Here is a 57054-nt window from a genome sequence, read left to right as displayed (position 1 = left end):
CCGCGATCGACCTTGCTGCTGAGGATGATTGAAGTAGTGGTCTTCTCCACCCCCTCGACACTGCCAATCTGATCCAGCAATTGGTCCAGTTGTTCTGGCGAATCGCTGCGCAGCCAGGCTACATAGTCGAACTCGCCACTCACTGCACACAACTGTTGCACCTGCCCCATGGCACTGAGGCGCCTTACCACCTCCTTGCCGGAGCGGGGCTGCACCTTGATCCCGACATAAGCCTGCAGCCCACCGCCGATCAGGCGCTGGCCCAGGCGCACACCGTAGCCGGTGATGACCTTGTTCTTTTCCAGCCGCTCCAGTCGCGAGTTGACCGTGGTGCGGGCGATGCCCAGCTGGCGGGCGAGGGTGGCGACGCTTTCGCGGGCGTTGATCTGCAGCAGGGCGATCAGCTGGCGGTCGATTTCGTCGAGGGTGATGGGGCGGGAGTCCGACATGGTGAGTCTCTACGGAGGGTCCGCTAGCCTAGCCAGCCGCAGGTGAGCAGGGCAAGCCCCTGAATGGTCACCAATCGGGCACAAAAAAGCCGCGCATCAGCGCGGCTTTCGTTGTATCTGGTGGGCCCACACGGACTCGAACCGTGGACCAAAGGATTATGAGTCCTCTGCTCTAACCAACTGAGCTATAGGCCCTCAGTAAGTGCCCGGATTATAACGAGGGTTTTGAAAGCGTGCCATCCGAAAGATCAGACAGTGCTATACGAAGAAACGTCGCTGCGAACTCATCGGGTGGCAGGGGCAAGCTGACGATGTAGCCCTGGATCTGCTCGCAGCCCTCGGCGGCGAGGAAGCGTTGCTGCGCCTGGTTCTCCACACCTTCGGCAATGATCGTCAACTGCATGCTGCGCCCCAGCGCGATGATGGCGCGGGCGATGGCGGCGTCGTGAGGATCATCCGGCAAGCCACGGATGAATGACTTGTCGATCTTGAGGATATCCAGCGGCAGGCGCTTGAGGTAGCTCAGTGATGAGTATCCGGTGCCGAAATCGTCGATCGCCAGCTGCACGCCCAGTTGCTTGAGCTGGTGCAACACGGCCAGGGCTTCTTCGGCCTGGCTCATGATGAAGTTCTCGGTGATTTCCAGCTGCAGGTCGCCCGCTTTCAGCTGGTAGACCTTCAACAGGTGCTCGATGCGCTTGGCGAGGTTGGGGTGGCGCAGCTGTGCGCCAGCCAGGTTGATCGACAGCGGTCCAAAGGGCTCGAAATCCTTTTTCCAACGGTGCATCTGCTGGCAGGCCTGCTCCAGCACCCAATCGCCGAGCTGGAGAATGCTGCCGTTCTCTTCGGCCAGGTGAATGAAATGCTCGGGCGGTACTTCGCCGAACGTCGGGTGACTCCAGCGAATCAGCGCTTCGGCCCCGATCAGGGTCTGGGTCTTGATGCTCAGCTTCGGCTGGAAGCTCAGGCTCATCTCGTTGCGCTCGATCGCGCGGCGCAGTTCGTGCTCCATGGCGATGCGTTCGCTGGCCTGCACGGTCAGGTCTCGGGTGTAGGCTTCGACGCGGTTGCGGCCTTTGGCCTTGGAGCGGTACATGGCAGCGTCGGCGTTGCGGATCAGCGTGGCAACGTCGGTGCCATCCTGCGGGTAGAGGCTGATGCCGATGCTGGCGCTGGTGAAGAACTCGTGCTCGCCGGCCTGAAACGGGGCGACAAAGCAGGCCAGCAATTTGTTGGCGATGGCATGGGCATCGCTGGGCTTGTGCAGGCCGGGCAGCAGGATGATGAATTCGTCGCCACCCAGGCGGGCCACGGTATCGACGTCGCGCACCTGCTCCTTGAGGCGCTGGGCGATGCCTTTGAGCAACAGGTCGCCGACCGGGTGGCCGAGGCTGTCGTTGATGTGTTTGAAGCGGTCCAGGTCGAGGAACAGCACGGCGCCTTGGCGGTTGGACACCTGCGCACTGGTCAGCACAGCCTGCAGCCGGTTTTCGAAAAGGGCGCGGTTGGGCAAGCCGGTCAGCGGGTCGTGGTGGGCCTGGTAGTCGAGTTTGGCCTGTGCATGCTTGAGGCTGGAAATGTCGGCGAACACGGCGACGAAGTGGGTGATGTTGCGTTCGTTGTTGCGTACGGCGCTGATGGTCAGCCAACCGGGGTACAGTTCGCCATTCTTGCGCTTGTTGTAGATCTCTCCCTGCCAGTGCCCTTCAGCAGTGAGCTGGTGCCACATGGCGGCGTAGAAGGCGCTGTCATGCTGACCGGAGGCAAGCAGGCGCGGAGTCTGGCCGAGTGCTTCGATCTCGCTGTAGCCGGTAATCTCGCTGAAGGCACGGTTGACTGCACTGATGCGCTGGTCGGTGTCGGTGATCAGTACGCCTTCAGCGGTATTTTCGAACACGGTGGCAGCCAGTTGCAGTTTTTCCTGCATCAGGTGGCGTTCGGTGATGTCGCGGGCGATGGTCAGCATGCAGTCGACACCACCGATCGGCAGTGGCCGAGCCGCCAGCTCGCAGAGGCGAATCTGCCCGTCGCTGCGGCGCAGGTGGCAGCTGAAGTCCCGCACGAAGCCATCGCGGCCAAGCTGGTCGATCAGGCGCTTGCGTTCGTTCAGGTCGACCCAGATCCCCAGGTCGAACGAGGTCTGATCGATAGGCTGGTTGAATTCGTAACCGGTCAGGCGGCAGAAGCCCTCGTTGACCTCCAATAGCAGGCCATCGCTCTGGCGTGACAGCAACAGGCCGTCAGGTGAGGCGTGGAAGGCCTTGGCGAACTTTTCCTCGGAGGTCTGCAGCTGTTGCTGGGTTTCCTTGAGCTGGCTGATGTCGCGAACAGCCACGACCAGCGCCAGGGTACCGTCGAGTTCGAAAGTTTCGGCCGAGGTCAGGCCGGTGAACAACTGGCCGTTGCTGCGGCGGAAGGTCATTTCGAGGTTGCGCAGGCCGCCTTGCTGCAGGCGTTCGAGAAGCCTGGGGCCCATGCCTTCGACGCCCCACAGATTGAGCTCGGTGGCGGTGCGGCCGATGACTTCGCCCGGTGTCAGGCCAATCTGTTCTTCGAAGGCGTCATTGACCTCGAGCAGCACGCCATCGCTGTGCCGTGCGATCAGCAGAATGTCCGGGCACTGCTCGAACACCGAGGCGAACTTCTGCTCCGACAGCCGCAGGGCGTCTTCGGTGCGCTTGGTCTCGCTGATGTCGATCATCAGGCCGCGCATTACCGGCCGGTGGCCGTGTTCGATCATGCTGACGATATTGCGTATCCAAAGCGGCTGGCCGTCGGCACGCACCAGGCGGTAATCGAGGCTGTGATCACGACCTGCGGCGGTTTCACTTTCGCAGAAGGCCTGGGCCCAGAGCGCATCGTCGGGGTGCAGGATGCTGCGCCAGAAACCAGGTTTGAGCCAGTCGTGCAGGGGGTAGCCCAGCAGGTCTTCGGCATGCGGCGAGACATAGCTATAGGTGAAGTCGTTGGCGTCGGCCTCCCAGGCGATTGCCGAGAGGCTCTCGATCAGGCCGCGGTAATGGTATTCGCTGCTACGCAGTTCCTGCTCCAGGGCGATGCGTCGGGAGATTTCCGAACTGAGCCGGCGATTGATGCGGATGACCACGGCGAGAATGGCGATCAGCAGCAGGACGGCAGGCAGGCCATAGAACAGCGTGTCACGCCAGAAGCTACGCTGGTCGACCACGTTGCCGACCCAGCGCTGCTGGATATGGCTGAGCTCATCGCTGGACATGTCGGCCATCACCTTGTCGAGGATGCCGACCAGTACCTGCTGGTCACGGGGCGCGGCCATTGCCAACTGATAGCGATAGGGCGTTTCGCCGCTCACATACAGCCCTTCGAGCTTGAGCTGGCGCAGGCTCCAGATGCTCGAGGCGAGGTCGCCGACCACGGCGTCCACCGCGTCGGTGGCGAGTGCCTGCAGGGTCGAGCTGACATTCGGCATCGCCACCAGGTTGAGGTCCGGGTGGTGGGTGCGCAGCAGTTCATGGGGCGCGTAGTTTTCCACTACGGCGATCTTCAGCCCGTACAAGTCTTTGAGCGTACGCGGTTGTGGGCCGCCTTCATGGGCCAGGATGACGATAGGGAAATCGAGATAGGGGCGGGTGAACGCCAGGTAGCCCTGGCGTTCCGGCGTTGACATGATGCCAGGCAGCAGGTCGATACGGCCTTCGCGCGCCTGCTGCAACACTTCGGTCCAGCTGCTGGGCTCGACCGGTTTCAGGGTTACTCCCAGGCGATCCTGGAGTAAGGCGATGTAATCGGCGGCCAATCCCTGGTACCGGCCCTCCTGGTCACGAAACTCGAACGGTGGCCAGGAAGCGTCGACGCCCAGTCTCAACTGCGGATGGGCAGCGAGCCAGGTTTTTTCCTCGTCTGTCAGGGTCAGGGCGCCGGCCGTTGTGTTCCACAGCATCAGGAGCAGCAACAGAATGGCCGGCATCGGCGGCATAGCAGCCTCGCATTCAGTTGGTCTGAAGTCGAGTGTAGACTGGCATTGAGCCAGCCGAGTAGCCGATCACAACTATTTGTCGGATAAGAAAAACCCCGGCCTGGGCCGGGGTTTGTCATCACTCGTCGAGGAAGGAGCGCAGATGCTCGCTGCGAGTCGGGTGGCGCAATTTGCGCAACGCCTTGGCTTCGATCTGACGGATCCGCTCACGGGTCACGTCGAACTGCTTGCCCACCTCTTCGAGGGTGTGGTCGGTGTTCATGTCGATACCGAAGCGCATGCGCAGCACCTTGGCTTCGCGTGCGGTCAGGCCCGAGAGCACGTCACGGGTCGCTTCCTTGAGGCTTTCGACCGTGGCCACGTCGATCGGGGACTGCATGGTCGAGTCCTCGATGAAGTCGCCCAGGTGCGAATCTTCGTCGTCACCGATCGGGGTTTCCATGGAGATCGGTTCTTTGGCGATCTTCAATACCTTGCGGATCTTGTCCTCTGGCATTTCCATGCGCTCACCGAGCTCTTCCGGGGTCGGTTCACGGCCCATTTCCTGCAGCATCTGGCGGGAAATACGGTTGAGCTTGTTGATCGTCTCGATCATGTGCACCGGAATACGGATGGTGCGCGCCTGGTCGGCGATCGAGCGGGTGATCGCCTGGCGAATCCACCAGGTGGCGTAGGTCGAGAACTTGTAGCCGCGACGGTATTCGAACTTGTCCACCGCCTTCATCAGGCCGATGTTGCCTTCCTGGATCAGGTCGAGGAACTGCAGGCCACGGTTGGTGTACTTTTTGGCGATGGAGATCACCAGACGCAGGTTCGCCTCGACCATTTCTTTCTTGGCGCGGCGGGCTTTCGCCTCACCGATGGACATGCGACGGTTGATTTCCTTGATCTCGGCGACGGTCAGGCCAGTCTCGTTCTCAAGGTCGATCAGCTTCTGCTGGCAGGCGACGATGGCGGCGTCCTTTTCACCCAGGGCGGCTGCCCACTTGGTGTTGCGCTTGGCCAGGTCACCGGACCAGGTCTGGTCGGTTTCGTTGCTCGGGAACAGGCGCAGGAAGTCGGCACGCGGCATGCGGGCGTCACGCACACACAGCTGCATGATCGCACGCTCTTGCTGACGCAGGCGGTTCAAGGCATCGCGCACGCGCTCGACGAGCACGTCGAACTGCTTTGGCACCAGCTTGATCGGCATGAACAGGTCAGCCAGGGCCTGCAGGGCCTCGATGCTTTCCTTGACGTCACGGCCGTGCTTCTTCAGGACCTTGGCGGTGACCTGAAGCTGATCGGCAACGGCGCCGAAGCGCTGGGCTGCAACGACCGGATCAGGACCGCTTTCGGTCTCTTCCTCGTCGTCACCGCTTTCACTTTCTTCGTCTTCGTCTTCCGACTCTTCCTTGGCCGCAGGTGCCTTGGCACCAGGTACTGGTACTTCTTCGGTCGGTGCGGCGATGTTGTCGTCAGGGTCGATGTAACCGCTGAGGACGTCGGACAGGCGGCCGCCTTCGGCGGTGACGCGGTCGTATTCGCCGAGAATGTAGTCGACGGTGCCCGGGAAGTGAGCGATGGCGCCCATGACTTCACGGATGCCTTCCTCGATCCGCTTGGCGATTTCGATCTCGCCTTCACGGGTCAGCAGCTCGACGGTACCCATTTCGCGCATATACATGCGCACCGGGTCGGTCGTGCGGCCGATATCGGTTTCAACTGCCGCCAACGCAGCAGCGGCTTCTTCGGCCGCGGCTTCGTCGGTGTCGGCTTCCGCCAACAGAAGGGCATCCGCATCCGGAGCACTCTCGAATACGTTGATCCCCATGTCGTTGATCATGCGGATGATGTCTTCCACCTGTTCCGGATCTGAAATATCCTCAGGCAGGTGGTCGTTGACCTCCGCGTAAGTCAGGTAGCCCTGCTCACGACCGCGGGTGATCAACTCTTTGATACGAGACTGCTGTTGCGCTTTTCCGGACATAACACCCTATCCACTGAAGGTCTTGGCGGGCAAAAAACAAGCCGAGGATTATACCCGAGCATGGGCCTCACGCGCCAGATGAGGTCGGCGTTTGTGCGGGAACATTCCGGCTCAGCAGGGCGAGGAGCTGTGATTTTTCCTCGCTGGTCAATTCGCTTTGACGTGATTTCCTGAGCAGTTGTTCCAGACTGCGCTCGCGTTGGCGGGCGGACAAGCTAGTTATAGTGTCGAAAAACTGTTGTTCAAGGTTGTCGGCAACGATCAACCATTCCTTTTCGGCCAAGGCCCGCAGCAGGCGGCCTTGTTCCGTGCCGTGCCAACGTGCGATCAACTGCATTGAGCTTAGCCCAGGATTCTTCTGCGCAGCTTCGATCAGGGCCACCAGCAGCTGGCTATACAGGTGCTCTTCGTCGGCGAAGTGGCTGGCATCCTCGACCTTGCCGGCCAGCAGCGGGTGGTGCAGCAAGGTGCGCAGGGCAGCCAGGGTCGGTGGTTCGACCGGTGCCGGCACCCGCGGCGGTGCTTCGTCGCGCTGCTGCCATGGCTTGCCGCCCTTGCGGTTCTTGTCCCAGGGCTTGTCACTCCACTGCTTTTTGCCCCCGCCTTTGTTCGGCTTCCACTCCTGCTCCTGATGAGTGGGAGCGTAGTCGTGCTGTGGCATATCGCCGTAGTCGGGGGTGTAGCTGGCCATGGCATCGTAGTCATAGCCAGGGTCGTAGTCTGGCACGCTGCTGGTCGCCGGGGCCTGTTGTGCCAGTTGCTCGACCTGCTGTGGGTCCAGGCCGGTGATTTCCTTCAGGCGGTTGCGCATCAGCTGACGCAGGTTGGCGCCGGGGATCTTTTCGATCAACGGTGCAGCCAGGGTGGCCATGTGTGCCTTGCCTTCCAGCGAGCGCGGGTCGGCCTCGTTGCTCAGTTGCTCGAAGAAATAGTCGGCCAGTGGCTGTGCGTGCTGGTTGATCCGGGCCATGAAGGCATCGGTGCCTTCGGCGCGTACCAGGCTGTCCGGGTCTTCGCCTTCGGGCAGGAACAGAAAGCGCGCACGGCGGCCGTCCTGCAGTGCCGAGAGGGTCGACTCCAGTGCGCGCCAGGCGGCCTTGCGCCCGGCCTGGTCGCCGTCGAAGCAGAACAGCACGCTGGGCACCACGCGGAACAGGCGCTTGAGGTGCTCTTCGCTGGTCGCGGTGCCGAGGGTGGCCACGGCATTGCGCAGGCCCTGCTGGGCCAAGGCAATCACGTCCATGTAGCCCTCGACGACGATGATCTCGTCGAGGTTGCGGTTGTGCTTGCGTGCCTCGTACAGCCCGTAGAGTTCCTGGCCCTTGTGGAACACCGGGGTTTCCGGGGAGTTGAGGTACTTGGGCTTGTCGTCGCCCAGTACCCGGCCGCCAAAGGCGATGATGCGCCCGCGGCTGTCGCGGATCGGGAACATCACCCGGTCGCGGAAGCGGTCATAGCGCTTGCCACTTTCGGCGTTCTCGATCAGCAGGCCAGCGTCGATCATCACCTTCTGCTGCAGGGTGTCGGCGCCAAGGTGCTTGAGCAGGTTGTCCCAGCCCGGCGGCGCGAAGCCCAGGCCGAAGTCGCGGGCGATTTCGCCCGACAAACCGCGGCCCTTGAGGTAGTCAACCGCCGCCCTGCGGGTCGGATGGCTGCGCAGGGCCTGGCGGTAGAACTCCGAGGCGGCATCCAGCAATGGGTACAGCGGTGAGTCGGTCGGCTGGCGCGGCTTGTTGTCGCGCCGGCCTTGTTCCCTGGGTACTTCCATGCCGGCCGCGCGGGCCAACTCCTCGACAGCCTGCGGGAAGTCCAGATTGTCGTGGTCCATGACGAAGCCAAGGGCGTTGCCGCCGGCGCCGCAGCCGAAGCAGTAGTAGAACTGCTTGTCGGGGCTGACCGTGAAGGAAGGGGTCTTTTCCTTGTGGAACGGGCAGCAGGCGGAGTAGTTCTTGCCGGTTTTTTTCAGCTGAACGCGCGAACTCACCACATCGACAATGTCGAGGCGGTTGATCAGGTCGTCGATGAAGCTTTGGGGAATCAGCCCGGCCATGGCAGTCTCGTCATCTGGCAACTGGCAAGTCTAAACGCTAACGGGGCGAGTGATGCTAGGGGAAGTGCGAGAGGGTGTGTGCTCGTCGCCAGCCTCCAGCTTCGCCGGGGGCTCGTCAGTCAGGACGTGCACGACTGGCCGAAACCAGATCTGACGCTTTGAAACCATTTGCCCGCTGCAAGTTGCGACAGGCACCTTGGGCTAGCTGCTCAAGGTCAAGCAAACCGCTGCCATCGGCCCGGCGGTGAGCCGGGCAGGGCAGAAGCTCTAGCGTAGAACGTCTGTATTAGTACAGACGAACGGCGCGGCGCTGTTCGCGCTGAACTTTCTTGGCGTGACGCTTAACAGCAGCAGCTGCTTTGCGCTTGCGCTCGGCGGTCGGCTTCTCGTAAAACTCGCGGCTACGAACTTCAGCCAGTACACCGGCTTTTTCGCAGGAGCGCTTGAAACGACGCAGAGCTACGTCGAAGGGTTCGTTCTCTTTAACTTTGACGGCTGGCATCCAGGGCTACCTTAATTCATTACCGGGGTAGACGTGCTCCTGGCAAAACAAAGGTGTGCTGGAGAACGTCGGTTTTCAAGGGTTGCGGATGTTAACCCTTAGTACGCCGGAATGCAAAGCCTCTGATCGAAAACCGCTGGTCGGCACCCGGCACGGGGACTATCATGCGCGGCTTCGAATTCAGCCCCCACAAGGGACGAGCCCATGCTAGTACTGGGATTGGAAACATCCTGCGACGAAACCGGCGTCGCATTATACGACAGTGAGCGCGGTTTGTTAGCCGACGCGCTGTTCAGTCAGATCGACCTGCACCGCGTGTTCGGTGGTGTGGTGCCCGAGCTTGCCTCGCGTGACCACGTCAAGCGCATGCTGCCACTGATCCGCCAGGTGCTGGAGGAGGCCGGGTGCGTCGCCACCGAGATCGACGCCATCGCCTACACCGCGGGTCCTGGCCTGGTTGGTGCGCTGCTGGTTGGCGCCTCGTGTGCCCAGGCCCTGGCCTTCGCCTGGGATATCCCGGCGATCGGCGTGCACCATATGGAAGGCCACCTGCTGGCGCCGATGCTGGAGGAAAACCCGCCCGAGTTTCCGTTCGTCGCTTTGTTGGTTTCCGGCGGCCATACCCAGTTGGTGCGGGTGGATGGCATCGGCCGATACGAACTGCTTGGCGAGAGCCTCGACGATGCTGCAGGCGAAGCGTTCGACAAGACCGCCAAGCTGATCGGCCTCAACTACCCAGGCGGCCCGGAAATCGCGCGCCTGGCCGAACAGGGTGTGCCTGGGCGCTTCGTGTTCCCGCGGCCGATGACCGATCGGCCGGGCCTCGAGTTCAGCTTCAGCGGCCTCAAGACCTTCGCCCTGAACACCTGGCAGCAATGCAAGCATGCTGGCGACGACAACCAGCAAACCCGTTGCGACGTGTCCCTGGCATTCCAGCAGGCGGTGGTGGAGACTCTGACCATCAAGTGCAAGCGCGCCCTCAAGCAGACTGGCCTCAAGCGCCTGGTCATCGCCGGTGGCGTGAGCGCCAACAAGGCATTGCGCGCCTCGCTGGAAGACATGCTGGCTGGTCTGAAGGGCAACGTGTACTACGCGCGTCCGCAGTTCTGCACCGACAACGGCGCGATGATCGCCTATGCAGGTTGTCAGCGCCTGTTGGCCGGGCAGCAGCAGGACCTGGCGATCAGCGTGCAGGCACGCTGGCCGATGGAGCAGCTGCCGCCCGTGTGAAGGCTTGCGGGTGCGTCAGAAATGCCTTTCGCGCCCGGCAAACAAATCGCGCAGATTGTTGCGGTGGCGCCAGACGATCATCACCGTCAGCACAGCGATCGGCAGCAGCGCCTCCGGCTCGCGCCAGGCCAGCAATGGCAAGGTCAGTGGGGTCGCGACAAGCGCCGCCAGCGAGCTGGTGCGGGTGAGGTAGAAGGTCAGCAGCCAGGCGCCGATGGCCAGCAGTGCGGCCGGGAAATACAGGCCCATGAGCATGCCGGCGGCGGTGGCGACACCTTTGCCGCCGCGAAAGCGGAAGTACAGCGGGAACAGGTGGCCGAGCACGGCGCACACGCCGACCCAGGCCTGCTCTTGCAGGCCAAGGCCGGCAGCGCGGGCGAGCAAAACTGGCAACAGGCCCTTGCACAGGTCGCCGAGCAGGGTCAGGATCGCCAGTTTACGGCCCGCCAGGCGTAGCATGTTGGTGGCGCCGGCATTGCCCGAACCGCTGGAACGCGGGTCCGGGCTGCCCGTAAGGCGGCTGAGGACGATGGCGAAGGACAGCGAGCCGAGCAGGTAGGCGAGCAGCGCCAATAACCAAAACATGCTAACTATTCCGGGCGAGGACGCCCTGATTCTAACGGCGCCAGTCGCCCTTGTCGTGCTGTGGAGAGAAGTGCTTGGACAGAGTGTTCATCGAAGGCCTGGAAGTCGATACCGTCATTGGTGCCTATGACTGGGAACGGGATATTCGCCAGTGCCTGCGCCTGGACCTGAGTTTTGCCTGGGACAACCGCCCGGCAGCGGCGGGTGATGACCTGAGCCTGGCGCTCGACTACGCCAGTGTTTCGGCACGGGTCCAGGCATTTGCCGAGCAAGCGCGCTTCGAACTGGTGGAAACCTTCGCCGAGCGCCTGGTGGCGACGCTGATGGAAGAATTCCACATTCCATGGGTGCGGCTGAAGCTGACCAAGCCCGGCGCCGTTCCCGCGGCCCGTGGCGGTGTTGGCGTGGAGATCGAGCGCGGATGTCTCTAAGCACGGTTTACCTGGGCCTTGGCAGCAATATCGACCGCCACCAGCACTTGTGTGCGGGGCTTGACGCGTTGGCGGCGATCCTCAGCGACATGCAATGCTCCCCGGCGTTCGAGAGCCAGGCGGTGGGGATCAAGAGCGGGCCGTTCATCAACTTCGTGGTCACCGGCAAGACTGATCTGCCGCTGATGGAACTGGATCGCCGGCTCAAGTTCATCGAGGCAGACAATGGTCGCTATGCGCCGGACCGCAAGGGTTTGCCGCTGGATATCGATGTGCTGATGTACAACGATTTGCACGGCACCTTCGATGGGTTGGTACTGCCCAGGGCAGAGATCCTGAAGAATGCCTTCGTACTGTGGCCGTTGTCGCTACTGGCGCCGGAGCTTGTGCATCCCGGGGCAGGGAAGAGCATGGCGCAGTTGTGGCAGGAGGCGCGGATCGACCAGGTGTTGGCGCCGGTTGCTTTCGAGGGGGGGGTTTTGCCGGTGACTCTGGCGTGCGCCTGTCCCGGCCCTTTCGCGGCTTCCGCCGCTAAAGGGCCGGTAGGCTCAGCCCAGCGTGTAAGCCTCGAGCGCTTTGAGCCGCTCACCTTTGAGGGCCTCGCCCAGGCCTTGCCCGGTCAACCCGGCTTCCACCAGCGGTCTCACATCCACCGCCCGGGCTGCGGCGGCGGCTCCACGCAGATAATCGCCCTGTGGATAACCTTCACAGGTGGCCATTTCACACGCGGCAATGAAGTCCTCGAAACGCTGCGGGCGCCGATAAACGTCGAACTTCTGCAGCAGCTCCAGCAAGTTTGCAGGCGTTAGCTGTAAAGCGTCGTCGGCTTGCCCGGCAAACTCACCCACCAGCACGGCCAGTTCCTGGCATTCACGTGGCGCCTTGAAACGCTGATTTAGCGCCTTGATCGCCGCTGGCTCCAGCCCGCGCAGCAAGCACGCCCAGCGCACAACCAGCGGCTGTTGATGCTCTGCCGCCCGGCGTAGTGCTGGCAGCGTATCAGCACTGTGTTCCAGTTCAGGCATCAATTCTTTCAAAGCACCACATGCGCGCAGTACCTGAATGAACACGTGCGGCTGGCTTTCCAGCAGCGCCCGCTCGATCTCCTTCCAGCTACGTTCGGCTGTCAGTGCCTGCAACTCGCCCGATTGGGCGATCTGGCGCATCAATGCCAGGGTTTCCTCGGCGACCTGAAAGCCCAAGGGGGCGTAGCGCGCGGCAAAGCGGGCAACGCGCAGTACACGCAAGGGATCTTCGGCAAACGCGGGGGAAACATGGCGCAGGATGCGTTGTTCAAGGTCTGCCTGGCCGTGGTAGGGGTCGTAGACCACACCCTGTTCATCCTCGGCCATCGCATTGATGGTCAGGTCACGGCGGATCAGGTCTTCTTCCAGCGTAACATCCGGGCTGGCGTGAAAAGTGAACCCGCCATAACCGCGTCCGCTCTTGCGCTCGGTGCGTGCGAGGGCATATTCCTCGCCGGTCTTCGGATGCAGGAAAACCGGGAAATCGGCGCCGACCGGGCGATAGCCCTTGGCGTGCATTTCCTCGACCGTGGCGCCAACCACCAGCCAGTCGATATCGCTGATCGGGCGCCCGAGCAGGCGGTCGCGTACTGCGCCGCCGACTTTGTAGATGTGCATGTGCAGCCTCCATTACTGCCCACAGGATACCCTGTCGGCGGTAATGGCGGTGCATCAGAGGTGGTGGATGACGGCGAGGTCCATGCGCCCGTAGTCGCCGCTCTCGGCATGCTCGCCACGCGGTGGCATGTGATGGGTCTTGACCACCTGATCGCCTTGTACGGTCTCCAGGTGGATATCGAAACCCCACAGGCGGTGCAGATGCTTGAGCACTTCCTCGGTCGAGTCGCCCAGCGGTTTGCGGTTGTGCTGCTGGTGGCGCAAGGTCAGCGAGCGATCGCCACGGCGGTCGATGCTCCAGATTTGCACGTTGGGCTCGCGGTTACCGAGGTTGTACTGGGCGGCCAGTTGTTCGCGAATGATCCGGTAGCCAGCCTCGTCATGGATGGCCGGGACCAGCAGGTCGTCGCGTTGGTCGTCATCGAGGATGCTGAACAGCTTCAGGTCACGCATCACCTTGGGTGACAGGTACTGCAGGATGAAGCTCTCGTCCTTGAAACTGCTCATGGCGAACTTGATGGTAGAAAGCCAGTCGCTGCCGGCAATGTCGGGGAACCAGTGGCGATCCTCCTCGGTAGGGTTTTCGCACATGCGGCGGATGTCGGTGTACATGGCAAAGCCCAGTGCATACGGGTTGATGCCGCTGTAATACGGGCTGTCGAAGCCGGGCTGGAACACCACGCTGGTATGCGACTGCAGGAACTCCATCATGAAGCCTTCGGTGATCAGGCCTTCGTCGTACAGGTCGTTCATCAGGGTGTAGTGCCAGAAGGTGGCCCAACCTTCGTTCATCACCTGGGTCTGGCGCTGCGGGTAGAAGTACTGGGCGATCTTGCGCACGATACGCACCACTTCACGCTGCCAAGGCTCCAGCAGCGGGGCGTTCTTCTCGATGAAGTAGAGGATGTTCTCCTGTGGTTCGGAGGGGAAGCGCGCATCGTCACGCTCACCGCCTTTTTCGGCATTCTTTGGAATCGTGCGCCACAGGTCGTTGATCTGCCGCTGCAGGTGCTCTTCACGGTCTTTCTGGCGCCGGCGTTCTTCTTCGGCAGAGATCGGATAAGGGCGCTTGTAGCGATCTACGCCATAGTTCATCAGTGCGTGGCAGGAGTCGATGAGGTCTTCCACGGCATCGATGCCGTGGCGTTCCTCGCACTGGGCGATGTACTGCTTGGCGAACACCAGGTAGTCGATGATCGACGTGGCGTCGGTCCAGGTGCGGAACAGGTAGTTGCCCTTGAAGAAACTGTTGTGGCCATAGCAGGCGTGGGCGATCACCAGTGCCTGCATGCACATGGTGTTTTCTTCCATCAGGTAGGCGATGCACGGATCGGAGTTGATCACGATCTCGTAGGCCAGGCCCATCTGGCCGCGGCTGTAGGACTTCTCGGTACTGAGGAACTGCTTGCCGTAGGACCAATGGTGATAACCCAGCGGCATGCCGACGGAAGCGTAGGCATCCATCATCTGCTCGGCGGTGATCACCTCGATCTGGTTGGGGTAGGTGTCCAGGGCGTAACGCTCGGCCAGTCGGCTGATTTCCCGATCGTAGGTCTGGATCAGCTCGAACGTCCACTCGGACCCGGTGGAAATGGGTTGGCGTCTCTGTGCTCTGGCGGTCATGTGGCTAACCTGCGCTGGAAGAGTTCACGGAAGACCGGGTAGATATCGCCGGCCGATACCAACTGCTGCTGGGCGAATGTGTCGGGGAAGGCCTCGCCGATTCGCTCGTACTCGTACCACAACGCCTGGTGCTCACGCGGGGTGATCTCAACGTAAGTGTAGTACTGCACATGGGGCATGATCTGTTTGGACAGGATCTCGCGGCAGATCGGCGAGTCGTCGTTCCAGTTGTCGCCGTCGGAGGCCTGGGCGGCGTAGATATTCCAGTCGGCGGCCGGGTAACGTTCGGCCATGATCTCCTGCATCATCTTCAGCGCACTGGAAACGATGGTGCCGCCAGTTTCCCGGGAGTAGAAGAACTCTTCCTCGTCAACTTCGCGGGCGCTGGTGTGGTGGCGGATGAACACCACCTCGATGCGGTCGTAGTTCCGCTTGAGGAACAGGTACAGCAGGATGAAGAAGCGTTTGGCGATGTCCTTGGTCGCCTGGGTCATCGAGCCGGAAACGTCCATCAGGCAGAACATCACTGCCTTGGAGCTGGGGTTGGGCTGCTTGACCAGCAGGTTGTACTTGAGGTCGAACGTGTCGAGGAAGGGCAGGCGGTTGATGCGTGCCTTGAGCCGTTCGATCTCCTGTTCGACTTCCTGGATGTCGGTGAAATTGTCGGGTTCCTCGACCCTCAGTCGGTCCAGTTCCTTCTGTGCCTCGCGCAGCAGCGCACGGCTGCTGCCGGTCAGGGCTATACGCCGGGCGTGGGCCGAACGCAGGGTGCGGACAATGTTGATGCGTGACGGGTTGCCCTCGTTGGCGATGCCGGCGCGCACGGTCTTGAAGGTGTCGGCGCCGGTCAGGTGGCGTTTGACCAGGTTGGGCAGTTCGAGGTCTTCGAACATGAATTCGAGAAACTCTTCCTGGGTGATCTGGAAGACGAAGTCGTCCATGCCCTCGCCAGAGTTGCCGGCCTTGCCGCGGCCGCTGCCACCCCCGCCGCCCTGGGGCCGGGGGATGTGCTCGCCGGCGGTGAATTCCTTGTTGCCTGGGTGCACGATAGTCTGCTTGCCGCCACGACCATGGTGCAGCACCGGTTCATCGATGTCCCGTCCCGGAATGCTGATCTGCTCGCCGTGTTCCATGTCCATGATGGAACGGCGGCTCACGGCCTCTTCGACGGCCTTCTTGATGTGTTCACGGTAACGCCGCAGGAAGCGCTGGCGGTTGACCGTGCTCTTGTTCTTGCCGTTCAGGCGTCGGTCGATAACGTAGCTCATGGTCCCTCCGGTAGCTGGGAACAGCTGCACGCTTCAAGCTACGAGCTGCTGCACGTACAAGGCAGCAAAGCCGCCGCCGCCCGCGGCCAACAGGCCTGCCTTGGGCGTGCGGCGTGTAGCTTGCCGCCTTATTGCGATTTCCTGACCCGCAGGTACCATTCCGACAGCAGGCGCACCTGTTTGTCGGTGTAGCCACGCTCCACCATCCGCGTGACGAAGTCGTTGTGCTTCTGTTGGTCCTCCTTGCTGGCCTTGGCGTTGAAGCTGATGACCGGCAGCAGGTCCTCGGTGTTGGAGAACATTTTCTTCTCGATCACCACCCGCAGCTTCTCGTAGCTGAGCCAGCTCGGGTTCTTGCCGTTGTTGTTGGCACGGGCACGCAGGACGAAGTTGACGATCTCGTTGCGGAAGTCCTTCGGATTGCTGATGCCTGCCGGTTTCTCGATCTTTTCCAGCTCTTCGTTGAGGGCGATGCGGTTGAGGATCTCGCCGGTCTCCGGGTCGCGGTACTCCTGATCCTGGATCCAGAAGTCGGCGTACAGCACATAGCGGTCGAAGATGTTCTGGCCGTATTCGCTGTAGGACTCGAGGTAGGCAGTCTGGATTTCCTTGCCGATGAACTCGATGTAACGCGGTGCCAGGTACTCCTTCAGGTAGCGCAGGTAGCGCTCGCGTACTTCGGCCGGGAACTGTTCCTGCTCGATCTGCTGTTCCAGCACATACAGCAGGTGCACCGGGTTGGCTGCAATTTCATGCGGGTCGAAGTTGAAGACCTTGGACAGGATCTTGAAGGCGAAGCGAGTCGACAGGCCGTTCATGCCTTCGTCGACGCCCGCAGCATCGCGGTACTCCTGGATCGACTTGGCCTTGGGGTCGGTGTCCTTGAGGTTTTCGCCGTCGTAGACCCGCATCTTCGAGTAGATGTTGGAGTTCTCCGGCTCCTTGAGGCGCGAGAGTACGGTGAACTGAGCGAGCATCTTCAAGGTGTCTGGCGCGCAATGGGCCTTGGCCAGCGAGCTGTTGACCAGCAACTTGTCGTAGATCTTGATCTCGTCGCTGACGCGCAGGCAGTACGGCACCTTGACGATGTAGATCCGGTCGATGAACGCCTCGTTGTTCTTGTTGTTGCGGAAGGTGTGCCACTCCGATTCGTTGGAGTGGGCCAGCAGGATACCGGTGTAGGGAATGGCTCCAAGGCCCTCGGTACTGTTGTAGTTGCCTTCCTGGGTGGCGGTAAGCAAAGGGTGCAGGACCTTGATCGGCGCCTTGAACATCTCGACGAATTCCATCAGGCCCTGGTTGGCCCGGCACAGTGCGCCCGAGTAGCTGTAGGCATCGGCGTCGTTCTGCGGGAATTCCTCGAGTTTACGGATATCCACCTTGCCGACCAGGGCAGAGATGTCCTGGTTGTTTTCGTCGCCCGGTTCGGTCTTGGCGATGGCAATCTGGTTAAGGATCGAGGGGTACAGTTTGACGACCTTGAACTTGCTGATATCGCCGCCGAATTCCTGCAGGCGCTTGGTGGCCCACGGCGACATGATGGTGTTCAGGTAGCGCCGCGAGATGCCGTACTCTTCCTCGAGAATGGCCCCGTCTTCGGTGGCATTGAACAAGCCCAGAGGGGACTCGAATACCGGTGAGCCCTTGATTGCGTAGAAGGGCACCTTTTCCATCAGCTGCTTGAGTTTCTCGGCCAGCGAAGATTTACCGCCGCCTACCGGGCCCAGCAGATAGAGGATCTGTTTCTTCTCTTCCAGGCCTTGGGCGGCATGGCGGAAGTACGAAACGATCTGGTCGATGCACTCTTCCATGCCATGGAAGTCGGCAAAGGCCGGATACCGGCGAATAACCTTGTTGGAGAAGATTCGCGACAGCCTGGAGTTGGTAGAGGTGTCGATCAGCTCTGGCTCACCGATGGCCAGCAACAGCCGTTCAGCCGCCGATGCGTAGGCACTGCGATCCTCTTTGCACAGCTCGAGGTACTCCTGCAGCGAAAGTTCTTCCTGGCGCGTGGACTCGAAGCGTTGTTGGAAGTGGCTAAAAATACTCATGACGTCACCTCGCTCGATACGTGGAGACGACGCCGGATCAGTCAGCTGATGCTGGCATGCAACCGGGGTCACCGATTGCTGTATACCCCCCAGAACACCCTGTAACGCTACCGATGACCCGCACGCCGGTGTACCGGCTCTCCCCTTTTTATGGATGGCCTGCGCTTAAGAATAGTTGGTTATCCGCAAGGTCAAGGGCGTGCGGCGGAGAAGTTGCGAACGACCGTTCGTCAGGTGGGCTGCGAGCCCGCGTGGGGCGCGGGCTGCAGTAAAAATGAAAAAATTATTCAGCAGTGCCTTGGGCGGTCTCCGCCGGGTAGGTGGTGCGCCACAGTTCGAAGCCACCATCGACGCTGTACACCTCGGAGAAGCCTTGGCCGACCAGGTAGGCGGCTGCGCTCTGGCTGGAATTGCCGTGGTAGCAGACCACCAGGGTTGGGGCATCCAGGTCGGCATTGCGGATGAACTCGGCGACCGAGTGGTTATCCAGGTGCTTGGCACCGGTGATGTGGGCGGCGGCAAAGGCTTGCGGGTCGCGAATGTCGACGACTACCGCACCTTGCGCGCGCAGTGCCAGGGCCTGCTCGGGAGGGATGCGCTTGAATTCGCTCATGGGTACGGCTTCCTTCAGGGGGGATCGTTGAGTGTAGGTGGTCAGGCCGGGAGGCGTAAGTTGCCGTCGTCGGTGCAGTCGCAGCGGTGGTATTCGCCGCTGTCGACGTTGTACAGGGTCATGGCGCCGCCCCACACGCAGCCGGTGTCGAGGGCAATGATGCCGGGTTCGTCGACCTGACCCTGAAGGGCGGCCCAGTGGCCGAAGATGATCTTCACGTGGCGCGAGCGGCGGTCCTTGTGCGCATACCAGGGCTTGTAGCCTTTGGGCGCGGTGTCCAGGCCTTCCTTGCTCTTGAGGTCGAGCTTGCCAGCGGCAGTGCAGAAGCGCATGCGGGTGAGGTAGTTGGTGATCACTCGCAAGCGCTCTACGCCGGTGAGGCTCTTGCTCCACTTGTTCGGCTCGTTGCCGTACATGCCGTCCAGGTAGGGTTGCAGGCGATTGTCGTCACGCAGTACCTGTTCGACTTCTCCGGCCAGCTGCAGCGCCTGGCCGAGGGTCCATTGCGGGGGGATGCCGGCATGTACCAGGGCTATGCCGCGGGGCTCGTCGTAATGCAGCAGTTTCTGCTGGCGCAGCCAGTCGAATAATTGGTCGGCGTCCGGCGCTTCGATGATCTCGCGCAGGGTGTCGCTTTTCTTCAGGCGCTCGACGTTGTGCCAGACGGCCAGCAGGTGCAAGTCATGGTTGCCCAGCACACACACCAGCGATTGGCGGATCGAATAGAGGTAACGCAGGGTTTCCAGCGACTCGGGGCCGCGGTTGACCAGGTCGCCGACCAGCCACAGGCGGTCGACCGCCGGGTTGAAGTTGACCCGTGCGAGCAGGCACTTGAGCGGCCCAAGGCAGCCTTGCAGGTCTCCGACGGCGTAGGTGGCCATCAGTGCAGCGCCCCGGGGACCGCGAGGCGGAAGGGGGCGATGTCGGCTTCGAAGCGCTTGCCGTCTTCGGCGAACATTTCGTAGCTGCCCTGCATGGTGCCGACGCGCGTGCTGATGACCGCGCCACTGCTGTAGGTATGGCTCTGGCCGGGCTCGATGGTCGGCTGCTGGCCGACCACGCCGGCACCGCGCACTTCCTCGACTTCGCCATCACCGTTGGTGATCAGCCAGTGGCGTGACAGCAGCTTGGCTTTGACTGAGCCGTTGTTTTGCACGGTGATGGTGTAGGCGAAGGCGAAGCGACTGCTTTCGGGGTCGGATTGGTCTTTCAGGTAACGGGTCACGACGCTGACGTCGATCTGATAGCGAGGGTCGGACATGCAAGGGCCTTGGGCGAACTGACGCAATAATGCAGTCTAGGCCATTGGGAGGGGGGAGGGCCAGCGGTGTAGGGCCCTATCGCCGGCTTGCCGGCGACAGGGCGGTGCAGGCTGAGTCAGGCTTGCTGATTGGCCAGCTGGTCGGCCAGGCGTACGAAGGCCGCCAGGTCGAGCTGTTCTGGGCGCAGGCTGCCATCTACGCCGGCGGCCTCGATGGCGGCGCTGTCGAGCAGGCCTTTGAGGGTGTTGCGCAGGGTCTTGCGACGCTGGTTGAATGCTTCACGCACCACCTGCTCCAGCAACCGCGCATCCTTGGCCGGGTGCGGCAGCACTTCGTGCGGCACCAGGCGCACGATCGCCGAGTCGACTTTCGGCGGCGGGTTGAATGCGCCTGGGCCCACGTTGAACAGGTGTTCCACACGGCAGTGGTACTGCACCATGATCGACAGGCGCCCCCAATCACCGCCGCCTGGGCCGGCAGCCATACGCTCCACCACTTCCTTCTGCAGCATGAAGTGCATGTCGCGGATCAGCCCGGCGTGGCTGAGCAGGTGGAAGATCAGCGGGGTGGAGATGTTGTAGGGCAGGTTGCCGACCACTTTCAGGCTACGCGCAGGCACGCCCAGCTGATTGAAGTCGAACTTCAGGGCATCGCCCTGGTGCAGGCGGAAATTATCGCGGCCAGCAAACTTGTGCTGCAGGATCGGCACCAGATCCTTGTCCAGTTCCACCACATCCAGCTGGGCGCCACTGCCCAGCAGGCCTTCGGTCAGGGCGCCCTGGCCCGGGCCGATTTCCAGCAGGTGTTCGCCGGCCTTGGCGTTGATGGCGCGCAGGATGCGGTCGATGATGCCTGCATCGTGCAGGAAGTTCTGGCCGAAACGCTTGCGCGCCCGGTGTTGGTATTGCTCGTTCATGGTCGGTTCTCGGCCATCTGGTAGGCGGTTTCCAGGGCGACGCGCAGGCTGCCGGTGTCGACCTTGCCGCTGCCGGCCAGGTCCAGGGCAGTGCCGTGGTCGACCGATGTGCGGATGATCGGCAGGCCCAAGGTCACGTTGACTGCAGCGCCAAAGCCTTTGTACTTGAGTACGGGCAGACCCTGGTCATGGTACATCGCCAGCACTGCGTCGCAGTGCTCCAGATATTTGGGGGTAAACAGGGTATCGGCCGGCAGCGGACCGCGCAGGTCCATGCCTTCGGTGCGCAGGCGGGTCAGCGTCGGCTCGATGATGTCGATTTCTTCGCGGCCAAGATGGCCGCCTTCCCCGGCATGCGGGTTGAGGCCGCAGACCAGGATGCGCGGGTTGGCAATGCCGAACTTGTCGCGCATGTCGGCGTGCAGGATACGGGTGACCTTCTCCACACGCTCGGCAGTGATGGCGTCGGCAATGTCCCGCAGCGGCAGGTGCGTGGTCACCAGGGCGACACGCAAGCCACGGGTGGCCAGCATCATCACCACCTGGGCGGTGCTGGTCAGGTCGGCAAGGAATTCGGTATGGCCGGAGAAGGCAATACCGCTTTCGTTGATCACGCCCTTGTGCACTGGCGCGGTGATCATCCCGGCGAATTGCCCGTCAAGGCAACCTTGGCCGGCACGGGTCAGCGTTTCCAGCACGAACGCCGCATTGGCCTTGTCCAGCTGGCCCGGCACCACCGGCGCGGCCAAGGGGGTATCCCACACGTACAGGCTGCCAGCAGGTGCCGGGTGGTCGGGCCACTGGCCTGGCGTTACCGGCAGCAGGCTGACGGCCAGCCCCAGCTGCGTGGCCCGCTCGGCGAGCAGGTCACGGCTGGTGATGGCAATCAGGGGATGGGGCTGGGCGTCGGCGGCGAGCAGCAGGCACAGGTCGGGGCCTATGCCGGCTGGTTCGCCGGGGGTGACGGCGAAGCGCAGGGGCTTCACTGTGCGGCCTGGTCAGCGCCAGGCAGCTTGATTTCAACGTAGGCTTCGTCGCGGATCTGGCGCAGCCAGGTCTGCAGCTCTTCGTCGTACTTGCGGTTGCGCAGCACGTTCATGGCCTGTTGCTCACGCGCCTGCTCGGTGCTGTCGGTGGCGCGGCGGCCCAGCACTTCCAGGACATGCCAGCCGTACTGGGTCTTGAACGGCTTGGTCACCACACCTTGCTGGGCGTTGGCCATCTGCTCGCGGAACTCCGGCACCAGGCTGTTCGGGTCGACCCAGTTGAGGTCGCCGCCGTTGAGTGCGGAACCCGGGTCTTCCGAGAAGCTCCTCGCCAGCTCGCCGAAGTCTTCGCCGTTCTGGATGCGCTCGTACAGGCGCTCGGCCAGCTGCTTGGTGGCCGCTTCGCTGCGGATTTCGCTTGGCTTGATCAGGATGTGGCGGACATGTACTTCGTCACGCAGCACGTTCTCGCCACCACCGCGCTTCTCCTCGAGCTTGAGGAGGATGAAGCCGTTGGGGATGCGAATGGGCTGGGTGATGTCGCCGACTGCCATGCTGCTGAGCATCTTGGCGAAGTCCGGTGGCAGCTGGGCAGCTTTACGCCAGCCCATTTCACCACCCTCAAGGGCGTTTTCGCTGGCCGAGTTGGCAATCGCCACCTGGCCGAAGTCAGCACCCTGGCGCAGTTGCTGGTACAGGTCGCCGACCTTGCGCGCAGCTTTCTGGATGTCGTCCGAGTTGGCGGCTTCCGGGGTCGGGATGAGGATGTTGGCCAGGCGGTACTCTTCCGACATCTGCATCTTGCCCATGTCCGAGGCGAGGAAGTTCTTCACTTCCTGCTCGGAAACCTGGATGCGCTCGGCAACGCGGCGCTGACGTACGCGGCTGATGATCATCTCGCGCTTGACCTGCTCACGGGCGTCGTCGAACGACAGGCCGTCATGGGCGAGGGCGGCGCGGAACTGCTCCAGGGACATGCCATTGCGCTGGGCGATGGTGCCGATGGCCTGGTTCAGCTCTTCGTCGGTGATGCGGATGCCCGAACGTTCGCCGATCTGCAACTGCAGGTTCTCGACGATCAGGCGCTCCAGTACCTGCTGCTCCAGCGCGCCAGTCGGCGGCACGCCGCCGCCGCGCTTGGCGATGGTCTGCTGCACCTCGTGGACGCGCTGGTCCAGTTGGCTCTGCATGACCACGTCGTTGTCGACGATGGCCACCACACGGTCCAGAGGTTGTACCGCGGCATGCACCGCGCCACTCAGCAATGCAGCGCCCAGCAACACCGGGCGCAGTCGATCAATAAGCTTGGTCTTCACGTGTACGGTAACCTTGAATGCCTTGGTCGAGGAACGATTCCACCTTGTTGCCTACTACGCCGCCGAGGCCTTTCAGGACGATTTGCAGGAAGATGCCGTGGTCGCCTTTTTCGTTGGCTGGCGTGGCCTGGCTGAAGTCGTCGTAGTCGACCCAGTAACGGTTGATCAGGCGCAGCTTCCAGCAGCAGTTGTCGTATTCGAAACCGCCCATGGCTTCCAGGGTGCGGTTGCGGTTGTAGTCATGCTGCCAACGGGCGATTACGTTCCATTGCGGTACCACCGGCCAGATGACCGAGAAGTCGTGCTGCTGGATCTTGTAGTAATCCTTGATGTAGTTGTCGGTGCCCGGCGTGCCATAGTCGCCGCCACCCACTTTCCAGGTACCGGTGGTGGAGTCGTAGGCGATGGTGTCGTTGCGGTAGCGATAGCCGAAGTTGACGATCTTGTTCGGATTGTCTTCAGGCTGGTAGTGGAACATCGCGCTGCCCGAACGGGTGCTGCGGCTGTCCGGGTCCCAGTTGAAGTCCGAATTGAAGCGCCAGTCGCGGTTGAAGTAGTAGTTGTACAGCAGCGCATACGGCGACACATCGGACTGCGAGTCCTTGCGGGTGCGGTAGTCGATGCCTGGCAGCTGGACCTTGCGGTCCTTGAAGTAGTAGGCCTGGCCGATGCTGAAGTTCTGCCGCTCGAAACCGTTGTCCTCGATCCAGCGGGTGGTCGCACCCAGCGACAGCTTGTTCTCGTCACCGATACGGTCGGTGCCGGAGAAACGGTTGTCACGGAACAGCGAGTCGAAGCTGAACAGCGACTCACCCGTGTCGAACAGCGGAATGTCCACTTGGTCCTTGTAAGGGACGTAGAGGTAGTACATGCGTGGTTCGAGGGTTTGGCGGTAATTGGTACCGAACAGCGAAGTATTGCGGTCGAAGTACAGGCCGCTGTCTACGCTGAGAATCGGGATGTCGCGATTCTGGTTGCTCTTGAAGTCGCCGAACAGGTCGCGGGTGGCATCGCTGCTGCCGGCAACGTCACTTTTGCCCTTGCCATCCAGGTCCAGATCATAGTGGGTGTACATGTACTTCAGCTTCGGCGTGATGTAACCGTAGCTGGCGTTCATCGGCAGGCTGATCGACGGTGCGACGTTCAGGCGGGTACCGTTGGCACGAGCCACGCCGAAGAGGTTTTCATCGAGTCGACGGCCTGGAGCACCTGCGCTGAGGTCCGGATTGCCATCTTTATCGGTAACGAAGTCGTTTTTCAGGTCACGATCAAAGCGTACTGCCTCGGTCTCGTAACCGAAGTTAAAGCCGCCAGGCTGGAACGGTAGCGCACCGTTCAAGGTGATCTGCGGCAGCTTGTTATACGGCGTGATCTGCGACAATGTCGCCATTTCGTAGGCTTGCGCATTCAGGCGAGCGGTGTAGCTGTCGCCACGCCAGGTCAGGGCACCCTGCTGGTTGACCACGTCGTGGCTCTCTACGCCAATCTGGTCAGATTCCAGATCCTGGAAATAGAACGGATCACTGATATCGGTGTAGTCAACTTCAGTCATCAGGCGCTCGTCCAAGCCACCTTTGTGCTGCCAGTTGATCATCCAGCGTTCTTTCTTGTAGTCCGTCTGCAGCTTGCGATCGTCGTCCTCGTCATTGAGGTACGCGCCGCCGAACTGCCCTTCGCTGGATTTGGTCAGGTAGCGGAACTCGCCTTCCATCAGCAGGCCGCGTTTGGCCATGTAGCGCGGGTACAACGTGGCGTCATAGTTGGGCGCCAGGTTGAAGTAGTAAGGCGTGACCAGCATGAAGCCGGTGTCGCTGGAACTGCTGAACGACGGCGGCAGGAAGCCGGACTGGCGACGGTCGTCGATCGGGAAGTAGATGTACGGTGTGTAGAGCACCGGGAAATCTTTGACCCGCAGGGTGACGTTGGTCGCGGTACCGAAACCGGTCGCCGGGTTCAGGGTGATGTTGTTGCCCTTCAGCTGCCAGGCGTTGCTGCCGGGTTCGCAGGTGGTGTACGTACCGTCCTTCAGACGGATGATGGCGTTTTCACCACGCTTGGCGTACAGGGCGTTGCCGCGAATGTGCGACTTGTGCATCACGTATTCGGCGTTGTCGACCTGGGCTTCGCCAGTATCGAGCTGAATCTGGGCCTCGTCACCGACCACCAGCGAGCCGTTGTCGCGGATCTTGACGTTGCCCTTGAGCTCGCCACGGTTCTCGGCCTGGTACAGGTTGGCCTCGTCGGCTTCAGCCTGCATGCTGCCCTGGCGCATGACCACGTCACCCGCGAGGGTAGCGATCTGCTGCTCCTGCTGGTACTTGGATACCTTGGCGTTGATGTAGGTCGGCGACTCGTCCTTCGGTGTAGAGTCGGCCATGCCTGGGCGAGTGGGCTCGATGTACGCGCCACCGCAGTACGGGCCGGTTTCGGCCAGTTGGGCGGCAGTGAGCTTCTCGCGTGGAACCCAGTCGAGGTGGCTGTAGTCTTCGCTGCGCGACTTCAGGCCACGGCCCTTGGCCTCGGTGACCAGCATCGGCTTGTCAGCGGACTCGGTCGGCTCGGCTTCGGTGCCCGAAGTGAGCGCGGCGCCTTCATGCACCGGGCGCGGAGGCAGGTTGTTGGCTGGGGTCTTGGGCTTGCAGTCCCAACCACCGGAGGCGGACACTTGGCAGTCGAACTGCTCGGCTGCCACCGCATAAGGGGTGGCAAGAGGTTGCATGGCCAGCAGACCGCCGGTTACCAGCAACGGAAACTTTCTACGAAACGCGGGGGATTTCAATGCCATCTTATTAGTCCGGGCTTCCTGCGTGCCATCTGCCCGCGTGTGGGGCCGCACGCCTCTCGATGGTCTGAAAAAGATGCTGGATAATAAAGCATGACCCGCTTGACGGCTAGGGCCGTCGGAGACCCTTGTAATGCCTGAACACGATGTACGCCTGCAACAACTGACTGTCTGGCTCCATGAGCAGCTCGATCAACTTTTCCGCGACCACGCCTGGGGCGAGGTGCCCGAGGGCAGCCTGACCGCCGCCAGCAGCGATGCCAGCTTCCGCCGTTACTTCCGCTGGCAGGGGGCAGGCCACAGTTTCGTGATCATGGACGCGCCACCGCCTCAGGAAAACTGCCGACCATTCGTCGCCATTGACCATCTGCTGGCCAGCGCAGGCGTGCATGTGCCGCAGATCCATGCGCAGGACCTGGAACGCGGCTTCCTGTTGCTGGGTGATCTGGGCCACCAGACCTACCTGGACATCATTCAGGCCGACAACGCCGATGGCCTGTTCGCCGATGCGATCGACGCCCTGCTGGCCTTCCAGCGCTTGCCGATGGATGCGCCGTTGCCCAGCTATGACGACGCCTTGCTGCGCCGTGAGGTCGAGCTGTTCCCGGAGTGGTATGTTGGCCGTGAGCTCGGCCTGGCCCTCACTGAGGCGCAGAAGGCCAGCTGGCAGCGTATCAGCCAGCTTCTGATCGACAGCGCCCTGGCCCAGCCCAAGGTGCTGGTGCACCGTGACTACATGCCGCGCAACCTGATGCAGAGCACCCCGAACCCAGGCGTGCTGGACTTCCAGGACGCGGTCTACGGCCCAGTCACCTACGACATCACCTGCCTGTTCAAGGATGCATTCCTCAGCTGGCCGCAGGCGCAGGTCGAAGGCTGGCTGCGCAGCTACTGGGAGCAGGCGCAGGCCGCGGGCATTCCGGTGCAGCCGGTGTTCGACGATTTCCAGCGTGCCAGCGACCTGATGGGCGTGCAACGCCACCTCAAAGTGATCGGTATCTTCGCGCGAATCTGCCATCGTGACGGAAAACCGCGTTATCTGGCCGACGTCCCGCGATTCTTCGCCTATATAGATGAAGTGGTCAGCCGTCGCCCGGAGCTTGCCGAACTGGGGCAGCTGATCGCCGAGTTGCAAGCCGGAGCGCGTGCATGAAGGCGATGATTCTTGCAGCAGGCAAAGGCGAGCGCATGCGCCCGCTGACCCTGCATACCCCAAAACCACTGGTGCCAGTCGCGGGTCAGCCACTGATCGAGTATCACCTGCGTGCGCTGGCTGCGGCCGGGTTTACCGAGGTGGTGATCAACCATGCCTGGCTTGGCCAGCAGATCGAAGACCATCTGGGCGATGGCAGCCGGTTCGGCCTGCGCATCCGCTACTCGGCCGAAGGTGAGCCGCTGGAAACCGGCGGCGGAATCTTCAAGGCCCTGCCATTGCTAGGGGATGAACCGTTCGCCCTGATCAACGGCGATGTCTGGACCGACTATGACTTCAGCCTCCTGCGTGCTCCGTTGCGCGGGCTGGCGCATCTGGTGCTGGTCGACAACCCCGGCCATCACGGGCGTGGCGATTTCCGTTTGAGCGAGGATCGGGTGATCGATGGTGATGACACCCCCGGTACGCTGACCTTCAGCGGCCTCTCGGTGCTGCACCCAGCATTGTTCGAGGATTGCCAGGCGGGCGCCTTCAAGCTGGCACCGTTGCTGCGCCAGGCGATGGCCTCGGGCCAGGTGAGTGGCGAGCACTACCGTGGCCATTGGGTGGATGTCGGTACACTTGAGCGCTTGGCCGAGGCCGAGCGCTTGATCGGCGAGCGCGCCTGACATGTGGTGGCCAGGCACGGTGATTGGGCTGGGCGCGGGCTTTGCGGTCGCCAATATTCCGGGCGCGCTGCTCGGTGCCTTGCTGGGCCAGGCAATGGACCGACGCATCCGTTTGCAGGGCTGGGAAGACATGCGCGAGCGCCTGGGGGGTCGCCCGGCGCTGCAAGACGATGAGTTGCTGTTCGTGCTGCTCGGGCGGCTGGCCAAGAGCGATGGCCGTGTGGCCGAGCAGCACATCCAGCAGGCGCGGCAGGAAATGGTCCGCCTGGACATGGCCGAGGCTGCGCGGTTACGGGCGATAGCCGCGTTCAACCGCGGCAAGGCAGGCAAAGACTCGCTGTCCGGCCACCTGCGCCGTATCCGCCTGCAACCGCATGCCGCCGAAGGCACCTTGCGCGCCTGCTGGCGCATGGCCTGGGCCGACGGCAAGGCTGGGCGGCACGAGCGTGAACTGTTACTGGAGTGGGGGCACAAGCTGGGCCTGAGCCGGCGCCAGGTGCAGGCAATGTCGCTGGAGTACGAGCCGCGCAAGGCGCCGGTGTCAGCCGGTGTGATGAACTACGCGGCGGCGCTGCGCTTGCTGGGCGTTGAGGCCGACACTGAAGGGGACCAGGTCAAACAGGCTTACCGGCGCCTGGTCAGCAAGCATCATCCAGACAAGCTGGCGGGCAGCGGAGCAAGCGAGGCGCAAGTGCGCGAAGCGACCGAGCGCACCCGCGAACTGCACCAGGCCTACGCCATCGTTCGCAAGCGGCGTGGGTTCTAGAAGGGGGCGCACAGCGCCCCTGGCCATCCGAACTACGGTTGCGGGCTCATCCAGCCCCGGACTCTGCGGAACAATTGCTCCTGTTCACCGTCCTTGTTGGCCGGCATGGCAATCAGCGACAGCTGCTTGTACTGGCTGTCCTTCTGCCGCTTGCTGGCCTGCAAGCGCAGCGCCGCAGCATTGCGGTCGCCGCTACGGGTGGCGTAGAAAAGGTCGGCCGTCGGTACCTTGAGGGTTGGTGTCAGGCTTTCCAGGCCGTGCTCGACCCGGGCCGGCGTCTGTGCGGCCACCATCACCAGCTTCTGCACCTGTGGCGGTTGCTTCTCGCTCAGGTAGCGCGCCGCCCAGTAGGCGCCGCTGCCGTGGCCGATCAGCACGATGCTGCGCGAATTGTGCTGCTGGGCATAGGCCACGGCAGCATCCAGGCGGGCGAAGACGCGTTCGGCGTCGGCCACGTCGTTCTGTTCGCTGGCTTGCACGGCGTCGGTGCTTTCTGCGGCATCGGCGTCGGCGGCGGTGGCCTGGGCGACGTTGGCGTTGGCGTCGGCGGGGGTGTCCTTGGCCGGTGCGCTTTCGCCTGCTTTCTTCTCCGGCGCTGGCGCCGGCTTGGCCTCTACCCGTGCCTGCGGAGCGTCGGCTAGCAGGTCGGGCAGGCTCACGCTCAGGCTGTGCCAGCCGATATCCGGGAACTTGCGCCGCAGCGGACCGACAGCGTTGGGCCAGTCGGCATTCTCGCCAGCGCCTGGGACGATGATCACGGCACCTTGCGGATCACTGTCGTTGGCGGGCTTCCACAGGGCCAGAAAGCTGTCTGCTCCGGCCTGCAGGGTCTGTTGCTCGGCTTTCGGGGCCAGGCGCTCCAGGGCTTGCGCGTCTTCCTGGCTGCGCTCCAGCAGGGGCGGGCGTGGCGCCGGCTCGGCGGGCGCCTCGGCTGCTGCCTGTGGCTTGGCGGCATCAGCGGCCAGGGCGCCGAGAGGTAGGAGCGAGGCCAGGCAGCACATTGCCAGCGTCGTGCGATAAAGTGTGGACATGAATCAACCCAAGGCCAGAATGATACCGGCAGCCTAATAGTATTTGCCCGCGGCGGCCATGCTGCATGGCCGCCCTTGCCAAGACGAGCGTGTAGATGAAGCGATTGCGTCGCCTGTTGGTTATCGGCTGGTTGTGCCTGCCCTTGATCGCGCTGGCACGGCCAGAGGTGCCGCCGCCCGTCGCGCTGGAGCCGGCCCAGCAGCAATGGCTCGAAAGCCACCGCAGCTTGCGTGTCGGCCTGGTGCTGCAGGCGCCTTACGCGCAGTTCGACCGCCGTCTCCAGCAACTCTACGGCGCCAACGTCGAGTTGGTGAACTGGCTAGGGCAAGCGCTGGGCCTGGACCTGACCTGGCGTAACTTCACCGACCAGGCCAGCCTTGAACATGCTTTGCAGGCCGGGGAGATCGATTTCGCCCCGGGACTGACGCAAACCCCGGCCAGCTTGCGCCTGTGGCTGTTCAGCGACCCCTACATGCGGGTACCGCAGCTGGTGGTGGGGGCGCGTACGGGGGCGATGGCGGTAGAGCTGGAAAAGCTCGATGCGCAAACCCGCGTCGCGGTGCGCATGCCCAGCGTTCTTGCCGATTATCTACGCGGTAATTACAGCGGCCTCAATCTGCAGGGCGTGCCTGGCGAACGCGAAGCGTTGCAACTGGTGGTCGCTGGCCAGGCCAGTTACGCCGTGCTCGATGAGGCTCAACTGAGCCGGCTGTCACGCGAGAGCGAGTTCGCCGAGCTGGTGGTGGTGGGTGATATTGGCTTGCCGCAGTTGCTGCGGGTGGGGTCGCGACGCGACTGGCCGGTGCTCGCCGATGTGCTCGAGCGCGGGCTGCAGGCCATGCCGGCCAAGGAGCTGGAACAACTTCACCAGCGTTGGTTGCAACCTAAATACCCGCGCTTGAGCGAGTCGCCTGGCTTCTGGCAGAACCTGGCCTTGCTGTCCGGCATGTTGCTGTTGTGCGCCCTGGCCACGCTGGTGTGGCAGCGTCGGCAGCAACGCCAGCTGGAGCGCAGCCTGTTGGCCGCACGGGAAAGCCTGACCGAGCGGCAGGGGCGCGAAGAGGCGCTGCGCCTGAGCCAGTTCGCCATCGATCAGAGCACGGTGGGCATTCTCTGGGTCAACTGGGACAGCCATGTGCGCTACGCCAACCATGCGGTGGAGGACATGCTCGGCTATGCCGAGGCCGAGTTGCTGGAGCGCCCGCTGATCGACTTCGAGCCGAACCTGACCATGGACCGCTGGCTCGAACTGTGGAAAAGGGCCCGGGCCGGCGATGGCGGTGCCCGGCAATTTGAAACCCAGTGCCGGCGCGCCGATGGCAGCTTGCTGCCGGTGGAGCTGTCGCTCAGCTTCCTGCGTTTTCGCGATGCCGAGTACTTGGTGGTGTACCTCGCCGACGTCACCGAGCGCCATCGCGCCCTGGCAGCATTGCGCGAAAGCGAGGCGCGGCTCAAGGGCATCGCCGGCAACGTGCCGGGCTTGGTGTTCCGCCTTGAACCGGCGCCTGCCGAAGGTGAGCCGGAATTTCCTTACATCAGTGAGGGCAGCGAGGCGCTGGTCGGCTACACGCCCGCGCAGATCCAGCACCCGCTGATGGGGTTGCGCAATCTCGTTCATCCAGACGATCGGGCCGACTATCACCAGGTGCAGGATCTGGCCATTGCCAGCGATCAGGACTGGTCGTGGCAAGGGCGCATCCTCACGCGGCAGGGCGAGCAACGCTGGGCCGACATCAAGGCCAGCGCCCGCCGCTTGCCCAATGGCCGGGTAGCTTGGGACGGTATCGTCTGGGACATCACCCAAGGCAAGCGCGCCGAGCTGGCGCTGGCTCAATCGCAGGAGCAGCTGCGCGAACTGTCAGCGCACCTGGAGAGCGTGCGCGAAGAAGAAAAGGCCCGCATCGCCCGTGAAGTGCATGATGAGCTGGGGCAGATGCTGACCGTGCTGAAGCTGGAAGTGTCGATGTGCGAGCTGGCGTTTGCCGAACTGGACCCTGGTCTGCACGAGCGTCTGGGCAGCATGAAACGCCTGATTGCCCAGCTGTTCCAGCTGGTGCGCGACGTCGCCACCGCGCTGCGCCCACCGATCCTCGACGCAGGCATCGCCTCGGCCATCGAATGGCAGGCGCGGCGCTTTGAAGCGCGTACGCAGATACCCTGTCTGGTACAGGTACCGGATAATCTGCCAGCATTGAGCGATGCCAAGGCCACCGGCCTGTTCCGCATTCTGCAGGAGGCCTTGACCAACGTGATGCGCCATGCGCAGGCGCACAGCGTGGAGATCGAGCTGGTGCGTGAGGACGGGCAATTGCGCATGACCGTCAGCGACGATGGCAGCGGATTTTGCCGGGACCAGCCCCGGCCCACGTCGTTCGGCCTGGTCGGTGTGCGTGAGCGGGTGCTGATGCTCGGTGGCACTATGGCGCTGGACAGTGAACCAGGCGAGGGCACCAGCCTGAGCGTGGCCATTCCCTTGGAGTAGGAGAGCGAGCGTGATTCGAGTGCTGGTGGCCGAAGACCACACCATTGTCCGGGAAGGCATCAAACAGTTGATCGGCCTGGCCAAAGACATGCAGGTGGCAGGGGAGGCCGGGAATGGCGAGCAGTTGCTCGAAACCCTGCGCCACACGCCTTGTGAGGTGGTGTTGCTGGATATCTCCATGCCGGGGGTAAATGGCCTGGAAGCGATCCCGCGTATCCGCGCGCTGCACGATGCCCCGGCGATCCTGATGCTGTCGATGCACGATGAGGCGCAGATGGCTGCCCGTGCGCTGAAAGCTGGCGCTGCTGGCTATGCGACCAAGGACAGCGACCCGGCCCTGTTGCTCACGGCGATTCGCCGGGTGGCAGGCGGCGGGCGCTATATCGACCCGGCGCTGGCCGACCGCATGGTCTTCGAGGTAGGCCTGACCGAGACCCGGCCACTGCACACGCTGTTGTCGGAGCGCGAATTCTCGGTGTTCGAGCGCCTGGCCCAGGGTGCCAACGTCAATGACATCGCCCAGCAGCTGGCGCTGTCGAGCAAGACCATCAGCACCCACAAGGCCAGGTTGATGCAGAAGCTCAAGGTCAATTCGCTGGCGGAGCTGGTGAAGTACGCCATGGAGCACAAGCTGGTCTGATTGCGACATCCTTGTAGGGATCGCCCTACAGAAAATCTTCCACCGGGATGATGGCATTCTCTCAGGGCCGCCGATTTCCGGGCGCTTGCGGCTCTTCTACTCTGTTGCCTACGCAGTCATTCCAACAAGAAGGTGCAGGCATGAGCGAGGCGAATTCGAACGCTGCCACCAGTGAGACGCTGGTCAGCTTCCGTGGTGTGCAGAAGAGCTACGACGGCGAGTCGCTGATCGTCAAAAACCTCAACCTGGACATTCGCAAGGGTGAATTCCTCACCCTGCTCGGCCCCTCCGGCTCGGGCAAGACCACCAGCCTGATGATGCTGGCCGGTTTCGAAACCCCCACCGCCGGTGAGATCCAGCTGGCCGGGCGTTCGATCAACAACGTGCCGCCGCACAAGCGCGACATCGGCATGGTGTTCCAGAACTACGCATTGTTCCCGCACATGACCGTGGCCGAGAACCTGGCCTTCCCGCTGAGCGTGCGCGGCCTGAGCAAGACCGACATCAGCGAGCGGGTCAAACGGGTGCTGAACATGGTCCAGCTCGATGCCTTCGCCAAGCGTTACCCCGGCCAGCTTTCCGGTGGCCAGCAGCAGCGTGTGGCGCTGGCCCGGGCACTGGTGTTCGAGCCTCAGCTGGTGTTGATGGACGAACCGCTGGGTGCCCTCGACAAGCAACTGCGTGAACACATGCAGATGGAGATCAAGCACATCCACCAGCGCCTGGGCGTGACCGTGGTCTACGTGACCCACGACCAGGGCGAGGCACTGACCATGTCCGACCGCGTGGCGGTGTTCCACCAGGGCGAGATCCAGCAGATCGCCGACCCGCGCACCCTTTATGAAGAGCCCTGCAACACCTTCGTCGCCAACTTCATCGGCGAGAACAACCGTATCAACGGCACCCTGCTGGCCAGCGATGGCAAGCGTTGCCAGGTGCAGCTGGCCCGTGGCGAGCGCGTCGAGGCGCTGGCGGTGAACGTCGGCCAGGCCGGCGAGCCCGTGACCCTGTCGGTTCGCCCCGAACGCGTGCGCCTCAACGGCCACAGCGAAAGCTGCGTCAACCGCTTCTCCGGCCGCGTGGCCGAGTTCATCTACCTGGGCGACCACGTACGGGTGCGCCTGGAAGTCTGCGGCAAGGCCGACTTCTTCGTGAAGCAGCCGATCGCCGAGCTCGACCCGGCGCTGGCCGTGGGCGATGTGGTACCGCTGGGCTGGGAGGTGGAGCACGCCCGCGCGCTCGATCCGATTGCCGAAGCCCACTGATGGATTGCTTCACCAACCCTGTACTGTGGAGAGAATAATAATGCGCAAGCAGTTGAAACTGACCGCCCTGGCCCTCGGCCTGTGCGCCGCTGGCCAGAGCATGGCGGCGGACCTGACCGTGGTTTCCTTCGGTGGTGCCAACAAGGCAGCCCAGGTCAAGGCGTTCTACGAGCCGTGGGAGCAGGCCGGCAATGGCAAGATCGTCGCGGGCGAGTACAACGGTGAGATGGCCAAGGTCAAAGCCATGGTCGACACCAAAAGCGTGTCGTGGAACCTGGTGGAGGTGGAGTCGCCAGAGTTGGCCCGTGGTTGCGACGAAGGCATGTTCGAGGAGCTCGACCCGGCGCTGTTTGGCAACGAGTCCGATTATGTGAAGGGCGCCATCCAGCCATGCGGCGTGGGCTTCTTCGTATGGTCCACGGTGCTGGCCTACAACGCCGACAAGCTCAAGACCGCACCTACCAGCTGGGCCGACTTCTGGGACACGCAGAAATTCCCGGGCAAGCGTGGCCTGCGCAAAGGCGCCAAGTACACCCTCGAATTCGCTCTGATGGCCGACGGCGTTGCGCCGAAGGATGTGTATCAGGTGCTGGGCACCAAGGAGGGCGTGGACCGCGCCTTCAAGAAGCTCGACGAGCTCAAGCCGAGCATCCAGTGGTGGGAAGCCGGCGCCCAGCCGCCACAGTACCTGGCCTCGGGTGACGTGGTCATGAGCTCGGCCTACAACGGCCGTATCGCCGCCGTGCAGAAAGAGAGCAACCTCAAGGTGGTGTGGAACGGCGGCATCTACGACTTCGACGCCTGGGCGATCCCGAAAGGCGCCAAGGATCTGGACCAGGCGAAGAAGTTCATCGCCTACACCGTGAAGCCCGAGCAGCAGAAGACCTACTCCGAGAACATCGCCTACGGCCCGGCCAACTCCAAGGCCGTACCACTGCTGGCCGATGCGGTGAAGAAGGACATGCCGACCACGCCTGAGAACATCGCCAACCAGGTGCAGATCGACGTGGCCTTCTGGGCCGACAACAGCGAGCAGCTGGAGCAACGCTTCAACGCCTGGGCGGCGAAGAAGTAACAACCCGGGAAGCGGGGCTGCGCAGCAGCCCCAATTTCAGCCTGTATCGCGGAGTTCGCCATGGCCATTGCAGTGCCCCTCAACGAAGGCGCAGGTCCAAGCCTCAAGCAGCGCCTCAAGCATGCCGAGCGGGTCAACCGCTGGAAGGCGCAGGCGTTGATCGCGCCGCTGGCGCTGTTTCTCCTGTTGGTGTTCCTGGTGCCGATCGCGGCGCTGCTGTACAAGAGCGTCGGCAACCCGGAAGTGGTCGGTGGCCTGCCGCGCACGGTCGAGGTGATCAGCCAGTGGGACGGCAAAAGCCTGCCCGGCGAAGACGTCTACAAGGCGCTGAGCCAGGACCTGGCCGAATCGCGCAAGAACCAGACCCTGGGCGACCTCTCCAAGCGCCTGAACATGGAGCTGGCCGGCTACCGCAGCCTGCTGGCCAAAACTGCGCGGGCGCTGCCGTTCAAGGCCGAGCCTGCCTCTTATAAAGATGCCTTGCAGGCACTCGACGAGCGTTGGGGCGACCCGGCCTACTGGCAGGCAATCCGCCGCAATACCAGTTCGGTGACCTCGTTCTACCTGCTGGCTTCGCTCGACCACCGTATCGATGACCTCGGCGAGCTGGCCAAGGCCACCCCCGACCAGGCTATCTACCTGGATATCTTTGCCCGCACCCTGTGGATGGGTGTGGTGATCACCGCCATCTGCCTGGTGTTGGCCTATCCGCTGGCCTACCTGCTGGCCAACCTGCCGACCCGGCAGAGCAACCTGCTGATGATCCTGGTGCTGCTGCCGTTCTGGACCTCGATCCTGGTGCGGGTGGCAGCGTGGATCGTGCTGCTGCAGTCCGGTGGCCTGATCAACAGCGCGCTGATGGCGATGGGCATCATCGACCAGCCGCTGGAGCTGGTGTTCAACCGCACTGGCGTGTACATCTCGATGGTGCACATCCTGCTGCCGTTCATGATCCTGCCGCTGTACAGCGTGATGAAAGGCATTTCGCCGAGCTACATGCGTGCGGCGATTTCGCTGGGCTGCCACCCGTTCGCCAGCTTCTGGCGGGTGTACTTCCCGCAGACATACGCCGGCGTGGGTGCCGGTTGCCTGCTGGTGTTCATCCTGGCCATCGGCTACTACATCACCCCGGCGCTGCTCGGCAGCCCGAACGACCAGATGGTCAGCTACTTCGTCGCCTTCTACACCAACACCAGCATCAACTGGGGCATGGCTACCGCCCTGGGCGGGCTGTTGCTGCTGGCGACCGTGCTGTTGTACCTGATCTATAGCTGGCTGGTCGGCGCCAGCCGCCTGCGCCTGAGCTGAGGAGCCTTGAGATGCTGAGCCCCTACATGTCGCCCGTCGAACGGGTCTGGTTCTATACCCTGCGCATCCTCTGCGGCCTGATCCTGCTGTTCCTGGTGTTGCCGGTGCTGGTGATCGTGCCGTTGTCGTTCAACAGCGGCAGTTTCCTGGTGTACCCGCTGCAGGGTTTTTCGCTGCAGTGGTACCATGACTTCTTCGCCTCGGCCGAGTGGATGCGGGCGCTGAAGAACAGCATCATCGTCGCGCCGGCGGCCACCGTGTTGGCGATGGTCTTTGGCACACTGGCCTCGATTGGCCTGACCCGCGGCGATTTCCCCGGCAAGTCGCTGGTGATGGCTTTGGTGATTTCGCCGATGGTGGTGCCGGTGGTGATCATCGGCGTGGCCAGCTACCTGTTCTTCGCCCCACTGGGCCTGGGCAACAGCTTCATCTCGCTGATCCTGGTGCACGCGGTGCTGGGTGTGCCGTTCGTCATCATCACCGTGTCGGCGACCTTGCAGGGTTTCAACTACAACCTGGTACGCGCGGCGGCCAGCCTGGGTGCCTCGCCATTGCTGACCTTCCGTCGGGTGACCTTGCCGCTGATTGCCCCTGGGGTGATCTCGGGAGCGTTGTTCGCCTTTGCCACGTCGTTCGACGAAGTGGTGGTGACCTTGTTCCTCGCCGGGCCTGAGCAGGCAACCTTGCCGCGGCAGATGTTCAGTGGCATTCGCGAGAACCTCAGCCCGACCATTGCGGCGGCGGCGACCCTGCTGATCGCCTTCTCGGTGGTGCTGCTGTTGACCCTGGAGTGGTTGCGTGGGCGGAGCGAGAAACTGCGCACCCAACAACCTGCCTGATGCAACGGTGTAATCGGGGTTGATACCAATCAGCCCCGATTCCTTTCCCTGAGTTACAATGCGCGCCACCGTGATTCTGCCAACAGGTGCGCCATGCAGCCCTACGCTATTGCCCCCTCCATTCTCTCTGCCGATTTCGCCCGTCTGGGCGAGGACGTCGACAAGGTTCTGGCCGCGGGTGCCGACATCGTCCACTTCGATGTCATGGACAACCACTACGTACCCAACCTGACCATCGGCCCGATGGTCTGCACCGCGCTGCGCAAGTACGGCGTGACCGCACCTATCGACGTGCACCTGATGGTCAGCCCGGTTGACCGCATCATCGGTGACTTCATCGAGGCCGGTGCCACCTACATCACCTTCCACCCGGAAGCCTCGCAGCATGTCGACCGTTCGCTGCAACTGATCAAGGACGGCGGTTGCAAGGCCGGCCTGGTGTTCAACCCGGCCTCCAGCCTGGATGCACTGAAGTATGTGATGGACAAGGTCGACATGGTCCTGCTGATGAGCGTCAACCCAGGCTTCGGCGGGCAGAAGTTCATCCCCGGCACCCTCGACAAGCTGCGTGAAGCCCGCGCCCTGATCGACGCCAGTGGCCGCGACATCCGCCTGGAAATCGACGGCGGCGTCAACGTCAACAACATCCGCGAAATCGCCGCCGCAGGCGCTGACACCTTCGTAGCTGGCTCGGCGATCTTCAACGCCCCGGACTATCAGGAAGTCATCGCCAAGATGCGCGCCGAACTGGCTCAGGCCCGCCCATGAGTGGCTTCGAGCAGCTGTTCCCGGGGACGCTGCCCAGGCTGGTGATGTTCGATCTGGACGGTACCCTGATCGACTCGGTACCCGACCTGGCGGCCGCCGTGGACCGCATGCTGCTCGAACTGGGGCGCCCGCCAGCGGGTCTTGAGGCGGTTCGCCACTGGGTTGGCAACGGCGCCCAGGTACTGGTGCGCCGCGCACTGGCCGGTGCTATCGAGCATGACGCCGTGGACGATGCGCTGGCTGAGAAGGGCCTGGCGCTGTTCATGGACGCCTACGCCGAAAGCCATGAGCTCACCATGCTCTACCCCGGTGTGAAAGACACCCTGCGCTGGCTGCAGAAGCAGGGCGTGGAAATGGCGCTGATCACCAACAAGCCAGAGCGTTTTGTCGCGCCATTGTTGGACCAGATGAAGATCGGCCGCTATTTCCGCTGGATCATCGGCGGCGATACCTTGCCGCAGAAAAAGCCCGACCCGGCGGCGCTGCTGTTCGTCATGCAGATGGCCGGGGTCAGCCCGCAGCAGTCGCTGTTCGTCGGCGACTCGCGCAGCGATGTGCTGGCGGCCAAGGCGGCCGGGGTGCAATGTGTGGGCCTGAGCTATGGCTACAACCATGGCCGGCCGATCACCGAGGAAGCCCCCAGCCTAGTGGTCGACGACCTGCGCGCGCTGCTGCCCGGTTGCACAGACCCGGCCACTGGGATAACGTTGGCGGACCTTCAAGCCTCCCAAGACAGAGAGTCCACCGTGGCGGTCACTGGCAAATTCTGGATGAAAGTCATCAAGGCCCTGGCCCGTTGGCGCTGGCGCGCCTGACTTATGCCCGCCGGCGCCTGCCGGCCCGTCCGCTTGCCTGACCTTACTGCTGCTTGCCACGAGGCTACCCATGACCCGCGAAGAATTCCTGCGCCTGGCCGCTACCGGCTACAACCGCATCCCTTTGGCCTGTGAAACCCTGGCCGACTTCGACACGCCGCTGTCGATCTACCTGAAACTGGCTGACCAAGCCAACTCCTACCTGCTCGAGTCCGTGCAGGGCGGCGAGAAGTGGGGCCGTTACTCGATGATCGGCCTGCCGTCGCGCACCGTGATGCGCGTGCATGGCTACCACGTGAGCATCCTGCAGGATGGCGTGGAAGTGGAAAGCCACGACGTCGAGGACCCGCTGGCCTTCGTCGAAAGCTTCAAGGACCGTTACCAGGTTGCCGACATTCCTGGCCTGCCGCGTTTCAACGGTGGCCTGGTCGGCTACTTTGGCTATGACTGCGTGCGCTATGTCGAGAAACGCCTGGGTGCCAGCCCTAACCCGGACCCGCTGGGTGTGCCGGATATTCTGCTGATGGTTTCCGATGCGGTGGTGGTGTTCGACAACCTGGCGGGCAAGATGCACGCCATCGTGCTGGTCGACCCGGCGCAAGAGCAGGCCTTCGAGCAAGGCCAGGCACGCCTGCAAGGCCTGCTGGAGAAACTGCGCCAGCCGATCACCCCACGCCGCGGCCTGGACCTGAGTGGGCCAATGGCTGCCGAGCCGGAATTCCGCTCCAGCTACACCCGTGACGACTACGAGAACGCGGTGGGCCGTATCAAGGAATACATCCTGGCCGGCGACTGCATGCAGGTTGTGCCGTCGCAGCGCATGTCGATCGACTTCAAGGCTGCCCCCATTGACTTGTACCGCGCGTTGCGTTGCTTCAACCCGACGCCGTACATGTACTTCTTCAACTTCGGCGACTTCCATGTGGTTGGTAGCTCGCCGGAAGTGCTGGTGCGGGTGGAAGACAACCTTGTCACCGTGCGCCCGATCGCCGGTACCCGCCCGCGTGGTGCTACCGAAGAAGCGGACCGTGCGCTGGAAGACGACCTGCTGTCGGACGAGAAAGAGATCGCCGAGCACCTGATGCTGATCGACCTGGGCCGCAACGACGTGGGCCGCGTCTCGTCCACCGGTAGCGTGCGCCTGACCGAGAAGATGGTGATCGAGCGTTACTCGAACGTGATGCACATCGTGTCCAATGTGACCGGCCAACTGCGTGAAGGCTTGACCGCGATGGATGCGCTGCGGGCAATCCTGCCGGCGGGCACCCTGTCGGGTGCACCGAAGATCCGCGCGATGGAGATCATCGACGAGCTTGAGCCGGTCAAGCGTGGCGTCTACGGTGGTGCGGTCGGTTACTTCGCCTGGAATGGCAACATGGATACCGCGATTGCCATCCGTACTGCGGTGATCAAGGATGGCGAGCTGCATGTGCAGGCCGGTGGCGGCATCGTTGCCGACTCGGTGCCGGCACTGGAGTGGGAAGAGACCATCAACAAGCGCCGGGCGATGTTCCGTGCCGTGGCGCTGGCTGAGCAGACTACCGCCAAGTAATTCGATTGGGGCCGCTTTGCGGCCCCGACGATTCAGAAGTCGACGCTGACCCCCAGGCTCACCCCCTGCTGAGTCAACTCATCACTCTTGCGCCAGTTGTAGTTCCCGCGCAGATGCACCCCCGCCACCAGCTCATGGCTCACCCCCAGACTCGCCCGAGTCAAATCACTGTGTGGTGTATAACCGGTCAAGGTGAAGTCATTCTCTGGCAACGTCGTCAGGTGCAGGGTCACATCCTGCTGGTCATCCTCGAACTCGTGCTCCTGCGCCACCTCGGCAAACAGCCGGGTGCTTGGCATCACCTGCACGCTGCCTAGCAGCCCGACGCCCAGGCGCCGCGAAGTCCGCTCCTGATCATCGAAGCCTAGCGCTGTGGAGCGCCCGCTTTTCTCCTCATAGCCATCGACCTTCACCCGCGCATAGTCGGCACTGATAAAGGGTGCCAGTTGCCAGCTGCTGCTGTCGGCCGCAAGGTTGTAGCCCACCCGGGCAGTCACGGCCCAGGCCTCGCCATCGGTGTCGCCCTTTTCACTACGGTCGTTGACGCCCAGCGCAAAGGTGCGCTTGAGGTCGTGGTAATCCAGGTGGCCCGCGCTTAACGCGGCATCGGCCCACCAGCGCTCCTGGCGGAACTGAGCGAAGGCACTGGCCAGGTAGCTGTCGAGCTTGTAGTCCGAGTCCTGTTCACCGGCCTCCAGCTTCTGCCGGTACACCCCACCGGCAAGCCCCAGGCGCCAGGCATCGTTCAGCCGGTAGCTGCCGCCCAGGGTCAGGTTGTAACCGCGCCCGTCGGCGCTGGCAGCACTGCGCTGGTCATCGAAGTCCAGGTCCTGCCCGCCAGTGCTGACGAAGGCCTGCCATTGGCCGACGGTTTGCCAGGGTGTCTGCCACTGATTGCGCAGTTCGTCCTGGTGCGCGCGCAGGCTGGCGTGGGCCATTTCCGGCAACAGGGTCAGCTCCCAGGGGGCGGAAATGATCGAGTAGGCGTAGTCGGCAATCAGTTGCTGGCCGGCAATGGTCGGGTGTACCGAGTCATTGAACAGCAGTTTGCTCGGATCTGGCGTTATGCCATTGATGCCGTATATCGGGTTTTCCACGCATCCTTCGCCGCTGTAACAGGTGCCAACCAGGTTCTGGCCGGTGGCCAGGCCGAACTGGCTGGGGCTGGCCAGTGCCTCGCTCAGCAGCACGGGAATGTTCAGGGGGATGATTTCGGCATCGATCTGCCCCAGTTGGCCGAGCAGCGACTGGTTGAATGCAGCGGACAGCAGCGACAATGGGTTTTGCTGGGGCGTGCCGCTGAAGTTCGGGGTTTGTCCGAGGTCGGGCAGCAGCCAGACCATGATGTAGCGGGCCCCGCCTTGCTGCAGAGCCTGGGCACTGGCGGCCAGGCGGCCGCCGGCGGCTATGGCATCGGCCGGGCTGTTAACCAGGCCTTGCAGGAAGTCGTTGCCGCCACCGGTCAGGTAGTACAACGCATTGGGGTCGGCGCGCAGGCCGTTGGCCAGATAGCCCGGTTTTTCACGCAGAACCACCCCGGCGCCGGGGCGCCCTGGCGGGATGATCGTCTCGGACGTGCTGGTGATCGAATCGAGGATCTGCTGGGTGGTGTAACCGCCTACCGCCCAGTTGTTGCCGTCGGCAATCCCCAGCGCTGGGTTGACGGGGGAGGTGGAGGGGCCCAGTTGTGTCGGATTCACGCCCAGCCGCCCGCCGAGAATCATCGGCGATACCGCGGCATAGTTGCCATTGGCATCGCGGTTGGTAAAGCGCGCGCCGAAAAACTGCCCGGCATCACTGAGGCTGTCACCGAACACGACCACTGTGGAATAGGGCGAAGGGGCGGCGAAAGCCTGGCTGCAGGCCAAGGCCAGTGAAGCAAGGGTGAATCTCATCAAGGGGACTTTTGGCATCGTCGAACATCCTTTTCATTGTTTTTATGAGGGATAGCTGCCCGACCTTAGCAAATCGCTGTGCATCCCTCCCAAGTCCATTCGTTTCCCCGTGTTTACGGGCATATTGCGCCAGCCGCCCCGGTAGGCTACTGTGCCTGCAAGTATGAGCGAGACCTATCCTGTGTTGATCGTCAGCAAACTCTTGATGCGCGTTATCAAGGCCCACGCCCGTTGGCGTTGGCGCGCCTGACTTTATCTCCTGCCGGCCCGTCCGGCCCGTCCCCGTTTGTCTTCCTGTCCGTTTAGCGACTGCCCTTCGTGGCCAAACCGTGCCCGCGGTGGTGTAGGAAGGTTCGTTTTTTGAAGTCAGTAGATTCAAGAGGTTTAGCCCGATGTTACTGATGATCGACAATTACGACTCATTCACTTACAACGTTGTTCAGTACCTTGGCGAGCTGGGTGCCGAGGTCAAGGTCATTCGCAATGACGAAATGACCATCGCCGAGATCGAAGCCCTCAACCCTGAGCGTATCGTCGTCTCTCCTGGCCCGTGCACGCCGAGCGAAGCGGGCGTGTCCATCGAAGCCATCCTGCATTTTGCCGGCAAGCTGCCGATCCTCGGTGTCTGCCTGGGCCACCAGTCCATCGGCCAGGCCTTTGGCGGTGATGTGGTGCGCGCCCGCCAGGTCATGCACGGCAAGACCAGCCCGGTGCACCATCGTGACCTCGGTGTGTTCGCCGAGCTCCACAACCCGCTCACGGTGACCCGCTACCACTCCCTGGTGGTCAAGCGCGAAACCCTGCCGGATTGCCTGGAGGTCACTGCCTGGACTGCCCATGAAGACGGTTCGGTCGACGAGATCATGGGCCTGCGCCACAAGACCTTGAACATCGAAGGGGTGCAGTTCCACCCCGAGTCCATCCTCACCGAGCAGGGCCACGAGCTGTTCGCCAACTTCCTCAAGCAGACCGGCGGCCGCCGCTAAGGATCGATCATGGATATCAAGAGCGCGTTGGGCCGCATCGTCGGCCACCTGGACCTCAGCACCGATGAGATGCGCGATGTCATGCGCCAGATCATGACCGGCCAGTGCAGCGAAGCGCAGATCGGTGCCTTCCTGATGGGCATGCGCATGAAGAGCGAGAGCATCGACGAGATCGTCGGTGCGGTCTCGGTGATGCGCGAGCTGGCCGACAAGGTCGAACTGAAAAGCCTCGATGGCGTGGTCGATATCGTCGGTACCGGTGGTGATGGCGCCAACATCTTCAACGTTTCCACTGCGTCGTCGTTCGTCCTCGCCGCTGCCGGTTGCACCGTGGCCAAGCACGGCAATCGCGCGGTATCGGGCAAGAGCGGCAGCGCCGACCTGCTGGAAGCCGCTGGCATCTACCTGAACCTGACCCCGACCCAGGTCGCTCGCTGCATTGACAGCTTGGGGATCGGCTTCATGTTCGCCCAAAGCCATCACACCGCCATGAAATATGCCGCTGGCCCGCGTCGCGACCTGGGGCTGCGTACCCTGTTCAACATGCTCGGCCCGCTTACGAATCCGGCCGGAGTGAAGCACCAGGTGGTCGGCGTGTTCACCCAGGCGCTGTGCCGTCCGCTGGCCGAGGTGCTGCAGCGTCTGGGCAGCAAGCATGTGCTGGTGGTGCATTCGAAGGATGGCCTGGACGAGTTCAGCCTGGCTGCGCCAACCTTCGTCGCCGAGCTCAAGAATGATGAGATCACCGAGTATTGGGTCGAACCCGAAGACCTCGGCATGAAGAGCCAGAGCCTGCATGGCCTGGCTGTCGAGACGCCGCAGGCCTCGCTGGAGCTGATCCGCGATGCCCTGGGCCGGCGCAAGACCGAAAACGGCCAGAAGGCCGCCGAAATGATCGTGCTCAATGCCGGCGCGGCGTTGTATGCCGCTGACCATGCCATGAGCCTGAAAACTGGCGTGGAACTGGCCCACGATGTACTGCACACCGGGCTGGCCTGGGAGAAGCTGCAGGAACTGGGCGCCTTTACTGCAGTATTCAAGGTGGAGAACGAAGCATGAGTGTGCCGACGGTGCTGGAAAGGATCATCGCCCGCAAGTTCCAGGAAGTGGCCGAGCGCAGCGCGCGCGTGAGCCTTGCCGAGCTTGAACGCCTGGCCAAGGCAGCCGATGCGCCACGTGGCTTTGCCAATGCGCTGATCGAGCAGGCCAAGCGCAAGCAGCCGGCGGTAATCGCCGAAATCAAGAAGGCGTCGCCGAGCAAGGGCGTGATCCGCGAAGACTTCGTGCCGGCGGACATCGCCGTCAGCTACGAGAAGGGTGGGGCGACCTGCCTGTCGGTGCTGACCGATGTGGATTACTTCCAGGGTGCAGACGAGTACCTGCAAGAGGCCCGCGCTGCGGTTTCGCTGCCGGTGATCCGCAAGGACTTCATGGTCGACCCGTACCAGATCGTCGAGGCCCGTGCTCTGGGTGCGGACTGCGTGCTGCTGATCGTGTCGGCGCTGGAGGATGCGAAAATGGTCGAGCTGGCCTCGGTGGCCAAGGACGTCGGCCTCGACGTGCTGGTCGAAGTGCATGACAGCGATGAACTGGAGCGTGCGCTGAAGAACCTCGACACGCCGCTGGTGGGTGTGAACAACCGTAACCTGCACACCTTCGAGGTCAGCCTGGAAGCCACCCTCGACTTGCTGCCGCGCATTCCACGTGACCGCCTGGTGGTGACCGAAAGCGGTATTCTCAACCGCGCCGATGTGGAGCTGATGGAGATCAACGAGGTCTACTCGTTCCTGGTCGGTGAGGCGTTCATGCGCGCCCCGCAGCCGGGGCTGGAACTGCAGCGGTTGTTCTTCCCGGATCAGGTGAAGAAGACTGTTCAGCCTCTGGACTGATCGAATACGAAGCCGGCTTTATGCCGGCTTTTTTGTATGCCTGATCCGGGCTCTTCGCGGGCAAGTCTGCGCAGAGACCGGTGAAACCAACATCAAAGGTGGATCAATGACCGATCAACCCCAGGCCCTCACTGTCGAACAGGGCCTGCAAGCCGAGCAGGATCTGCTGGCCGCCGTCTGCCGTGGCGAACGCGATGCCGGTGTACTGTTCTGGCGCCCCACCGACCACGCCCTGGTCATGCCCCGGCGCATGAGCAGGCTGGACAATTTCGAAGCGGCTTGCTCGGAACTGGCGATTGCCGGCTGGCCGGTCCTGCTGCGTGAAACCGGTGGCGAGCCGGTGCCGCAATCGCACGCGACAGTAAACGTTGCGCTGGTCTACGTGGCCCCGCGCAGCGAAGGCGACCATGGCCGTATCGAAAACGCCTACGAGCGCCTGTGCCTGCCATTGTGTGATGTGTTGCGTGAGTGGGGCGGCGTCGCTTCGGTGGGTGAAATCGACGGTGCCTTCTGCGATGGCCGTTACAACGTCAACCTCAATGGCCGCAAGCTGGTCGGCACGGCCCAGCGCTGGCGCCAGGGCCTGGGTGGCAAACGCCCGGTGGTGCTGGTGCATGGCGCGCTGCTGCTGGATAACGAGCGTGAGTCGATGGTCGCGGCGGTCAACCGCTTCAATGAATGCTGTGACCTGGAGCAGCGCTGCCGCGCCGACAGCCATATCGCCTTGCACGAAGTGGTGCCCGCGGCGCCCTGGTTCGAGCGCCTGTCCCTGGCCTACAACGACGTGCTGGCAGCCCTGCCCAAGGATTAACGCGTGCCGTAGACCACCATGGTCTTGCCCTTGACCTGTACCAGGCTGCGTTCCTCGAGGTCCTTGAGGACGCGGCCGACCATTTCCCGCGAGCAACCGACGATACGGCCGATTTCCTGACGGGTGATCTTGATCTGCATGCCGTCCGGATGGGTCATGGCATCCGGCTGCTTGCACAGGTCGAGCAGGCAACGGGCCACGCGGCCGGTGACGTCGAAAAAGGCCAGGTCGCCGACCTTGCGCGTGGTGTTGCGCAGGCGCTGGGCCATCTGGCTGCCCAGGGCGTAGAGAATTTCCGGGTCCTGGCGGGCCAGTTCGCGGAACTTGTCGTAGCTGATCTCGGCCACTTCGCACTCGGTCTTGGCGCGCACCCAGGCGCTGCGCTGTTGCTCGCCGCCGGCCGGTTCGAACAGCCCCAGCTCGCCGAAGAAGTCGCCACTGTTGAGGTAGGCGATGATCATCTCGTGACCTTCGTCGTCTTCGATCAGGATAGTGACCGAGCCCTTGATGATGAACGACAGCGTTTCTGCACGATCACCGGCGCAGATGATGTTGCTTTTGGCGGTGTGGCGGCGGCGCTGGCAGTGAACCAGCAGTTTGTCGATGTTCTTGATCTTGGCGGGTAGGGCTGAGGCAACCATCACGAAATCCTGTTCGATGCGAGGCATAGGCGCTTTCTAAACCTTGTCTGACGCGACGCGCCAGTCAATTGGCGCCAGCTTATCAGACAGCGCTGGAAGTTTTGACACTAAAGCGACTCGCATTGAGCTTTTCCGACAGGCATACAAGGCTTAAGCTGACACCCTTTTGCGAAATCCAGGAGTACGGACAGATGAAGGCACGCATCCAGTGGGCCGGTGAAGCGATGTTCCTCGGTGAATCGGGGAGCGGCCACGTGGTGGTGATGGACGGCCCGCCCGAGGCGGGTGGCCGCAACCTGGGCGTGCGCCCGATGGAAATGCTCCTGCTCGGCCTCGGTGGCTGCAGCAGCTTCGACGTGGTGAGCATCCTGAAGAAGTCGCGCCAGGCGGTGGAAAGCTGCGAGGCGTTCCTGGAGGCCGAGCGTGCCAGTGAAGACCCTAAGGTGTTCACCAAGATCCACATGAACTTCGTGGTCAAAGGGCGTGGGCTGAAAGAGGCCCAGGTCAAACGTGCGGTGGAGCTGTCGGCTGAGAAGTATTGCTCGGCGTCGATCATGCTCGAGCGTGCCGGTGTTGAAATCACCCACGGCTATGAAATCGTAGAGCTGGGCTGAGTCCGAGATATTGGGGCTGCGCAGCGGCCCCGGCGATCTCCAGTCAGTCGCGCAGGGCCGGAAGGGCGGTCAGCAACCATTCCGGCAAGCTGCTTCTGACAGCCTGGCTCAACCGCTCCCGCCGCTTCTGATACCCCAGCCCCAAACCGATCACCCCCAGCCCGATCAAGGTCAGCACCACCGGGAACAACAGTGACTCGGCAAATACCTCGTAAGACAGATAACCCAGGTAAGCCGCCACCCCTAGCGCCCCGAACACCATGAACACGGGCCGGCGCAACAGCACCGCCATGCCCATCAACCCCAGGTTGCTCAGGCAGTACAGCGCCTTGCCCAGTTCACTGTCGCTTTCCATCATGGTCAGCCCGCCCCAGAATGCCGCCAGACCAGCCAGGTAGCCCCAATGGGCATAGTCCTCGCGGGTACGCCCGTCGACGACCAGAAACACCAGCAGCATGCCGAGCCCGAACCACAGCGACACCGTGCGCCGCTGTTCCCAGGAGAAGGGCGAGCCATACACCCATTCGCTCAGGTCCATCGACATGAACCACAGGGCCACGGCAATCGGCATCACCACGAAGGGGTAGGGAATCAGGCGCAGCATCAGCAGCCCGGCAACCACGGTGGCGGCCTCCATCAGCAGCCAGCCACCCTGCACGTAGGTGTAGTACTGGTGATAATCCGCTTGCGCATCATCCAGTGGCCACCAGCCTGCCAGGCGTTCTATCGCAAACACGACCAACGGCACGATGCTGACCGCGACGGCCGCCAGTACCCCGGCGGCAACCGGTTGCTTGCGCCCCTGCAGGTTGAGGGCGAACGAGGTGAGGAGAACGATATAAAGCGTGGCGATGGCCAGCAAGGCCCCGTCGCCAATTGTCATCCAGGCTTCGGTCAGCAGCCAGCCCATTGCCCCCATGATCAGCAGGGCGCCGAAGTAGAAGGCGACATGGGCAAGCTGGAAGCTGCCCCGGGCTGGTGGTTGCTGGCGCAAAAACGCCAGCAGGGCCTGGTCCTGGCCAGGCTGGAGAATGCCGGCTTGCACGGCGCGCGCCAGGTCCTTGGCGTCGATACGGTCCGTCATGTGTGCGCCCTTGTCAGATGCGGTAGGTGCTCTTGGTCATGACCTTGGCCAGCAGGCTCATGCCGAAACGCACCGGCATCGGGAAGCGATAGCCGCCAGCTTCGAGCGCGGACTCGGCGTGCTGCTCTTCATCCACGCGCATCTGTTCGAGGATGGCGCGGGATTTCTCGTCTTCCTGCGGCAGCTGTTCCAGGTGTTCGTCCAGGTGCTTGCACACCTGATGCTCGGTGGCGGCGACGAAACCAAGGCTGACTTTGTCGCTGACCAGGCCGGCGAGGGCGCCGATGCCGAACGACATGCCGTAGAACAGTGGGTTGAGCACGCTCGGGTGGCTGCCCAGCTGGCGGATGCGTTGTTCGCACCAGGCCAGGTGGTCGATTTCTTCCTCGGCTGCATGCTCCATGGCCTTGCGCACTTGCGGCAGCTTGGCAGTCAGGGCCTGGCCCTGATACAGCGCCTGGGCGCAGACTTCGCCGGTGTGGTTGATGCGCATGAGCCCGGCAATGTGGCGGGTCTGGTTGTCATCCAGGTCCGCGTCAGGCTGGATGATCGCCGGCGATGGGCGGGAGGGTTGGCCGCTGAAGGGCAGCAAGGTGCGCATGGCGGTATCGGCCTGCAGCAACAAGCGGTCGAGCGGCGAGTAGTGACGTTCGGTGGCCATCGGGCACCTCCGCTGAAGTGATGCCCGACAGTTTACCTCAATCGCTTGGGAGGAGCTTGCCTTGGGTCAGCCCGGCGGCCAGTGCATCTGGCGCTGGCCAAGCACGTGCATATGGATGTGGTAGACGGTCTGGCCGCCTTGCGGATTGCAGTTCATCACGACGCGGAAGCCTTCTTCGCAACCTTGCTCGACCGCCAGGCGCTGGGCAGTGAACAGGATATGGCCGGCCAGGGCCTTGTCCTCTTCGGTCAGGTCGTTCAGGGTACGGATGTGCTTCTTCGGGATAACCAGAAAATGTACCGGCGCCGCTGGGGCGATGTCCTTGAAGGCCAGGATCTGGTCATCTTCGTAGATGATATCCGCCGGGATTTCCCGGTTGATGATTTTGAGGAATAGATCGTCCACAGCACGTGCTCCATGGTGAGTGTCGGGCCGAGTGTACTCAGCCGCGCGCCACTCGCCCAGAGGCTATTCCATGCCGACCGGGCAGTAACGGCGGTGGATGAAGCCGGCCAGCTTGCGCGTCAGCCAGCGCGGCAGCAGGCGTGGAGCGAAGGCCAGCCAGCGATTGCGCCGTACCGGCATGATCACTGCGCGATTTTTGGCCAATGCGCGCACTGTGTGCAGTGCCACTTCTTCAGGGCTCAGGCAGCGGCTGTTGCCTTCAAGCCTGGGGATGCGCCGACGTGACGAGTGAACGGGGCCGGGGCAAAGGACCGATACCTTGATGCCAGCCGGCTTGAGCTCTTCGCGCAGTGCTTCGCTGAAATGCATCACATAGGCCTTGCTGGCGGCATAGGTGGCCATGCCCGGTCCCGGCGCGACAGCGGCCAGGCCGGCTACGTTGAGGATCTGCCCACCACCTTGCACTGCCATCAGGTTGCCGATGGCATGGCACAGGCGGCTCAAGGCAAGGACATTGACCTCCAGCAGGTCCTGCTCGTCGGCCCATTCGTGGGCCAGGAACGGGCCGTAGGTGCGCTGGCCGGCGCAGTTGACCAACAGGTCGATGCGTCGCTCGCCCTCTTCCAGTTCCAGCACGAAACCGGACAGCCGCAAGGGCTGGCTGAGATCGCAGGCACGCAGCAGCACTTCGACGCCGAAACGTTGGGCCAGTTCGAGCGCTACCGGCTCCAGCGTTTCTCGATGGCGTGCCACCAGGATCAGATTGCGCCCGCGCCGTGCCAGGGCTTCCGCCAGGGCCAGGCCCAGGCCGCTGGAAGCTCCAGTAATCATGGCGTAACGGGTCATGCAAGGCTCCTGGGGGTTGAAGAGGGCGCCTAGTGTACAGCCTGGCCAGGCGAGTTGTTGCCTTTTGCTACAGAGCCTTGTCGTGCAGTTCCAGTGAACGCTGCAGGGCTGCGTGGTACTCGCCGTGCAGGCGTTCGATCAGTGTGGCGGCAGCGGGCAGATCATGGATATCGCCGACGCCCTGGCCGGCCGACCAGACGGTTTTCCAGGCCTTGGCTTCATCGTCGATCGGCTTGAGCTTGCCTTGCTCGTGCCCGGATTTCAGTGCCGCCATGTCATAGCCGGCCTGTTCCAGGCTGGGGCGCAGGAAGCTGGCCGGGATACCGGACACGGCAGGCGTGTGGATGATGTCTGCGGCTTGAGCCTCGAGCAGCATCTGCTTGTAGGCCGCCTGGGCATGGCTTTCGTGGGTGGCAATGAAACGTGTGCCCATGTAGGCCAGGTCAGCACCGAGCAACTGCGCGGCGAGAATTTCGTGACCATGGTTGATGCAGCCGGCCAGCAGCAGGGTCTTGTCGAAGAATTGGCGGATCTCGGCCGCCAGGGCGAATGGGCTCCAGGTACCGGCATGGCCACCGGCGCCCGCTGCCACGGCAATCAGCCCATCGACGCCGGCTTCGGCGGCTTTCTCCGCGTGACGCCGGGTGGTGACATCGTGAAACACCAGCCCGCCGTAGCCGTGCACCGCATCCACCACTTCCTTCACTGCGCCGAGGCTGGTGATGACAATCGGCACGCGGTGCTCGACGCACAGTGCGAGGTCGGCCTGTAACCGTGGGTTGGTCGGGTGGACGATCAGGTTCACCGCATAGGGCGCTGGCGCCTGCAACTTGGCCAACCCCACCTCAATTTCTTCCAGCCAGGCCTTGAAGCCGGCGCTGTCACGCTGGTTCAGTGCCGGGAAGCTGCCGACCACGCCGCTGCCACAGCAGGCCAGTACCAGCTGGGGGTTGGAAATCAGGAACATCGGCGCTGCCACCACCGGCAAGCGCAGGCGTTGTTCGAGCGAAGCGGGCAGGGACATGAGTACGGCTCCATCGTTTTATGTCAGAACGGTTTGACCACCACGAGAATCACGATGCCCAGCAGGAACAGTACCGGCACCTCGTTGAACCAGCGGTAGTAGACGTGACTGCGGGTATTGTTGCCAGCGGCGAAGCGTTTGCGCTGGGCGCCACAGATGTGATGGTAGCCGGTCAGCAGAATCACCAGGGTGAGCTTGGCATGCAGCCACCCTTGGCTCAGCCAGCCGGGTGTGAGGTAGAGCATCCAGGCGCCAAACACGTAGGTGGCGATCATTGCCGGGTTCATGATGCCGCGGTACAGCTTGCGCTCCATGGTGACGAAGCGATCCTGGCTGATGCTGTCCTGGCTCTGGGCGTGGTAGACGAACAGCCTGGGCAGGTAGAACAGGCCGGCAAACCAGCAGACCACGCTGACGATATGCAGCGCTTTGATCCATAGGTAAAGCATGGAGGGAGTTCCTTCAGGTAATCACGGTCGTCAGATAGTAGAGCCCAAGCGCCCGAAGGGGCACCCCAAGAGTTGTTACAGGCGCCTTGCACCCCTATTATCGTGCGCTTTCCAGACGGCTCGTTGATAAGGGGCAAGCGTTATGATCAAGGTCGGTATCGTCGGCGGCACGGGTTACACCGGCGTCGAACTGTTGCGTCTGCTGGCACAGCATCCACAGGCCGAAGTGGCGGTCATCACTTCGCGCTCCGAAGCGGGCGTGGCGGTCGCCGACATGTATCCGAACCTGCGCGGTCACTATGACGGCCTGGCTTTCAGCGTGCCGGACAGCAAGACCCTGGCCGCCTGCGATGTGGTGTTCTTCGCCACCCCGCACGGTGTCGCCCATGCCCTGGCTGGCGAGTTGCTGGCTGCCGGGACCAAGGTCATCGACCTGTCCGCCGACTTCCGTCTGCAGGACGCCACCGAATGGGGCAAATGGTACGGCCAGCCGCATGGCGCTCCAGAGCTGCTCAAGGACGCCGTCTACGGCCTGCCTGAAGTCAACCGTGAAAAGATCCGCCAAGCGCGCCTGATTGCCGTGCCAGGCTGCTACCCGACCGCCACCCAGCTGGGCTTCCTGCCGCTGCTTGAAGCTGGTCTGGCCGACCCTTCGCGCCTGATCGCCGACTGCAAGTCGGGCGTCAGCGGTGCTGGCCGCGGTGCAGCGGTCGGTTCGCTGTTCTGTGAGGCTGGCGAAAGCATGAAGGCCTACGCGGTAAAGGGCCATCGTCACCTGCCTGAGATCAGCCAGGGCCTGCGACTGGCCGCTGGCAAGGACATCGGCCTGACCTTCGTGCCGCACCTGACCCCGATGATCCGTGGCATCCACGCCACCCTGTACGCGACCGTCGCCGACAAGTCGATCGACCTGCAGGCGCTGTTCGAGAAGCGCTACGCCGATGAGCCGTTCGTCGACGTGATGCCGGCCGGCAGCCACCCGGAAACCCGCAGCGTGCGCGGTGCCAACGTCTGCCGCATCGCTGTTCATCGCCCGCAGGGTGGTGATCTGGTGGTGGTGCTGTCGGTGATCGACAACCTGGTCAAGGGCGCGTCGGGCCAGGCGGTGCAGAACCTCAACATCCTGTTCGGCCTGGACGAGCGCATGGGCCTGTCCCACGCTGGCCTGCTGCCGTAAGCGCTTGCTGATGGAAAAGGCCCGCCAAGTGCGGGCCTTTTTGTTTGTCGCGACTAAAGCCGCACAATTCTTGACCAATTTTCTCGGAGAAGCGGATAATGCGCGTCATCGAGTTTTATGGCGGCTACTGCGCCGGGAGAATCAACATGAGCGTCGAAACCTTCACCCCTACGGCTTTGGAATTCACCCACGGCGCCGCGCAAAAGGTGAAGAACCTGGTTTCCGAGGAAGGCAATGACCGCCTCAAGCTGCGCGTGTTCGTCACCGGTGGCGGCTGCTCGGGCTTCCAGTACGGCTTCACCTTCGATGAAGACGTGGCCGAAGATGACACCATTGTCGAGCGCGAAGGCGTTTCGCTGGTGGTCGACCCGATGAGCTACCAGTATCTGGCTGGTGCCGAAGTGGACTACCAGGAAGGCCTCGAAGGTTCGCGATTCGTGATCAAGAACCCGAATGCCGCGACCACCTGCGGTTGTGGCTCTTCGTTCTCGATCTGACGCCAGGCTGTACGAAAACGCCGCGCTATTGCGCGGCGTTTTGCATTCTGGCGTGGGATCAGCCTGGATAGATCGCGCCAAGGACACGTAGCCCCTTGGCCGCGGTCACGCTTGGGCGGTTGGCGGCAATGCCCTCGAGGCAGCAGTGGGCGAGCCAGGCAAAGGCCATTGCCTCGACCCAGTCCGGATCTACGCCATGCGCAGCGGTGCTGGTGACCCGGGCCTTTGGCAGCAGTTGGGCAAGGCGAGCCATAAGGGCGCCATTGCGAGCGCCGCCGCCGCATACCAGCAATGCCTCGGTGCCTTGCTGGGCGTTCTGCAGCGATTCGATGATGCTGCGCGCGGTCAGCTCCAGCAGGGTGGCCTGGACATCTTCGTCACGGTAGGCCGGCAGACGAACCAGGTGGCCATCCAGCCAGGGCAGGTTGAACACCTCGCGGCCGGTGCTTTTCGGGCCGCTGCCGGCGAAGAACGGGTCACTCAGCAGGCTGCTGAGCAAATCGCCTTGCACCTCGCCACTGGCAGCCCAGGCACCATCGGCATCATAGGCCTGGCCACGCTTGCGCTCGATCCAGGCGTCCAGCAGCACGTTGCCTGGCCCGCAGTCGAAGCCATGCACGGGCTTGTCGCGTTCGATCAGGCTCAGGTTGCTGAAACCACCCACATTGAGAACCGCCAGGCGCTGGCCGAGGTGGCTGAACAGGGTTTCATGGAAGGCCGGCACCAGAGGGGCGCCCTGGCCGCCTGCCGCCACATCGCGACGGCGGAAGTCGGCGACCACGCTGATACCGGTAAGCTCGGCGAGCAGCGCCGGGTTGCCGATCTGCACGGTGAAGCCGCGAGCCGGCTCATGACGGATGGTCTGGCCATGGCTGCCGATGGCCCGAATGGCGTCGGCCTGCAGTCCTTGCTTGTCGAGCAGTTGCCGTACACCTTCACCTGCCAGGCTGGCCCAGCGGTTTTCTGCCAGGGCGGCGCGGGCAATCTCGTCAGGGCCGCTACTGCAGAGGCTGAGCAGTTGCTGGCGCAGGTCGGTGGGCATGGGGACATAGTGAGTGGCGAGCAACTGAAGCTGCTCACCTTGATCGATCAGGGCGATATCCAGGCCATCAAGGCTGGTGCCGGACATCACCCCCAGATAAAGCGCCATGGGTCAGCGCTTGTTTGCCGCGAGCATGGTGGCCTTTTCCTGGTCCATGCGGGCGATCAGTGGTTGGCTCTGCTGCAGGAAGCGCTGGCGTTCGTTCTTGGCGATCGGGTCAGCCATTGGCACCTTCTGGCTCAGCGGGTCGACGTGTACGCCGTTGACCTGGAACTCGTAGTGCAGGTGCGGGCCGGTCGACAGGCCGGTAGTACCGATGTAGCCGATGATCTGGCCCTGCTTCACGTTGCTGCCGGTCTTGATACCCTTGGCAAAGCCCTGCATGTGACCGTAAAGGGTTTTATAGCTGTTGCCGTGGGCGATGATCACGGTGTTGCCGTAACCGCCGCGACGGCCAGCCAGTTCGATGCGGCCATCACCGGCTGCCTTGATCGGCGTGCCGCGCGGGGCGGCATAGTCCACACCCTTGTGCGCGCGGATCTTGTTCAGGATCGGGTGCTTGCGGCCGGCGGAGAAGCGCGAGCTGATGCGGGCGAAGTCGACCGGGGTACGGATGAACGCCTTGCGCAGGCTGTTGCCGTCGGCGGTGTAGTAGCTGGTGTTGCCCTGCTTGTTGGTGTAGCGCACGGCGGTGTAGGTCTTGCCGCGGTTGGTGAAGCGCGCGGACAGGATATTGCCGGTGCCGACCACCTTGCCGTCCATGACCTTCTGTTCGTAGACCACATCGAACTCGTCGCCAGGGCGGATATCCTGGGCAAAGTCGATGTCGTAACCCAGGACCTTGGCCATGTCCATGGTCATGCTGTGGGACAGGCCGGCGCGCTGGGCCGAGGCGGACAGCGAACTCTTGATCACGCCGTGGGCGTAAGCGGTACGGACCACCGGCTTGCTGATCTCGCGATCGAAGGTGTAGCCCTTGGCTGTCTTGGTCAGGCGGATGGTTTCGAGGTTGCTGACCTTGCTGTGCAGGCTGGCCAGTTCGCCATCCTTATCGAGTTCGAACTGCAGCACCTGGCCATGCTTGAGCTGGCTGAACTGCTTGGCTTGTTTGTTGCTGGCCAGCAGGTCGTGCACCGCATTGGCCGGTAGGCCGACCTTGGCGAACAGGGTAGAGAGGGTGTCACCACGGGCTACGGTCACTTCGCGGTGACCTGGCTCCTTGGCTTCAGGCTTTTTCTCGGTGGCAGGCGCTTCTTGTGCGGCCTGCTCGGTGTTGGTGTCGGCGCCGTCGATCTGCGCGAAGGGAGAGCCCTGATCGCCTTGAGTCTGTACCAGCGGGGCGGCGTTGGACTCGTCCTTCAACTGCTCGGCCGGGCTCTCCAGCTCCAGGCTGAGGGTGGTCTTCTTGGCTTCGACTTCGCTGGAGGGGAATACCAGCAGTGCCAGGCTGAGCAGGGCGGCGATGCCGCTGGCGGCCAACAGATGGCTTTTCGGATAAAGCGGGGGCGCTTTAGGCGTTTCGTTGGTCATAGGTAAGGTGACTTTGAAGAAAAATGAATATGGAAAAGATGAATGACATGATGAAGATGAAATAACTGTATAAAATATAACCAAATCTAGTTTCACGCAAGGGCGCGTAGACGCCGTGACGCGTCGGTCGGGTCACATTTCATTTCGAAACTTGTAATTGATGGCCGATCTTGTATGGTTGGCTCCCTTTGAATCTGAGCCTTGCGGGTCTGTCTATGAAGTCGGTTGAAGAGCAGCTGGCGCTTATCAAGCGCGGTGCGGAAGAGGTGTTGGTCGAGTCGGAACTGGTCGAGAAGCTCAAGCGCGGCCAGCCTCTGCGTATCAAGGCAGGCTTCGACCCGACTGCGCCTGACCTGCACCTGGGGCACACGGTGCTGATCAACAAGCTGCGCCAGTTCCAGGAGCTGGGGCACCAGGTCATCTTCCTGATCGGTGACTTTACCGGCATGATCGGTGACCCGAGTGGCAAGAGCGCCACGCGTCCGCCGCTGACCCGCGAGCAGGTGCTGGAGAACGCCGAAACCTACAAGCAGCAGGTCTTCAAGATCCTCGACCCGGCCAAGACCGAAGTCGCGTTCAACTCCACCTGGATGGACAAGCTGACTCCGGCCGATTTCATTCGCCTGGCATCGCAGTACACCGTAGCGCGCATGCTTGAGCGTGACGACTTCGACAAGCGCTACACCACCAATCAGCCGATCGCCATCCACGAGTTCCTCTACCCGCTGGTGCAGGGCTATGATTCCGTGGCGTTGAAGGCTGATGTGGAGCTGGGTGGTACTGACCAGAAGTTCAATCTGCTGATGGGGCGTGAACTGCAGCGCGCCTATGGGCAGGAAGCGCAGAACATTGTGACCATGCCATTGCTCGAAGGGCTCGATGGCGTGAAGAAGATGTCCAAGTCGCTGGGTAACTATGTTGGTATCCAGGAAGCGCCGGGCGTGATGTACAGCAAGCTGGTGTCGATCCCGGACACCCTGATGTGGCGTTACTTCGAGCTGCTGAGCTTCCGTTCGATGGAAGAGATCGAGCAGTTCCGCGCTGACGTTGCCAATGGCGCGAACCCGCGTGACATCAAGATCAAGCTGGCTGAAGAGATTGTTGCGCGCTTCCATGGTGAAGAGGCGGCGGCCAATGCTCACCGTGCTGCGGGTAACCGTATGAAGGAAGGCGAGCTGCCGGAAGATCTGCCGGAGATCGAAGTGGCTGCAGCTGAGGACCTGCCGATCGCTGCTGTGCTGAACCGTGCTGGCCTGGTGAAGAACTCGGCGCAGGCGCGAGACCTGCTCAGTGGTGGTGCGGTGAAGGTCGATGGTGCTGTGGTCGACAAGGACTTCATGTTTGTTCTCGGTGCGACCCATGTGTGCCAGGCAGGTAAGAAGTCGTTTGGCCGGGTTACCCTGAAGGCTGAGTGATCGTCTGCTGGTGTAGCTATATAGAAGCGGGGGGGGCGGGGGGGCAACCCCCAAGGTTTTTTTTGTGTGTGTGGGGGGACACAAGTGTGCCAGA

General features: G+C 62.7%; 50 protein-coding genes, 1 tRNA gene and 1 pseudogene (1 of these 52 only partly in view). 23 read left to right on the top strand and 29 right to left on the bottom strand.

Features of this window, described 5'->3' with window-relative positions; all coding sequences use genetic code 11:
- The 6 genes from ABE528_RS22520 to rpsU form a co-directional block, all read right to left on the bottom strand.
- Nucleotides 1-449, bottom strand: partial view of an Lrp/AsnC family transcriptional regulator gene (locus ABE528_RS22520; protein ID WP_152957982.1) — the 5' portion only. 13 nt of this gene lie to the left of the window's left edge; the window shows 449 of its 462 coding nt (coding positions 1-449); its start codon is at nucleotides 447-449; its stop codon lies off the left edge, out of view.
- A 118-nt stretch (nucleotides 450-567) separates the two neighbouring features.
- Nucleotides 568-644 (bottom strand) — tRNA-Ile (locus ABE528_RS22515).
- A gap of 16 nt (nucleotides 645-660) precedes the next feature.
- Nucleotides 661-4404: an EAL domain-containing protein gene (locus ABE528_RS22510; protein ID WP_346654099.1), complete on the bottom strand. Its 3744-nt coding sequence runs from the start codon at nucleotides 4402-4404 to the stop codon at nucleotides 661-663.
- A gap of 118 nt (nucleotides 4405-4522) precedes the next feature.
- On the bottom strand, nucleotides 4523-6373 hold the full coding sequence (gene rpoD / locus ABE528_RS22505) for an RNA polymerase sigma factor RpoD (RefSeq protein ID WP_152957984.1): 1851 nt from the start codon (nucleotides 6371-6373) through the stop codon (nucleotides 4523-4525).
- A gap of 67 nt (nucleotides 6374-6440) precedes the next feature.
- Complete coding sequence (gene dnaG, locus ABE528_RS22500; protein ID WP_346654098.1) at nucleotides 6441-8423, bottom strand: DNA primase; 1983 nt, start codon at nucleotides 8421-8423, stop codon at nucleotides 6441-6443.
- A gap of 286 nt (nucleotides 8424-8709) precedes the next feature.
- Complete coding sequence (gene rpsU, locus ABE528_RS22495) at nucleotides 8710-8925, bottom strand: 30S ribosomal protein S21 (RefSeq protein ID WP_003255575.1); 216 nt, start codon at nucleotides 8923-8925, stop codon at nucleotides 8710-8712.
- A gap of 204 nt (nucleotides 8926-9129) precedes the next feature.
- On the opposite strand from rpsU, the gene tsaD reads away from it, so the two are divergent.
- Nucleotides 9130-10155 (top strand): tRNA (adenosine(37)-N6)-threonylcarbamoyltransferase complex transferase subunit TsaD, encoded by a 1026-nt coding sequence (gene tsaD / locus ABE528_RS22490; protein WP_346654097.1) that lies wholly within the window; start codon nucleotides 9130-9132, stop codon nucleotides 10153-10155.
- Nucleotides 10156-10170: 15 nt separating this feature from the next.
- Here tsaD and plsY read toward each other — a convergent pair whose 3' ends face one another.
- Nucleotides 10171-10740 (bottom strand): glycerol-3-phosphate 1-O-acyltransferase PlsY, encoded by a 570-nt coding sequence (gene plsY, locus ABE528_RS22485; RefSeq protein WP_152957987.1) that lies wholly within the window; start codon nucleotides 10738-10740, stop codon nucleotides 10171-10173.
- A gap of 74 nt (nucleotides 10741-10814) precedes the next feature.
- Here plsY and folB point away from each other — a divergent pair, with 74 nt between their 5' ends.
- Both folB and folK read left to right on the top strand, forming a co-directional pair.
- Nucleotides 10815-11171, top strand: a complete 357-nt coding sequence (folB, locus tag ABE528_RS22480; RefSeq protein WP_346654096.1) for a dihydroneopterin aldolase — start codon at nucleotides 10815-10817, stop codon at nucleotides 11169-11171.
- A pseudogene (folK, locus tag ABE528_RS22475) lies at nucleotides 11162-11641 on the top strand (2-amino-4-hydroxy-6-hydroxymethyldihydropteridine diphosphokinase); the annotation flags it as partial. The gene folB and the pseudogene folK, both read left to right, overlap by 10 nt.
- Nucleotides 11642-11719: 78 nt before the next feature.
- On the opposite strand, the gene ABE528_RS22470 reads toward folK, so the two are convergent.
- From ABE528_RS22470 to ABE528_RS22420, 11 genes are all read right to left on the bottom strand, one after another.
- Nucleotides 11720-12814, bottom strand: a complete 1095-nt coding sequence (locus ABE528_RS22470) for a multifunctional CCA addition/repair protein (RefSeq protein WP_346654095.1) — start codon at nucleotides 12812-12814, stop codon at nucleotides 11720-11722.
- Nucleotides 12815-12868: 54 nt separating this feature from the next.
- On the bottom strand, nucleotides 12869-14437 hold the full coding sequence (locus tag ABE528_RS22465) for a SpoVR family protein (RefSeq protein ID WP_152957990.1): 1569 nt from the start codon (nucleotides 14435-14437) through the stop codon (nucleotides 12869-12871).
- Entirely contained in the window at nucleotides 14434-15705 is a 1272-nt protein-coding gene (locus ABE528_RS22460) for a YeaH/YhbH family protein (protein WP_152957991.1), read from the bottom strand. The genes ABE528_RS22465 and ABE528_RS22460 overlap by 4 nt, the downstream gene beginning before the upstream one ends.
- Nucleotides 15706-15833: 128 nt before the next feature.
- Entirely contained in the window at nucleotides 15834-17756 is a 1923-nt protein-coding gene (locus ABE528_RS22455; protein ID WP_152957992.1) for a PrkA family serine protein kinase, read from the bottom strand.
- Nucleotides 17757-18039: 283 nt separating this feature from the next.
- Nucleotides 18040-18369: a thiosulfate sulfurtransferase GlpE gene (gene glpE / locus ABE528_RS22450; RefSeq protein WP_346654094.1), complete on the bottom strand. Its 330-nt coding sequence runs from the start codon at nucleotides 18367-18369 to the stop codon at nucleotides 18040-18042.
- A gap of 41 nt (nucleotides 18370-18410) precedes the next feature.
- Nucleotides 18411-19250, bottom strand: coding sequence for a symmetrical bis(5'-nucleosyl)-tetraphosphatase (locus tag ABE528_RS22445; protein WP_152957994.1), 840 nt, complete (start codon nucleotides 19248-19250; stop codon nucleotides 18411-18413).
- Nucleotides 19250-19630, bottom strand: a complete 381-nt coding sequence (apaG, locus tag ABE528_RS22440; RefSeq protein ID WP_027917463.1) for a Co2+/Mg2+ efflux protein ApaG — start codon at nucleotides 19628-19630, stop codon at nucleotides 19250-19252. The genes ABE528_RS22445 and apaG overlap by 1 nt, the downstream gene beginning before the upstream one ends.
- Before the next feature lie 116 nt (nucleotides 19631-19746).
- Nucleotides 19747-20547 (bottom strand): 16S rRNA (adenine(1518)-N(6)/adenine(1519)-N(6))-dimethyltransferase RsmA, encoded by an 801-nt coding sequence (rsmA, locus tag ABE528_RS22435; protein WP_152957995.1) that lies wholly within the window; start codon nucleotides 20545-20547, stop codon nucleotides 19747-19749.
- Entirely contained in the window at nucleotides 20544-21533 is a 990-nt protein-coding gene (pdxA, locus tag ABE528_RS22430) for a 4-hydroxythreonine-4-phosphate dehydrogenase PdxA (RefSeq protein WP_346654093.1), read from the bottom strand. Before pdxA ends, rsmA begins: the two co-directional genes overlap by 4 nt.
- Nucleotides 21530-22849 carry a peptidylprolyl isomerase gene (locus ABE528_RS22425; protein WP_346654092.1) on the bottom strand — a complete coding sequence of 440 codons (1320 nt, stop codon included), beginning with the start codon at nucleotides 22847-22849 and terminating at the stop codon, nucleotides 21530-21532. Before ABE528_RS22425 ends, pdxA begins: the two co-directional genes overlap by 4 nt.
- Nucleotides 22830-25634 (bottom strand): LPS-assembly protein LptD, encoded by a 2805-nt coding sequence (locus ABE528_RS22420; RefSeq protein ID WP_346654091.1) that lies wholly within the window; start codon nucleotides 25632-25634, stop codon nucleotides 22830-22832. Before ABE528_RS22420 ends, ABE528_RS22425 begins: the two co-directional genes overlap by 20 nt.
- 130 nt (nucleotides 25635-25764) lie before the next feature.
- On the opposite strand from ABE528_RS22420, the gene ABE528_RS22415 reads away from it, so the two are divergent.
- The 3 genes from ABE528_RS22415 to ABE528_RS22405 are packed head-to-tail and all read left to right on the top strand — an operon-like array spanning nucleotide 25765 to nucleotide 28218.
- On the top strand, nucleotides 25765-26784 hold the full coding sequence (locus tag ABE528_RS22415; RefSeq protein WP_152957997.1) for a phosphotransferase: 1020 nt from the start codon (nucleotides 25765-25767) through the stop codon (nucleotides 26782-26784).
- Complete coding sequence (murU, locus tag ABE528_RS22410; RefSeq protein WP_346654090.1) at nucleotides 26781-27452, top strand: N-acetylmuramate alpha-1-phosphate uridylyltransferase MurU; 672 nt, start codon at nucleotides 26781-26783, stop codon at nucleotides 27450-27452. Before ABE528_RS22415 ends, murU begins: the two co-directional genes overlap by 4 nt.
- Before the next feature lies 1 nt (nucleotide 27453).
- On the top strand, nucleotides 27454-28218 hold the full coding sequence (locus ABE528_RS22405; protein ID WP_346654089.1) for a TerB family tellurite resistance protein: 765 nt from the start codon (nucleotides 27454-27456) through the stop codon (nucleotides 28216-28218).
- A 32-nt stretch (nucleotides 28219-28250) separates the two neighbouring features.
- On the opposite strand, the gene ABE528_RS22400 is transcribed toward ABE528_RS22405, so the two are convergent.
- Entirely contained in the window at nucleotides 28251-29249 is a 999-nt protein-coding gene (locus ABE528_RS22400; RefSeq protein WP_346654088.1) for an alpha/beta hydrolase family protein, read from the bottom strand.
- A 95-nt stretch (nucleotides 29250-29344) separates the two neighbouring features.
- On the opposite strand from ABE528_RS22400, the gene ABE528_RS22395 reads away from it, so the two are divergent.
- The 9 genes from ABE528_RS22395 (at nucleotide 29345) to trpE (ending at nucleotide 39994) form a co-directional block, all read left to right on the top strand.
- Nucleotides 29345-31732 carry a transporter substrate-binding domain-containing protein gene (locus ABE528_RS22395; RefSeq protein ID WP_346654087.1) on the top strand — a complete coding sequence of 796 codons (2388 nt, stop codon included), beginning with the start codon at nucleotides 29345-29347 and terminating at the stop codon, nucleotides 31730-31732.
- 10 nt (nucleotides 31733-31742) lie between these two features.
- Nucleotides 31743-32372, top strand: coding sequence for a response regulator transcription factor (locus tag ABE528_RS22390; RefSeq protein WP_054885209.1), 630 nt, complete (start codon nucleotides 31743-31745; stop codon nucleotides 32370-32372).
- 140 nt (nucleotides 32373-32512) lie between these two features.
- Entirely contained in the window at nucleotides 32513-33637 is a 1125-nt protein-coding gene (locus ABE528_RS22385; RefSeq protein WP_152958002.1) for an ABC transporter ATP-binding protein, read from the top strand.
- A gap of 40 nt (nucleotides 33638-33677) precedes the next feature.
- Nucleotides 33678-34712, top strand: a complete 1035-nt coding sequence (locus tag ABE528_RS22380; protein ID WP_346654086.1) for an ABC transporter substrate-binding protein — start codon at nucleotides 33678-33680, stop codon at nucleotides 34710-34712.
- Nucleotides 34713-34772: 60 nt separating this feature from the next.
- Complete coding sequence (locus ABE528_RS22375) at nucleotides 34773-36020, top strand: ABC transporter permease (protein WP_103448737.1); 1248 nt, start codon at nucleotides 34773-34775, stop codon at nucleotides 36018-36020.
- 11 nt (nucleotides 36021-36031) lie between these two features.
- Complete coding sequence (locus ABE528_RS22370; RefSeq protein WP_079226329.1) at nucleotides 36032-36859, top strand: ABC transporter permease; 828 nt, start codon at nucleotides 36032-36034, stop codon at nucleotides 36857-36859.
- A 93-nt stretch (nucleotides 36860-36952) separates the two neighbouring features.
- Nucleotides 36953-37627: a ribulose-phosphate 3-epimerase gene (rpe, locus tag ABE528_RS22365; protein WP_049273746.1), complete on the top strand. Its 675-nt coding sequence runs from the start codon at nucleotides 36953-36955 to the stop codon at nucleotides 37625-37627.
- The gene (locus ABE528_RS22360) at nucleotides 37624-38442 is read left to right on the top strand and encodes a phosphoglycolate phosphatase (RefSeq protein WP_152958004.1); all 819 of its coding nucleotides are present in this window, start codon (nucleotides 37624-37626) and stop codon (nucleotides 38440-38442) included. The genes rpe and ABE528_RS22360 overlap by 4 nt, the downstream gene beginning before the upstream one ends.
- Nucleotides 38443-38512: 70 nt before the next feature.
- Nucleotides 38513-39994, top strand: coding sequence for an anthranilate synthase component I (trpE, locus tag ABE528_RS22355; protein WP_346654085.1), 1482 nt, complete (start codon nucleotides 38513-38515; stop codon nucleotides 39992-39994).
- A gap of 32 nt (nucleotides 39995-40026) precedes the next feature.
- Here trpE and estP read toward each other — a convergent pair whose 3' ends face one another.
- Nucleotides 40027-41907, bottom strand: coding sequence for an esterase EstP (estP, locus tag ABE528_RS22350; RefSeq protein ID WP_346654084.1), 1881 nt, complete (start codon nucleotides 41905-41907; stop codon nucleotides 40027-40029).
- A 374-nt stretch (nucleotides 41908-42281) separates the two neighbouring features.
- Between estP and ABE528_RS22345 the strand changes: the two genes are divergently transcribed.
- The 4 genes from ABE528_RS22345 (at nucleotide 42282) to ABE528_RS22330 (ending at nucleotide 45575) form a co-directional block, all read left to right on the top strand.
- Entirely contained in the window at nucleotides 42282-42875 is a 594-nt protein-coding gene (locus tag ABE528_RS22345; RefSeq protein WP_152958007.1) for an aminodeoxychorismate/anthranilate synthase component II, read from the top strand.
- Nucleotides 42876-42884: 9 nt separating this feature from the next.
- Entirely contained in the window at nucleotides 42885-43934 is a 1050-nt protein-coding gene (trpD, locus tag ABE528_RS22340; RefSeq protein WP_152958008.1) for an anthranilate phosphoribosyltransferase, read from the top strand.
- Nucleotides 43931-44764 carry an indole-3-glycerol phosphate synthase TrpC gene (gene trpC, locus ABE528_RS22335; protein WP_346654083.1) on the top strand — a complete coding sequence of 278 codons (834 nt, stop codon included), beginning with the start codon at nucleotides 43931-43933 and terminating at the stop codon, nucleotides 44762-44764. Before trpD ends, trpC begins: the two co-directional genes overlap by 4 nt.
- 106 nt (nucleotides 44765-44870) lie before the next feature.
- Nucleotides 44871-45575: a lipoate--protein ligase family protein gene (locus tag ABE528_RS22330; RefSeq protein WP_346654082.1), complete on the top strand. Its 705-nt coding sequence runs from the start codon at nucleotides 44871-44873 to the stop codon at nucleotides 45573-45575.
- On the opposite strand, the gene crp is transcribed toward ABE528_RS22330, so the two are convergent.
- Nucleotides 45572-46216, bottom strand: a complete 645-nt coding sequence (gene crp / locus ABE528_RS22325) for a cAMP-activated global transcriptional regulator CRP (protein WP_152958011.1) — start codon at nucleotides 46214-46216, stop codon at nucleotides 45572-45574. The genes ABE528_RS22330 and crp overlap by 4 nt on opposite strands.
- A 191-nt stretch (nucleotides 46217-46407) precedes the next feature.
- On the opposite strand from crp, the gene ABE528_RS22320 reads away from it, so the two are divergent.
- Nucleotides 46408-46830, top strand: a complete 423-nt coding sequence (locus ABE528_RS22320; protein WP_004376171.1) for an OsmC family protein — start codon at nucleotides 46408-46410, stop codon at nucleotides 46828-46830.
- Between the two features lie 43 nt (nucleotides 46831-46873).
- On the opposite strand, the gene ABE528_RS22315 is transcribed toward ABE528_RS22320, so the two are convergent.
- The 6 genes from ABE528_RS22315 to hemJ form a co-directional block, all read right to left on the bottom strand.
- On the bottom strand, nucleotides 46874-47914 hold the full coding sequence (locus ABE528_RS22315) for a DUF2157 domain-containing protein (protein WP_346654081.1): 1041 nt from the start codon (nucleotides 47912-47914) through the stop codon (nucleotides 46874-46876).
- A gap of 13 nt (nucleotides 47915-47927) precedes the next feature.
- Nucleotides 47928-48575, bottom strand: coding sequence for a 2-polyprenyl-3-methyl-6-methoxy-1,4-benzoquinone monooxygenase (gene coq7 / locus ABE528_RS22310; RefSeq protein WP_346654080.1), 648 nt, complete (start codon nucleotides 48573-48575; stop codon nucleotides 47928-47930).
- Nucleotides 48576-48641: 66 nt separating this feature from the next.
- Nucleotides 48642-48980 carry a histidine triad nucleotide-binding protein gene (locus tag ABE528_RS22305; RefSeq protein ID WP_277460179.1) on the bottom strand — a complete coding sequence of 113 codons (339 nt, stop codon included), beginning with the start codon at nucleotides 48978-48980 and terminating at the stop codon, nucleotides 48642-48644.
- Between the two features lie 63 nt (nucleotides 48981-49043).
- A complete protein-coding gene (locus ABE528_RS22300) occupies nucleotides 49044-49826 on the bottom strand; it encodes an SDR family oxidoreductase (RefSeq protein WP_152958015.1) in 783 nt (260 codons plus the stop codon).
- Nucleotides 49827-49893: 67 nt separating this feature from the next.
- Nucleotides 49894-50850 carry a nitronate monooxygenase family protein gene (locus ABE528_RS22295; RefSeq protein WP_346654079.1) on the bottom strand — a complete coding sequence of 319 codons (957 nt, stop codon included), beginning with the start codon at nucleotides 50848-50850 and terminating at the stop codon, nucleotides 49894-49896.
- A 23-nt stretch (nucleotides 50851-50873) separates the two neighbouring features.
- Entirely contained in the window at nucleotides 50874-51299 is a 426-nt protein-coding gene (gene hemJ / locus ABE528_RS22290; protein ID WP_152958017.1) for a protoporphyrinogen oxidase HemJ, read from the bottom strand.
- Nucleotides 51300-51441: 142 nt separating this feature from the next.
- On the opposite strand from hemJ, the gene argC reads away from it, so the two are divergent.
- Together argC and erpA are read left to right on the top strand one after the other, a co-directional pair.
- Entirely contained in the window at nucleotides 51442-52476 is a 1035-nt protein-coding gene (gene argC / locus ABE528_RS22285; RefSeq protein ID WP_346654078.1) for an N-acetyl-gamma-glutamyl-phosphate reductase, read from the top strand.
- 146 nt (nucleotides 52477-52622) lie between these two features.
- Entirely contained in the window at nucleotides 52623-52973 is a 351-nt protein-coding gene (gene erpA, locus ABE528_RS22280) for an iron-sulfur cluster insertion protein ErpA (protein WP_027917433.1), read from the top strand.
- 58 nt (nucleotides 52974-53031) lie between these two features.
- Here the strand turns inward: erpA and ABE528_RS22275 are convergent, their stop codons facing one another.
- Together ABE528_RS22275 and ABE528_RS22270 are read right to left on the bottom strand one after the other, a co-directional pair.
- On the bottom strand, nucleotides 53032-54123 hold the full coding sequence (locus ABE528_RS22275) for an anhydro-N-acetylmuramic acid kinase (protein WP_346654077.1): 1092 nt from the start codon (nucleotides 54121-54123) through the stop codon (nucleotides 53032-53034).
- Nucleotides 54124-54126: 3 nt separating this feature from the next.
- Nucleotides 54127-55545 carry a peptidoglycan DD-metalloendopeptidase family protein gene (locus tag ABE528_RS22270; protein ID WP_346654076.1) on the bottom strand — a complete coding sequence of 473 codons (1419 nt, stop codon included), beginning with the start codon at nucleotides 55543-55545 and terminating at the stop codon, nucleotides 54127-54129.
- Between the two features lie 215 nt (nucleotides 55546-55760).
- Between ABE528_RS22270 and tyrS the strand changes: the two genes are divergently transcribed.
- A complete protein-coding gene (tyrS, locus tag ABE528_RS22265; protein ID WP_152958022.1) occupies nucleotides 55761-56960 on the top strand; it encodes a tyrosine--tRNA ligase in 1200 nt (399 codons plus the stop codon).
- The last annotated feature ends 94 nt before the right edge of the window (nucleotides 56961-57054 follow it).

The organism is Pseudomonas sp. TWI628 (genome assembly GCF_039673865.1).
Lineage (GTDB): Bacteria > Pseudomonadota > Gammaproteobacteria > Pseudomonadales > Pseudomonadaceae > Aquipseudomonas.
Note: the sequence above shows the minus strand (reverse complement) of the source record. Positions and strands in the feature narration are given on the sequence as shown.

Coding starts and splice junctions, on each gene's coding strand:
- crp (WP_152958011.1), bottom strand. CDS start 46,216: ATGGTTGCCTCAGCCCTACCCGCCAAGATCAAGAACATCGACAAACTG.
- ABE528_RS22320 (WP_004376171.1), top strand. CDS start 46,408: ATGAAGGCACGCATCCAGTGGGCCGGTGAAGCGATGTTCCTCGGTGAA.
- ABE528_RS22460 (WP_152957991.1), bottom strand. CDS start 15,705: ATGAGCTACGTTATCGACCGACGCCTGAACGGCAAGAACAAGAGCACG.
- ABE528_RS22330 (WP_346654082.1), top strand. CDS start 44,871: ATGACCGATCAACCCCAGGCCCTCACTGTCGAACAGGGCCTGCAAGCC.
- ABE528_RS22510 (WP_346654099.1), bottom strand. CDS start 4,404: ATGCCGCCGATGCCGGCCATTCTGTTGCTGCTCCTGATGCTGTGGAAC.
- ABE528_RS22470 (WP_346654095.1), bottom strand. CDS start 12,814: ATGCACATCTACAAAGTCGGCGGCGCAGTACGCGACCGCCTGCTCGGG.
- ABE528_RS22345 (WP_152958007.1), top strand. CDS start 42,282: ATGTTACTGATGATCGACAATTACGACTCATTCACTTACAACGTTGTT.
- plsY (WP_152957987.1), bottom strand. CDS start 10,740: ATGTTTTGGTTATTGGCGCTGCTCGCCTACCTGCTCGGCTCGCTGTCC.
- ABE528_RS22415 (WP_152957997.1), top strand. CDS start 25,765: ATGCCTGAACACGATGTACGCCTGCAACAACTGACTGTCTGGCTCCAT.
- dnaG (WP_346654098.1), bottom strand. CDS start 8,423: ATGGCCGGGCTGATTCCCCAAAGCTTCATCGACGACCTGATCAACCGC.
- ABE528_RS22465 (WP_152957990.1), bottom strand. CDS start 14,437: ATGACCGCCAGAGCACAGAGACGCCAACCCATTTCCACCGGGTCCGAG.
- ABE528_RS22455 (WP_152957992.1), bottom strand. CDS start 17,756: ATGAGTATTTTTAGCCACTTCCAACAACGCTTCGAGTCCACGCGCCAG.
- hemJ (WP_152958017.1), bottom strand. CDS start 51,299: ATGCTTTACCTATGGATCAAAGCGCTGCATATCGTCAGCGTGGTCTGC.
- rpsU (WP_003255575.1), bottom strand. CDS start 8,925: ATGCCAGCCGTCAAAGTTAAAGAGAACGAACCCTTCGACGTAGCTCTG.
- rsmA (WP_152957995.1), bottom strand. CDS start 20,547: ATGAACGAGCAATACCAACACCGGGCGCGCAAGCGTTTCGGCCAGAAC.
- erpA (WP_027917433.1), top strand. CDS start 52,623: ATGAGCGTCGAAACCTTCACCCCTACGGCTTTGGAATTCACCCACGGC.
- estP (WP_346654084.1), bottom strand. CDS start 41,907: ATGCCAAAAGTCCCCTTGATGAGATTCACCCTTGCTTCACTGGCCTTG.
- trpC (WP_346654083.1), top strand. CDS start 43,931: ATGAGTGTGCCGACGGTGCTGGAAAGGATCATCGCCCGCAAGTTCCAG.
- ABE528_RS22360 (WP_152958004.1), top strand. CDS start 37,624: ATGAGTGGCTTCGAGCAGCTGTTCCCGGGGACGCTGCCCAGGCTGGTG.
- rpe (WP_049273746.1), top strand. CDS start 36,953: ATGCAGCCCTACGCTATTGCCCCCTCCATTCTCTCTGCCGATTTCGCC.
- ABE528_RS22375 (WP_103448737.1), top strand. CDS start 34,773: ATGGCCATTGCAGTGCCCCTCAACGAAGGCGCAGGTCCAAGCCTCAAG.
- rpoD (WP_152957984.1), bottom strand. CDS start 6,373: ATGTCCGGAAAAGCGCAACAGCAGTCTCGTATCAAAGAGTTGATCACC.
- ABE528_RS22400 (WP_346654088.1), bottom strand. CDS start 29,249: ATGTCCACACTTTATCGCACGACGCTGGCAATGTGCTGCCTGGCCTCG.
- ABE528_RS22445 (WP_152957994.1), bottom strand. CDS start 19,250: ATGGCCACCTACGCCGTCGGAGACCTGCAAGGCTGCCTTGGGCCGCTC.
- ABE528_RS22275 (WP_346654077.1), bottom strand. CDS start 54,123: ATGGCGCTTTATCTGGGGGTGATGTCCGGCACCAGCCTTGATGGCCTG.
- glpE (WP_346654094.1), bottom strand. CDS start 18,369: ATGAGCGAATTCAAGCGCATCCCTCCCGAGCAGGCCCTGGCACTGCGC.
- trpD (WP_152958008.1), top strand. CDS start 42,885: ATGGATATCAAGAGCGCGTTGGGCCGCATCGTCGGCCACCTGGACCTC.
- tyrS (WP_152958022.1), top strand. CDS start 55,761: ATGAAGTCGGTTGAAGAGCAGCTGGCGCTTATCAAGCGCGGTGCGGAA.
- ABE528_RS22395 (WP_346654087.1), top strand. CDS start 29,345: ATGAAGCGATTGCGTCGCCTGTTGGTTATCGGCTGGTTGTGCCTGCCC.
- apaG (WP_027917463.1), bottom strand. CDS start 19,630: ATGTCCGACCCTCGCTATCAGATCGACGTCAGCGTCGTGACCCGTTAC.
- ABE528_RS22405 (WP_346654089.1), top strand. CDS start 27,454: ATGTGGTGGCCAGGCACGGTGATTGGGCTGGGCGCGGGCTTTGCGGTC.
- ABE528_RS22420 (WP_346654091.1), bottom strand. CDS start 25,634: ATGGCATTGAAATCCCCCGCGTTTCGTAGAAAGTTTCCGTTGCTGGTA.
- coq7 (WP_346654080.1), bottom strand. CDS start 48,575: ATGGCCACCGAACGTCACTACTCGCCGCTCGACCGCTTGTTGCTGCAG.
- trpE (WP_346654085.1), top strand. CDS start 38,513: ATGACCCGCGAAGAATTCCTGCGCCTGGCCGCTACCGGCTACAACCGC.
- ABE528_RS22380 (WP_346654086.1), top strand. CDS start 33,678: ATGCGCAAGCAGTTGAAACTGACCGCCCTGGCCCTCGGCCTGTGCGCC.
- murU (WP_346654090.1), top strand. CDS start 26,781: ATGAAGGCGATGATTCTTGCAGCAGGCAAAGGCGAGCGCATGCGCCCG.
- ABE528_RS22295 (WP_346654079.1), bottom strand. CDS start 50,850: ATGTCCCTGCCCGCTTCGCTCGAACAACGCCTGCGCTTGCCGGTGGTG.
- ABE528_RS22270 (WP_346654076.1), bottom strand. CDS start 55,545: ATGACCAACGAAACGCCTAAAGCGCCCCCGCTTTATCCGAAAAGCCAT.
- argC (WP_346654078.1), top strand. CDS start 51,442: ATGATCAAGGTCGGTATCGTCGGCGGCACGGGTTACACCGGCGTCGAA.
- ABE528_RS22370 (WP_079226329.1), top strand. CDS start 36,032: ATGCTGAGCCCCTACATGTCGCCCGTCGAACGGGTCTGGTTCTATACC.
- ABE528_RS22385 (WP_152958002.1), top strand. CDS start 32,513: ATGAGCGAGGCGAATTCGAACGCTGCCACCAGTGAGACGCTGGTCAGC.
- ABE528_RS22315 (WP_346654081.1), bottom strand. CDS start 47,914: ATGACGGACCGTATCGACGCCAAGGACCTGGCGCGCGCCGTGCAAGCC.
- ABE528_RS22300 (WP_152958015.1), bottom strand. CDS start 49,826: ATGACCCGTTACGCCATGATTACTGGAGCTTCCAGCGGCCTGGGCCTG.
- tsaD (WP_346654097.1), top strand. CDS start 9,130: ATGCTAGTACTGGGATTGGAAACATCCTGCGACGAAACCGGCGTCGCA.